41 protein-coding genes and 1 pseudogene (1 of these 42 cut by a window edge) are annotated in these 45,774 nt (G+C 68.4%); 24 read left to right on the forward strand and 18 right to left on the reverse strand.

Annotation, left to right across the window (positions count from 1 at the left end):
• Positions 1-438: the 3' portion of a DUF3515 domain-containing protein gene (locus M1M07_RS05630; RefSeq protein ID WP_197256174.1), read on the forward strand. Its footprint begins 171 nt before the window's first position; 438 of the gene's 609 nt are visible here — the last part of the coding sequence; its start codon lies beyond the left edge, outside the window; the stop codon is at positions 436-438.
• 25 nt (positions 439-463) lie between these two features.
• Here M1M07_RS05630 and M1M07_RS05635 read toward each other — a convergent pair whose 3' ends face one another.
• The gene (locus M1M07_RS05635; protein WP_248673540.1) at positions 464-2,011 is read right to left on the reverse strand and encodes an acetyl-CoA hydrolase/transferase family protein; all 1,548 of its coding nucleotides are present in this window, start codon (positions 2,009-2,011) and stop codon (positions 464-466) included.
• A 330-nt stretch (positions 2,012-2,341) separates the two neighbouring features.
• Here M1M07_RS05635 and M1M07_RS05640 point away from each other — a divergent pair, with 330 nt between their 5' ends.
• From M1M07_RS05640 to M1M07_RS05660, 5 genes are all read left to right on the forward strand, one after another.
• Positions 2,342-4,444, forward strand: a complete 2,103-nt coding sequence (locus M1M07_RS05640; RefSeq protein ID WP_248673541.1) for a RecQ family ATP-dependent DNA helicase — start codon at positions 2,342-2,344, stop codon at positions 4,442-4,444.
• A gap of 141 nt (positions 4,445-4,585) precedes the next feature.
• Positions 4,586-5,128: a diaminobutyrate acetyltransferase gene (ectA, locus tag M1M07_RS05645; RefSeq protein ID WP_197256195.1), complete on the forward strand. Its 543-nt coding sequence runs from the start codon at positions 4,586-4,588 to the stop codon at positions 5,126-5,128.
• Between the two features lie 46 nt (positions 5,129-5,174).
• A complete protein-coding gene (gene ectB, locus M1M07_RS05650; protein ID WP_197256178.1) occupies positions 5,175-6,452 on the forward strand; it encodes a diaminobutyrate--2-oxoglutarate transaminase in 1,278 nt (425 codons plus the stop codon).
• A 49-nt stretch (positions 6,453-6,501) separates the two neighbouring features.
• Positions 6,502-6,897, forward strand: coding sequence for an ectoine synthase (locus M1M07_RS05655; RefSeq protein WP_197256180.1), 396 nt, complete (start codon positions 6,502-6,504; stop codon positions 6,895-6,897).
• 50 nt (positions 6,898-6,947) lie between these two features.
• A complete protein-coding gene (locus tag M1M07_RS05660) occupies positions 6,948-7,883 on the forward strand; it encodes a D-isomer specific 2-hydroxyacid dehydrogenase family protein (protein WP_197256182.1) in 936 nt (311 codons plus the stop codon).
• On the opposite strand, the gene ligD is transcribed toward M1M07_RS05660, so the two are convergent.
• Positions 7,877-8,839, reverse strand: a complete 963-nt coding sequence (gene ligD, locus M1M07_RS05665) for a non-homologous end-joining DNA ligase (RefSeq protein WP_248673542.1) — start codon at positions 8,837-8,839, stop codon at positions 7,877-7,879. The two genes, M1M07_RS05660 and ligD, sit on opposite strands and share 7 nt — an antisense overlap.
• Positions 8,840-8,910: 71 nt before the next feature.
• Here ligD and M1M07_RS05670 point away from each other — a divergent pair, with 71 nt between their 5' ends.
• Positions 8,911-9,738, forward strand: a complete 828-nt coding sequence (locus tag M1M07_RS05670; RefSeq protein ID WP_197256184.1) for an NAD-dependent protein deacetylase — start codon at positions 8,911-8,913, stop codon at positions 9,736-9,738.
• 2 nt (positions 9,739-9,740) lie between these two features.
• On the opposite strand, the gene proB is transcribed toward M1M07_RS05670, so the two are convergent.
• The 10 genes from proB to M1M07_RS05720 form a co-directional block, all read right to left on the reverse strand.
• Positions 9,741-10,841: a glutamate 5-kinase gene (proB, locus tag M1M07_RS05675; RefSeq protein ID WP_248673543.1), complete on the reverse strand. Its 1,101-nt coding sequence runs from the start codon at positions 10,839-10,841 to the stop codon at positions 9,741-9,743.
• Positions 10,842-10,876: 35 nt separating this feature from the next.
• Positions 10,877-12,334, reverse strand: coding sequence for a GTPase ObgE (gene obgE / locus M1M07_RS05680; protein ID WP_248673544.1), 1,458 nt, complete (start codon positions 12,332-12,334; stop codon positions 10,877-10,879).
• A 172-nt stretch (positions 12,335-12,506) separates the two neighbouring features.
• Complete coding sequence (gene rpmA / locus M1M07_RS05685) at positions 12,507-12,770, reverse strand: 50S ribosomal protein L27 (protein WP_197250142.1); 264 nt, start codon at positions 12,768-12,770, stop codon at positions 12,507-12,509.
• A gap of 37 nt (positions 12,771-12,807) precedes the next feature.
• Positions 12,808-13,119, reverse strand: coding sequence for a 50S ribosomal protein L21 (gene rplU, locus M1M07_RS05690; protein ID WP_197250141.1), 312 nt, complete (start codon positions 13,117-13,119; stop codon positions 12,808-12,810).
• A 313-nt stretch (positions 13,120-13,432) separates the two neighbouring features.
• A complete protein-coding gene (locus M1M07_RS05695) occupies positions 13,433-16,591 on the reverse strand; it encodes a translation initiation factor IF-2 N-terminal domain-containing protein (protein WP_197250140.1) in 3,159 nt (1,052 codons plus the stop codon).
• Positions 16,592-16,976: 385 nt separating this feature from the next.
• Positions 16,977-17,396, reverse strand: coding sequence for a nucleoside-diphosphate kinase (gene ndk, locus M1M07_RS05700; RefSeq protein WP_197250139.1), 420 nt, complete (start codon positions 17,394-17,396; stop codon positions 16,977-16,979).
• 18 nt (positions 17,397-17,414) lie between these two features.
• The gene (locus M1M07_RS05705; RefSeq protein WP_248673545.1) at positions 17,415-17,825 is read right to left on the reverse strand and encodes a DUF4233 domain-containing protein; all 411 of its coding nucleotides are present in this window, start codon (positions 17,823-17,825) and stop codon (positions 17,415-17,417) included.
• Positions 17,822-19,243 carry a folylpolyglutamate synthase/dihydrofolate synthase family protein gene (locus M1M07_RS05710; RefSeq protein WP_197250138.1) on the reverse strand — a complete coding sequence of 474 codons (1,422 nt, stop codon included), beginning with the start codon at positions 19,241-19,243 and terminating at the stop codon, positions 17,822-17,824. The genes M1M07_RS05705 and M1M07_RS05710 overlap by 4 nt, the downstream gene beginning before the upstream one ends.
• Positions 19,240-21,930: a valine--tRNA ligase gene (locus M1M07_RS05715; protein WP_248673563.1), complete on the reverse strand. Its 2,691-nt coding sequence runs from the start codon at positions 21,928-21,930 to the stop codon at positions 19,240-19,242. The genes M1M07_RS05710 and M1M07_RS05715 overlap by 4 nt, the downstream gene beginning before the upstream one ends.
• Positions 21,931-22,001: 71 nt before the next feature.
• Complete coding sequence (locus tag M1M07_RS05720; RefSeq protein WP_248673546.1) at positions 22,002-22,370, reverse strand: cupin domain-containing protein; 369 nt, start codon at positions 22,368-22,370, stop codon at positions 22,002-22,004.
• 73 nt (positions 22,371-22,443) lie between these two features.
• Between M1M07_RS05720 and M1M07_RS05725 the strand changes: the two genes are divergently transcribed.
• Both M1M07_RS05725 and M1M07_RS05730 read left to right on the forward strand, forming a co-directional pair.
• Complete coding sequence (locus M1M07_RS05725; protein ID WP_248673547.1) at positions 22,444-22,884, forward strand: MarR family winged helix-turn-helix transcriptional regulator; 441 nt, start codon at positions 22,444-22,446, stop codon at positions 22,882-22,884.
• A gap of 76 nt (positions 22,885-22,960) precedes the next feature.
• Positions 22,961-23,224, forward strand: a complete 264-nt coding sequence (locus M1M07_RS05730; RefSeq protein WP_197250135.1) for a hypothetical protein — start codon at positions 22,961-22,963, stop codon at positions 23,222-23,224.
• 28 nt (positions 23,225-23,252) lie between these two features.
• Here the strand turns inward: M1M07_RS05730 and M1M07_RS05735 are convergent, their stop codons facing one another.
• The gene (locus M1M07_RS05735) at positions 23,253-25,244 is read right to left on the reverse strand and encodes an alpha/beta fold hydrolase (protein ID WP_248673548.1); all 1,992 of its coding nucleotides are present in this window, start codon (positions 25,242-25,244) and stop codon (positions 23,253-23,255) included.
• Positions 25,245-25,370: 126 nt separating this feature from the next.
• Between M1M07_RS05735 and thiD the strand changes: the two genes are divergently transcribed.
• The 6 genes and pseudogenes from thiD (at position 25,371) to M1M07_RS05765 (ending at position 30,436) form a co-directional block, all read left to right on the forward strand.
• Entirely contained in the window at positions 25,371-26,162 is a 792-nt protein-coding gene (gene thiD, locus M1M07_RS05740; RefSeq protein WP_248673549.1) for a bifunctional hydroxymethylpyrimidine kinase/phosphomethylpyrimidine kinase, read from the forward strand.
• A gap of 345 nt (positions 26,163-26,507) precedes the next feature.
• Positions 26,508-26,699, forward strand: coding sequence for a ferredoxin (locus tag M1M07_RS05745; RefSeq protein ID WP_248673550.1), 192 nt, complete (start codon positions 26,508-26,510; stop codon positions 26,697-26,699).
• 51 nt (positions 26,700-26,750) lie between these two features.
• Entirely contained in the window at positions 26,751-28,097 is a 1,347-nt protein-coding gene (locus M1M07_RS05750) for a cytochrome P450 (RefSeq protein ID WP_248673551.1), read from the forward strand.
• Between the two features lie 53 nt (positions 28,098-28,150).
• A pseudogene (locus tag M1M07_RS05755) lies at positions 28,151-29,258 on the forward strand (amidohydrolase family protein).
• A gap of 49 nt (positions 29,259-29,307) precedes the next feature.
• Positions 29,308-30,069, forward strand: coding sequence for an SDR family oxidoreductase (locus tag M1M07_RS05760; RefSeq protein WP_197250129.1), 762 nt, complete (start codon positions 29,308-29,310; stop codon positions 30,067-30,069).
• Positions 30,070-30,109: 40 nt separating this feature from the next.
• Positions 30,110-30,436, forward strand: a complete 327-nt coding sequence (locus tag M1M07_RS05765) for a DUF4286 family protein (protein ID WP_197250128.1) — start codon at positions 30,110-30,112, stop codon at positions 30,434-30,436.
• 54 nt (positions 30,437-30,490) lie between these two features.
• Here M1M07_RS05765 and M1M07_RS05770 read toward each other — a convergent pair whose 3' ends face one another.
• From M1M07_RS05770 to M1M07_RS05790, 5 genes are all read right to left on the reverse strand, one after another.
• Complete coding sequence (locus M1M07_RS05770) at positions 30,491-31,516, reverse strand: DUF3445 domain-containing protein (RefSeq protein WP_248673552.1); 1,026 nt, start codon at positions 31,514-31,516, stop codon at positions 30,491-30,493.
• A complete protein-coding gene (locus tag M1M07_RS05775) occupies positions 31,513-32,508 on the reverse strand; it encodes a PDR/VanB family oxidoreductase (protein WP_197250127.1) in 996 nt (331 codons plus the stop codon). Before M1M07_RS05775 ends, M1M07_RS05770 begins: the two co-directional genes overlap by 4 nt.
• Positions 32,508-33,008, reverse strand: coding sequence for a dimethylamine monooxygenase subunit DmmA family protein (locus M1M07_RS05780; RefSeq protein ID WP_197250126.1), 501 nt, complete (start codon positions 33,006-33,008; stop codon positions 32,508-32,510). Before M1M07_RS05780 ends, M1M07_RS05775 begins: the two co-directional genes overlap by 1 nt.
• Before the next feature lie 20 nt (positions 33,009-33,028).
• Positions 33,029-33,409: an ethanolamine utilization protein gene (locus M1M07_RS05785; protein WP_197250125.1), complete on the reverse strand. Its 381-nt coding sequence runs from the start codon at positions 33,407-33,409 to the stop codon at positions 33,029-33,031.
• A gap of 192 nt (positions 33,410-33,601) precedes the next feature.
• Positions 33,602-34,219: a TetR/AcrR family transcriptional regulator gene (locus M1M07_RS05790; RefSeq protein ID WP_248673553.1), complete on the reverse strand. Its 618-nt coding sequence runs from the start codon at positions 34,217-34,219 to the stop codon at positions 33,602-33,604.
• Positions 34,220-34,405: 186 nt separating this feature from the next.
• Here M1M07_RS05790 and M1M07_RS05795 point away from each other — a divergent pair, with 186 nt between their 5' ends.
• The 9 genes from M1M07_RS05795 (at position 34,406) to M1M07_RS05835 (ending at position 45,705) form a co-directional block, all read left to right on the forward strand.
• On the forward strand, positions 34,406-36,805 hold the full coding sequence (locus tag M1M07_RS05795; RefSeq protein WP_197250124.1) for an alpha/beta fold hydrolase: 2,400 nt from the start codon (positions 34,406-34,408) through the stop codon (positions 36,803-36,805).
• A gap of 51 nt (positions 36,806-36,856) precedes the next feature.
• Entirely contained in the window at positions 36,857-37,618 is a 762-nt protein-coding gene (locus M1M07_RS05800) for an SDR family NAD(P)-dependent oxidoreductase (protein ID WP_197250123.1), read from the forward strand.
• Positions 37,611-38,996 (forward strand): amidase, encoded by a 1,386-nt coding sequence (locus M1M07_RS05805; protein ID WP_197250122.1) that lies wholly within the window; start codon positions 37,611-37,613, stop codon positions 38,994-38,996. The genes M1M07_RS05800 and M1M07_RS05805 overlap by 8 nt, the downstream gene beginning before the upstream one ends.
• Positions 38,993-39,742 carry an enoyl-CoA hydratase/isomerase family protein gene (locus M1M07_RS05810; RefSeq protein WP_197250121.1) on the forward strand — a complete coding sequence of 250 codons (750 nt, stop codon included), beginning with the start codon at positions 38,993-38,995 and terminating at the stop codon, positions 39,740-39,742. The genes M1M07_RS05805 and M1M07_RS05810 overlap by 4 nt, the downstream gene beginning before the upstream one ends.
• A gap of 26 nt (positions 39,743-39,768) precedes the next feature.
• The gene (locus M1M07_RS05815) at positions 39,769-40,563 is read left to right on the forward strand and encodes a MaoC/PaaZ C-terminal domain-containing protein (RefSeq protein WP_248673554.1); all 795 of its coding nucleotides are present in this window, start codon (positions 39,769-39,771) and stop codon (positions 40,561-40,563) included.
• 81 nt (positions 40,564-40,644) lie between these two features.
• Positions 40,645-42,000 carry an MFS transporter gene (locus M1M07_RS05820; RefSeq protein WP_248673555.1) on the forward strand — a complete coding sequence of 452 codons (1,356 nt, stop codon included), beginning with the start codon at positions 40,645-40,647 and terminating at the stop codon, positions 41,998-42,000.
• 34 nt (positions 42,001-42,034) lie between these two features.
• On the forward strand, positions 42,035-43,183 hold the full coding sequence (locus M1M07_RS05825) for an acyl-CoA dehydrogenase family protein (RefSeq protein WP_197250117.1): 1,149 nt from the start codon (positions 42,035-42,037) through the stop codon (positions 43,181-43,183).
• Positions 43,184-43,380: 197 nt separating this feature from the next.
• Positions 43,381-44,760 carry a type III glutamate--ammonia ligase gene (gene glnT / locus M1M07_RS05830; protein WP_248673556.1) on the forward strand — a complete coding sequence of 460 codons (1,380 nt, stop codon included), beginning with the start codon at positions 43,381-43,383 and terminating at the stop codon, positions 44,758-44,760.
• 57 nt (positions 44,761-44,817) lie between these two features.
• Entirely contained in the window at positions 44,818-45,705 is an 888-nt protein-coding gene (locus M1M07_RS05835) for a glutamine amidotransferase (RefSeq protein WP_248673557.1), read from the forward strand.
• Positions 45,706-45,774: the final 69 nt, after the last annotated feature.

The raw sequence follows: 45,774 nt of genomic DNA on the forward strand, positions 1-45,774 counted from the left end.
GTGCTCGGCCCGCTCGCACTCGGACCGGTTCCCGCGCCGCAGGCCGAATCCGCCGCGTGCGCAGACCTGCTCGCGGCACTGCCCGAGAAGCTCGGGGACTACACGCGCGCCGAACTGGTCGATCCCGCTCCGCCCGGCACCGCGGCCTGGCAGACCGCCGATGCGGAACCGGTGGTGCTGCGGTGCGGTCTGGATCGTCCCGCCGAATTCGATGCGGCGGCGGCGCTGCAGGTCGTCGACGGCGTGCAGTGGTTCGAGGTGTCGGGCGAAGCCGAGGGCATCGCCGCGAGTACGTGGTTCGCGGTGGACCGGCCGGTCTACGTCGCGTTGACGGTGCCGAACGGGTCCGGACCGTCCCCCTTGCAGGAGGTGTCGGCCGCGCTCACCGAGTCGCTGCCGCAGCAGCAGATCGATCCCGCGCCGGTGGGTGGAAACTGATCCACCGACCGGCGCGGGTGGACGATCACGGGAGCATGGACCCGGTTTCCACGAACCGCTGATGGAACGACAGTGCCTCGCCGAGGAGGTGCGGGGTGTGCCCGCCGGCTTCGGCCTCGGCACGCGCGACATATTCGTGCAGCGCGTCCCGGTAGTCGGGGTGGGCGCAGTTGTCGATGACGACGCGTGAGCGGCGACGCGGAGACAGCCCGCGCAGATCGGCGAGGCCCTGCTCGGTGACGATCACCTGGGTGTCGTGCTCGGTGTGGTCGACGTGCGGCACCATCGGCACGATCGCCGAGATGCTGCCGCCCTTCGCGGTCGACGGGCTCAGGAACATCGACAGATAGCCGTTGCGAGCGAAGTCGCCGGAACCACCGATGCCGTTCATCATCTTGGTTCCCATGACATGGGTGGAGTTGACGTTGCCGTAGATGTCGGCCTCGAGCATGCCGTTCATGGCGATGATGCCGAGGCGGCGGACGATCTCCGGGTGGTTGCTGATCTCCTGCGGCCGCAGCACGATGTGCTCCCGGTAGAAGTCGATGTTGGCCACCAGCTCGTCGACACCCTCCGCGGTCAACGCGAGCGACGTCGCGGATGCGTACTTCACGGTGCCGTGCTTGATCAGGTGCAGCATCCCGTCCTGGATGACCTCGGAATAGCAGGTCAACCCCTTGTGCGGTCCGGCGTCGAGGCCCTGCAGCACCGCGTTGGCGACGTTGCCGACACCGGACTGGAGCGGCAACAGCGAATCGGCGGGCAGGCGTCCCTTGGAGACCTCGAACTCGAAGAACTCCAGTACGTGCCCGGCGATCGTCTTGCTGACGGCGTCCGGCGGAGTCAGCGGCATCGCGCTGTCGCGCAGGTTGGTCTCGACGACGGCGACGACCTTGGCCGGGTCGACGCGCAGGGTGGGCTGGCCGATGCGGTCCTCGACGCCGGTCAACATGATCGGCTTGCGGTTCGGGGGCAGCGCGGTGCCGTAGTAGACGTCGTGGATCCCGTTCATCGCGTCCGGCACCCAGGAGTTGACCTCGAGGACGACCTTCTCGGCGACGTCGAGCCAGGTCTTGTTGTTGCCGATCGACGTCGACGGGATCAGTTCACCGCTCTCCGTGATGCCGGAGACCTCGATGACCGCGACGTCGATGTGCCCGTAGTACCCCTCCCAGACCTGCTGGGCCACGTGGGACAGGTGGATGTCGAGGTAGTCCATGCCACCGGAGTTGATGGAGCGGCGTGCCGTCGCCTCCGACTGGTAGGGCATGCGCAGCGAGATGCCGTCGACCTCCGCGAGCATGCGTTCGGTCTCGGCGGCGACGGAGGCACCGGTGAGAAGGTTGATCGTGAAGTCCGTACCGCCGGCGCGGGCGTGCCGGATCCGCTCCGCGAGCGCGGGTGTGACGGCCTTGGGAGTGCCGGCACTGCCGAACCCGCTGATCGCGACCGTGTCACCGGGGTGGATGTACCGCACCGCCTCCTCGGCAGAAACGATCTTGTTCCGAAACGCGGAGTGGTGAATTCGGTTCGACTCCGACGTGACATCGGAAAGAAGGTGGTGCCCGTTCATGCGCCCAGATTAGCCGCCGCAAGGAAAGGCCCGTCACATTCTTCCGGCCCGAGGGACCCACACCACTCGCCTGCCCTCGAGCCCGGCCCAGGACACGCGAGGGGCGTAACCTACTGTTGCGCAACGGCTTCTACAATTGCGGCACTGCGTGCCATCGGGGCGACCGGCTGGTCTGTTACCGGAAGCGCGATCGTAGGATCGTTGCGCGCTCGTCGCATGGTTGTGACCGTTCACCGCGCCGGGCCGTGCGTTCGACGCGGCACCGCCCCACCGGCACCGGGAGCCACCGTCCCGCGTTCCGTGTCACCCTGTTCCGGCACGATGGTCCGCATGAGTATCGCGACGACGAATCTGCGTGACGAGGCCGAACGACTCCTGCGCGAACTGGCCGGCCCGCACGCGCGCCTGCGCGAGGACCAGTGGACGGCGATCGAGGCGCTGGTGGTGCAGCGGCGCCGCGCGCTCGTGGTGCAGCGCACCGGGTGGGGCAAGTCCGCGGTGTACTTCATTTCCGCCAAACTGCTGCGTGCCCACGGGCACGGTCCGACGGTGATCGTCTCGCCGCTGCTGGCGCTCATGCGCAACCAGGTCGAGTCCGCCGAACGCGCCGGGGTGCGGGCGGCGACGATCAACTCCGGCAACGTCACCGAGTGGGACGAGATCCACGAGCGCATCGCGTCCGGTGAGATCGACGTCCTGCTGGTCAGCCCGGAACGGTTGAACAATCCCGACTTTCGCGATCAGGTGCTGCCCGCCCTGGCCCGCGATGCCGGTCTCGTCGTGGTCGACGAGGCGCACTGTGTGTCCGACTGGGGTCACGACTTCCGCCCGGACTACCGGCGGATCCGCACGCTCGTCGCCGAACTCGGCGAGGGCATCCCCGTGCTGGCGACGACCGCGACCGCGAACGATCGCGTCGTGGCCGACGTGGCCGCCCAGTTGGGCGTCGGCGAGGGCACCGCGGAAACGCTGGTGCTGCGCGGCGGCCTGGACCGCCCCTCGCTGCACCTGTCGGTCGTCCGGATCGACGAGCCCGCACGCCGCGCGGCGTGGCTGGCCGAGCATCTGGGTGAGCTGCCCGGCTCCGGCATCGTCTACGCGCTGACCGTGTCGGCGGCGCAGGATCTGGCGGCGTTGCTCGCCGAGCGGGGTTACGCCGTCGCCGCGTACACCGGGCAGACCGACACCGCCGAACGCGAGCAACTCGAGGCGGATCTGCTGAACAACCGCGTCAAGGCGCTGGTGGCGACGTCGGCGCTGGGCATGGGCTTCGACAAACCGGACCTGGGGTTCGTGGTGCATCTCGGGGCACCGTCCTCCCCCATCTCCTACTACCAGCAGGTCGGCCGCGCGGGCCGCTCCACCGATCGTGCCGAGGTCGTTCTCCTGCCGGGCCGCGAGGATCAGCAGATCTGGAAGTGGTTCGCGTCGGTCGCGTTCCCCGACGAGGCGCTGGTGCGCCGGGTCGTGGAGGTGCTCGACACCGACCGTCCGCAGTCGACGCCGGCGATCGAGCCGCTCGTGGATCTGAACCGGTCGCGGCTCGAGATGGTGCTCAAGGTGCTCGACGTCGACGGTGCGGTGCGCCGCGTCAAGGGCGGCTGGGTCGCGACCGGGCAGCCGTGGCACTACGACGCGCCGCGCTACGCCCGGCTCGAGGAGGCCCGCGCCGCCGAGCAGGCCGCCATGCTCGAATACGAACGCACCACCGAGTGCCGGATGCTGTTCCTGCGCCGGCAGCTCGACGACCCGGAGCTCACGGCCTCCGCCGAGGGCTGCGGCCGGTGCGACAACTGCTGCGGCCCGCGCTGGAGCACCGACGTGGAGGAAGCCGGTGTGGCGCAGACGGTGGCGCGCCTGGACCGCCCGGGTGTCGATCTCGCGCCGCGCAAGCAGTGGCCGACGGGCATGGCGAAGCTGGGGGTGTCGCTGTCCGGGCGGATCACCGACGGACCCGAACCCGGGCGGGTGCTGGGCCGGTTGTCCGACCTGGGGTGGGGTCCACGACTGCGCGCGCTGCTGGACGGTCCGGACGCCCCCGCCCCGGACGAGCTCATGCGGGCCGCGATCTCGGTGCTCGCCGCGTGGGACTGGGCACAGCGCCCGGTCGCGGTGATGGCCGTGGAGTCGGAGTCGCATCCGCTGCTCGTCGGCTCGCTGGCCGCGGGTCTGGCCCGGATCGGCCGCCTGCGGGATCTGGGCACGTTGCGGTCCCGTCCGGGGCGGCCGCCGGTGACGGCGGCGAACTCGGCCTATCGCATCGCCGCGCTCGTCGATGCGTGGATCCCGCCGGACCTCACGGGTGTCGACGGTCCGGTGCTGCTGGTCGACGCCGTCACCGACACGGGGTGGACGCTGACGATGGCGGCGCGGACGCTGCGCGCAGCGGGCGCCGAAGCGGTGCTCCCGTTCGCGCTGGCGAGCCCGAAGTAATCGGTGGGGCCGCACCGATCGCTACACGATGTGGCCCATCTCACTCGAGTGCTCTTACCTGCGTGTAATCCGGGGTTCCGAAGATCGATTTCCGCGACGCGCGTGATTTCGGCACACGTGGTTGTTACGTTGCCATTACTTATGACGCCCGTTACGGAGAGAAGTACCCCGACCCTCGCACCGGCCGAACCGAGCTTGCGAACGCCGGCCGAATTGCAGTTCAGGACACCTCGCATCGCAGACGGAATTCGGATCTGGGAAATCGCTCGCGATTCCCGGGTGCTCGATGTCAATTCCTCGTATGCCTATGTGCTGTGGTGCCGTGACTACGCCGCGACCTCGCTCGTCGCGACCGACGAGTTCGACCGGCCGGTCGGGTTCGTCACCGGCTACCGCCGCCCGGAGGCGCCCGGCACGTTGTTCGTGTGGCAGGTCGCCGTCGACGAAGATCAGCGGGGACGCGGCGTGGCGGCCCGGATGCTGCACACGCTCCTGGACCGGCTCCGCCACTGCGGTGTGACCCGCCTGGAGACCACCATCAGTCCGGACAACTCGGCCTCCATCGCGTTGTTCACGGCCGTCGCCCAGCAGCGCGGCACCTATATCACGCGCACCGATCTGTTCGCAGCGGACGATTTCCCCGATTCCCACCTGCCCGAAGATCTCTACACAATCGGCGACTGAAATTTTCGGTCCCGATCACAATTCAAAACAGGAGGAGCACGCAGAAATGACCATCCTGGAACAGCGTGAAATTTCTCGGACCGACATTTTCGAGAATCTCGAATCCGAGGTACGCAGCTACAGTCGCTCCTGGCCCACGGTTTTCGAAACCGCATCGGGCTCGTGGCTGCGCGACGAGAACGGCAAGGACTACCTCGACTTCTTCGCCGGCGCCGGCGCCCTGAACTACGGGCACAACAACCCGGTGCTCAAGACCGCGCTCGTGGACTACATCATGAACGACGGCATCACCCACAGCCTGGACATGCACACCGTGGCCAAGCGGGAACTGCTCGAATCGTTCGAACGCACGATCCTCGATCCGCGCGGACTGGACTACAAGGTGCAGTTCCCCGGCCCGACCGGAACCAACACCGTCGAGGCAGCGCTGAAACTGGCCCGCAAGGTGACCGGCCGCGAGTCGATCGTCAACTTCACCAACGCTTTTCACGGTATGACGCTGGGCTCGCTGTCGGTGACCGGAAATTCCATGAAGCGCGCGGGCGCCGGTGTGCCGCTCGTGCACGCGACCCCGATGCCGTTCGACGGCTACTTCGACGGCGCCACCGAGGACTTCCACTGGTTCTCGCGCGTCCTCGACGATTCGGGCAGCGGCCTGAACCGGCCGGCCGCGGTGATCGTGGAAACCGTGCAGGGCGAGGGCGGCGTGAACGTCGCGCGCCCCGAGTGGCTGCGCGCGCTGGCCGATCTGTGCACCGAGCGCGGCATCCTGCTCATCGTCGACGACGTGCAGATGGGCTGCGGCCGCACCGGACCGTTCTTCTCCTTCGAGGCCGCGGGCATCACACCGGACATCGTGACCCTGTCGAAGTCGATCGGCGGTTACGGACTTCCCTTGGCGCTGACCCTGTTCAAACGCGAACTGGACGTGTGGGGCCCGGGCGAGCACAACGGCACGTTCCGCGGCAACAACCCCGCGTTCGTGACCGCGCGGGCCGCCCTCGACCACTACTGGTCCGACGATCGCCTCGAACGCGACACCCTGCGGAAGGGGGAACGGATCCGCCAGACGTTCATGAACCTGGCGACGATGTTCGACGGCGTGTCCACCCGCGGTCGCGGTCTCGTCCAGGGTCTGGTGTTCGACGATCCGAGCGACGCGCAGAAGGTGTGCGCGTTCGCGTTCGAGGAGGGTCTGCTCGCGGAGACCGCGGGACCGTCCGACGAGGTCGTCAAGCTGCTGCCGCCGCTGACCGTCACCGACGACGAGCTCGAGTACGGGCTCAACATCATCGCCGAGGCCACCGCGAAGGTCTGCGCCTGATCCACAGCCGCAACCCTGAAGCGAGAGTCTTTACAGCAGAGGATTTTTCATGATCGTACGCACCACCGACGAAATCACCGGCACCGACCGCGACGTCGAGGCCGAGAACGGGAACTGGCGCAGCAAGCGCATCGTGCTCGGCGGCGACCGCGTCGGATTCTCCTTCCACGAGACCACCATCCAGGCCGGCACCGTCAACGAGTTCCACTACGCGAACCACGTCGAGGCGGTGTGGCTCGTCGAGGGCACCGGCACCCTCACCGACCTCGAGACCGGCACCGTGTACCCGCTGGCGCCGGGCACGATGTACCTGCTGAACGGCCACGAGCGGCATCGCGTCGAACCGGACACCCGGATGCGGATGCTGTGCGTGTTCAATCCGCCGGTGACCGGACGTGAAGTCCACGACGAGAACGGGGTCTACCCGCTCGTCGAGGTCGTCTGAGCACAGCACACGGGATGACCCGGGGCGGGCGCGCGAATAGAGTCGGAACCATGACCTTCACGCGTCCGCCCCGTATCGCTGTCGGTCCCACCTCGGACGTGTTGTTCGAGGAGGCGATAGTGCGGGGCGGCGGCGTGCCGTGCCGACTCGACGAGCAACCCGACGCCCTGGTGTGGACCGGTGGACCCGCCGAGTTCCCGGCGTCGTTACCCGAGTCGGTGCGCTGGGTGCAGTTGCCCGCCGCAGGGGTCGAGCAGTGGCTCGAGGGCGGCACCGTGAAGGCGCATCCGCAGCTGACCTGGACCTCCGCGGCCGGAGCCTTCGCCGCCACGGTCGCCGAGCACGCCCTGGCGCTGCTCCTCGCCGGAGTGCGGGCACTGCCCGCCCACCTGGCCGCGTCGTCGTGGACGCCGACGGAGTTCTACCCGCTTCTCGGCACACTGCGTGGCGCGACCGTCGGCATCGTCGGCGCCGGCGGTATCGGCCGGGCGCTGATCCCGATGCTGGCCGGCATCGGCGCACATTCGCTCGCGGTGACCCGCAGCGGCCGTCCGGTCCCCGGCGCCACCGAGACTCTCCCGGTCGAACGGATCGACGAACTCTGGCCCGCTGCAGACCATTTCGTGATCGCCGCCCCCGCGACCGCGAAGACCGTGCGGCTGGTCGGTGCCCGTCAGTTCGCGGCGATGAAGCCGTCGGCGTGGGTCGTCAACGTCGCCCGCGGATCGCTCGTCGATACCGACGCGCTCGTCGACGCCCTCTCCACCGGAACGATCGCCGGTGCCGGTCTCGACGTCACCGATCCCGAACCCCTCCCCGACGGCCATCCCCTGTGGTCGCTGCCGAACGCGATCATCACCCCGCACGATTCGAACCCGCCCGCGCTACGGGTGCCCGCCTTCGTCGAACACGTCGTCGAGAACGTCACCCGCTTCGCCTCCGGCGCCGAACTCATCGCAGTCATCGACACCAGCGCGGGCTACTGATCCGGCTCTTCGAGACCGGACGCCTCGTCCCGGTCCGCCCACTCGAACAGCGGATCGAGCGCGAACACCGCGTCGTCGATCCCGGCGTGCAGATCGCCCAGTTCCGCGAACCGGTCCGGCACCGTCCGCATCGTGAGGTCCCGGGGGTCGACGTCGTCGATCTCGTCCCATCGCACCGGCGCCGACACGGTCGCTTCCGGGACCCCGCGCACCGAGTACGCCGCGGCGATCGTGTGGTCGCGCGCGTTCTGGTTGTAGTCGACGAACAGCTTCGTCGGATCCCGGTCCTTGCGCCACCAGGTGGTGGTGACGTCCTTCGGAACCCGCCGCTCGATCTCGCGCGCGAACGCGAGTGCGGCCCGGCGCACATCACCGAACTCCCACCGCGGTTCGATCCGCACGTACACGTGCAGACCCTGACCACCCGACGTCTTCGGCCACCCGGTCGCGCCCAGTTCGTCGAGCACCTCGTGCACGACACCCGCGACGCGCCGCACGGTATCGAAATCGCATTGCGGCATCGGATCCAGATCGATGCGCCACTCGTCGGGGCGTTCGACGTCCGCGCGCCGCGAGTTCCACGGGTGGAACTCGACCGTGGACATCTGCACCGCCCACACCACGTCCGCGAGATGGGTGACGCACAGTTCGTCGGCGTAGCGGTCGTAGCGCGGGAAGTGGACCTGCACGGTCTGCACCCAGTCCGGGGCGCCGCGCGGCAGGCGCTTCTGGTGCACCTTGTCACCGTCGAGCCCCTCCGGGAAGCGGTGCAGCATGCACGGCCGTTCCCGCAGCGCCCGCACGATGCCGTCGCCGACCGCCATGTAGTACTGCGCCAGGTCCAGTTTCGTCGCGCCCGTCTTCGGGAAGTACACCCGGTCCGGATGCGTCAGGCGCACGGTCCGGTCGCCGACGACCAGTTCGACGGCGTCGGACGACTTGCCTGTCGGTGCCATCGGTCCATTGTGTTCACTGCCGGCGCCGCGCGGGACGGAACGCGCGGATCGGGCGCGCTACCGTGGACGACGTGATCGACGAACTGCACTCGCTGCTGGCCGGGCGTCGGGTCGCGGTTCTGACCGGCGCCGGGCTCAGCACCGATTCCGGCATCCCGGACTACCGGAGCCCGACCTCTCCCCCGCGCAACCCGATGACCTTCCAGCAGTTCGTCGGCGATCCGGTGTTCCGCCGCCGCTACTGGGCGCGCAATCACATCGGCTGGCGTCACATGGACGCCGCCCGCCCCAACGACGGGCATCGCGCACTCGCCGCACTGGAGCGTCGCGGCACGGTGCTCGGGGTGATCACCCAGAACGTGGACCTGCTGCACACCAAGGCCGGCAGCCGCCGCGTGGTGGACCTGCACGGCACCTACGCGCAGGTGCGCTGCCTCGCCTGCGACCATCGCATCTCGCGGTTCACGCTCTCCGAACTGCTGACCGCCGCCAATCCCGGATTCCTCGAACACGTCCACGCGACAACGGGTTCGGAGGTGGCGCCGGATGCGGATGCGGTGGTCGAGAACACCGACGACTTTCGGATCGTCGACTGTGTGCGGTGCGGCGGGATGCTCAAACCCGACATCGTGTACTTCGGGGAGTTCGTCCCCCGCGACCGCGTCGAGCGGGCGTACGCGCTCGTCGACGAGGCCGACGCGCTGCTCGTGGCGGGCAGTTCGCTGACGGTGCAGTCCGGGCTGCGGTTCGTTCGAAGGGCCGCCGCGGACGGTAAGCCGGTCGCAATCGTCAATCGCGGGCGCACCCGCGGCGATCGCTTCGCGGATGTGCGGGTCGAGGCGGGCTGCTCGGAAACCCTCGCCGCCCTGGCCGCGGCTCCGCTGCAGGCGGCTTCCTGACCCTAGAGGCGGGCGAGGTCGTCGGCGTGCACGACGGGTCGCTGCAGATCCGGCGGCAGGTTCTGCGTCGAGAAGCCGATCATGAAGTCCAGTTCGCTCGCGTCGTAGGCGACGACGCCGCGCGCCACCGTCCGCCCGTCCGGCCCGACCAGCCCGACGACGTCCCCGGCGTGGAACGTTCCGCTGATGCCGGTGACGCCGGCGGCCAGCAGCGAACGCCGCCGCTCGACGACAGCGCGGACCGCCCCGGCGTCGAGGTGCAGCTCACCGTGGACGTCGGCGGCGTGCCGCACCCAGAACCTGCGGGCGGACATGCGGTCCGGGCGGGCCGCGAAGGCGGTGCCGACGTCCGCGGTCGTGAGCGCCCGATCGGCCTGCGAGGCGGCGGTGAGCAGCACCGGCACCCCCGAGTCGGCGGCCAGGCGCGCCGCGGACAGTTTCGACGCCATCCCGCCGGTGCCGAGTGCGCCGCCGGATCCGGCGACAACCCCGTCGAGGTCCTCGGGGCTGGTGACCTCGGGGATCAGCGTGGCGCTGCCCTTGCGGGGATCACCGTCGTAGAGACCGTCCACATCCGACAGCAGGATCAGCGCGTCGGCGCCGACGAGGTGCGAGACGAGCGCGGCGAGCCGGTCGTTGTCGCCGAACCGCAGTTCCGTGGTCGCGACCGTGTCGTTCTCGTTGACGACCGGAACGGCGTGCAGCGCCCGCAGCCGGTCCAGGGTGCGCTGTGCGTTGCGGTGCTGGGTCCGGCGGCCGATGTCGTCCGCGGTGAGCAGCACCTGACCGACGGTGCGGCCGTAGCGGGCGAAGGACGTGCCCCACGCGTGGGCGAGCGCGAGCTGGCCGACGCTGGCGGCGGCCTGCTTGGTGGCCAGGTCGCGAGGCCGGCTGGTCAGCCCGAGTGGCGCGAGACCGGCGCCGACCGCCCCGGAGGACACGACCGTGACGTCGGACCCCGCCTGCATGCGGGCCTCGATCGCGTCGACGAGCCGGTCCAGGCGGTCACGGTCGAGGCCGCCGACCACGCTGGTGATGGCCGACGAGCCGATCTTCACGACTACGCGGCGTGCGGAAGCGATGACCTCGCGGGTGTCGCTCACGGTGGTTCTGGCCTGCCTTTCGGGTGGGCGCCGATCTAGAATTCGTCGTCGTCGGTGGCGAGACCGCGACGGACCTTCTTCGCGTGACGACGCTCGGATGCGCTGACGCGGTCGACCTGGTCGAGCCGCGCGTCGGTGCCGCGTCCGGTGGGCACGATGTCGACACCGGCCTGGGTCTGCGGCTCCCATTCGAAGCTGACGTCGCCGATGGTGACGTAGCAGCCCGGTTCGGCGCCCTGCTTGACGAGTTCTTCCTCGACACCGAGCCGCGCGAGCCGGTCGGCGAGGTAGCCGACGGCCTCGTCGTTGTCGAACGCGGTCTGCCGCACCCAACGTTCCGGCCGGGTGCCGCGGACGATGAAACCGCCGGGGGTCTCCGGGTCGGCGATGACGCTGAAGCCGGATTCGTCGCGGGCCACCGGCCGGATGACCGGACGCTTCGGTGCCGCCGGCGGATGCGCGGCCCGGTACTCCTCGACCATCCGGGCCAGCGCGAACGTCAGCGGACGCAGACCTTCACGGCTGACCGCCGAGATGGTGAACACCGGCCAGCCGCGGGCCTCGAGTTCCGGGGTGACGAACTCGGCGAGTTCGGCGGCGTCGGGCACGTCGGCCTTGTTGAGGATGACGATCCGGGGCCGGTCGGCGAGATCGCCGAGGCTGCTGTCCCCCGACAGCGCCGGCTGGTAGGCGGCGAGTTCGGCTTCGAGTGCGTCGATGTCGGAGATCGGGTCGCGGCCCGGTTCGAGGGTCGCGCAGTCGACGACGTGGGCGAGCACCGCGCAGCGTTCGATGTGCCGCAGGAAGTCCAGGCCCAGGCCGCGGCCTTCGCTCGCGCCCGGGATCAGGCCCGGCACGTCGGCGACGGTGAAGGTCGTGTCGCCCGACTGCACGACACCGAGATTCGGGACCAGCGTGGTGAACGGGTAGTCGGCGATCTTCGGCTTCGCCGCGGACAGCACCGACACCAGCGACGACTTGCCCGCGGACGGGAAACCGAGCAGGCCCACGTCGGCGACGGACTTGAGTTCGAGGACGAGGTCGCGTTCTTCGCCTTCCTCACCGAGCAGCGCGAAGCCGGGGGCCTTGCGGGCCTTGGAGGCGAGCGCGGCGTTGCCGAGACCACCGCGGCCGCCCTTCGCCGCGACGAACCGGTTGCCGACGCCGATGAGGTCGGCGAGCACCTTTCCGTCGGAGTCGAGGACGACGGTGCCGTCGGGCACCTTGAGCACCAGGTCGGCGCCGTTCGCGCCGTCGCGGTTGCTGCCCGCGCCCTGCGCGCCGTTGGTGGCCTTGGCGTGCTGGTGGAAGTGGAAGTCGAGCAGCGTGTGCACGTTGCCGTCCACTTCGAGGATCACGTCGCCGCCGTTGCCCCCGTTACCGCCGTCGGGGCCGCCGAGCGGCTTGAACTTCTCGCGATGGACGGAGGCGCAACCGTTGCCGCCCTTGCCGGCGCTGACGTGCAGCACCACCCGGTCGATGAAGCGGGACATGGGTGGACCTCTCTCCGTCCGAAGAACCGATGACATTGGGCATCGGGGTGTATACGAAAATCAGGGGTGTAAACGAAAACAGTAGGGGCGGACCGGGTATGCGACCCTGGTCCGCCCCTACTGGGAGTATGTCGCGAGGGACACCCTCGCAGCGTCCGAATCGGACGGCAGATCAGGCGTCTGCCGCGACCGGAACGATGTTGACGGTCTTGCGACCGCGCTTGGTGCCGAACTCGACCGAGCCGGCAGCAAGGGCGAACAGCGTGTCGTCGCCGCCGCGTCCCACGTTCACGCCGGGGTGGAAGTGGGTGCCGCGCTGACGCACGAGTATCTCGCCGGCGTTGACGGCCTGGCCGCCGAAACGCTTGACGCCGAGTCGCTGCGCGTTCGAATCGCGACCGTTACGGGAGCTGGATGCACCCTTCTTGTGTGCCATGACGAACCCTCCTGGGGTTGAAGCTGGAAGTCTCGAGTTACTTGATGCCGGTGACCTTGACGACCGTCAGCTTCTGACGGTGGCCCTGGCGCTTGTGGTAACCGGTCTTGTTCTTGAACTTGTGGATGCGGATCTTCGGGCCCTTGGTGTGCTCGACGATCTCACCGGTGACCGAGACCTTGGCCAGCTTGTCGGCGTCGGTGGTCAGCTCGGACCCGTCGACGACGAGGACCGGAGCAAGCGAGACAGCCGTGCCGGGCTCACCCTCGATCTTCTCGACCTTGACGAGGTCGCCCTCAGCGACCTTGTACTGCTTACCGCCGGTCTTGACGATCGCGTACGTTGCCATCGGACGGCTACCCCTTGCTAGTTCGAACGTGCTCGCGCCACGGTGTGCAGCGCGACTGGTCTGTGTGGTTGCTGACTCGGAGCCCGCAAGCTTGCCCGATTTCTCGGATTTCCCGGAATCCAGGCGCAGCACGGCTCTATCGCGAGTAGCGACTGTGCAAGATTACGGGAAGGTGACTGCCAGGGTCAAACCGGCGACACCCGACTGTGTCGAACGACGCCCGGGCCGTGTCGGACCACGCCCGGCACCCCGGCAGCCGCCGTCACCGGCCCGCACACAACGGGCCGGTGACAGTTTCCTACGCCTCGGATTCCTACGCTTCGGCGTCGACCGGCGGGCCCGCGGGCCGGCCGGCGGCGCGCCGGCGCCGAGGCCGGCGTTCCACGACCACGGCCGCCGGTTCGCCGTCTCCGGCGGCGACGGCCGGAGCCGGTGCCGCCACGGGTTCCTCGACGACCGTGGGCGTCGGGATGACGAACACGGTGCCGGCGCCTTCGCTGTCGCCGGCCGGTGCAGCGGCGGCACGGGAGACCCGGCGGGCCCGGCGACGACGCGGCGCCACCGACTCCTGTGCTTCCGCTGCCTGTGTTTCAGCCGCCGGGGCTTCCGGCTCGGGTGCCGGCGCCGCGGTCTCGGTGACCTCGGCCTCCTCGGCTGTCTCCTCGGCCGGCGCGGCGGCGGTCGCCACGTCGGCGGCGGCCGCGACCGGCTCGGCGACAGCCTCGGTGGTCGTCACGGCCTCGGTCGGTGCGGCCTCGGCTGCGACCGGTTCCGGAGTGTGCTCGGCCGATTCGGCAACCTGCTCGCCGTTGGTTTCGGTCGCGTGGTGGGCGGCCATCGCCAGCGCGACGGGGTGGGCCCGGCGCGCCGCTGCCTCTTCCGGGGTCACATGGTGGTGTGCCGCGGGTTCCGCAGGCTGCTGCGGTTCCTGGCTCGCCGCGCGATCACGGCCGCGCTTGCGGCGCGATCCGCCCTCGCTCTTCGAGCGCCCGGAATCCTCGGCCGGCTTCGACTCGATCGGGTCGGAGTGGACGATGATGCCGCGACCGTGGCAGTGCTCACAGGTGGTCGAGAACGCCTCGACCAGACCGGTGCCGAGCCGCTTGCGCGTCATCTGGACCAGGCCCAGCGACGTCACCTCGGAGACCTGGTGACGGGTGCGGTCGCGTCCGAGCGCTTCGGTGAGGCGACGCAACACCAGGTCACGGTTCGATTCGAGCACCATGTCGATGAAGTCGACGACGATCATGCCGCCGATGTCGCGCAGCCGCATCTGCCGCACGATCTCCTCGGCCGCTTCGAGGTTGTTGCGGGTGACCGTTTCCTCGAGGTTGCCGCCGGCACCGGTGAACTTGCCGGTGTTGACGTCGACGACCGTCATGGCTTCGGTGCGGTCGATGACGAGCGTGCCACCGGACGGCAGCCACACCTTGCGGTCGAGCGCCTTGGCGAGCTGTTCGTCGATGCGGTGGGCGGCGAAGACGTCGACGCTTCCCGGGTTGTCGTACTGCTCCACGCGCGGCAGCAGGTCCGACGCCACGGTGCGGATGTAGTTCTCGACGGTGCGCCAGGACTTGTCGCCCTCGATGACCAGCTTGGAGAAGTCCTCGTTGAACAGATCGCGGACGACCTTGACGAGCAGGTCCGGCTCCTCGTACAGCGTCTTGGGCTGGCCGGACGCCTCGGACTTGGCCTTCTCGGCCTGCTCCTGGATGGCGGCCCACTGCGTCTGCAACCGGGTCACGTCCCGCGCGAGTTCCTCCTCGCTGACGCCCTCGGCGGCGGTGCGGATGATGACGCCGGCGTCGGCCGGGACGATCTCCCGCAGGATCTCCTTGAGACGCTTGCGTTCGGTGTCGGGCAGCTTGCGGCTGATACCGGTCGACGATCCGCCCGGCACGTACACCAGGAAGCGGCCCGCGAGGCTGATCTGCGTGGTCAGACGAGCACCCTTGTGCCCGACCGGGTCCTTGCTGACCTGCACGACGACCTGATCGCCGGGCTTGAGCGCCTGCTCGATCTTGCGGGAGTTGCCACCGAGGCCGGCGGCCTCCCAGTTGACCTCACCGGCGTACAGCACGCCGTTGCGGCCGCGGCCGATGTCGATGAACGCGGCCTCCATCGAGGGCAGCACGTTCTGCACTCGGCCCAGGTAGACGTTGCCCACCATGGATGCCGAGTTGGCGCTGGTCACGAAGTGCTCGACGAGGATGCCGTCCTCGAGCACCGCGACCTGGGTCATGCCGGCGTGCGCACCGTCGGTCCGCTCCCGCACGACCATGACACGGTCGACGGATTCGCGGCGGGCGAGGAACTCGGACTCGGTGAGGATCGGCGGGCGGCGGCGGCCGGCCTCGCGGCCGTCGCGGCGACGCTGCCGCTTCGCTTCCAGGCGGGTCGACCCGGTGATGCCCTGGACCTCGTCCTTGACCGCACGGGACTTGCTGCGCGGTTCGCGCTCGTGGATGACGGTGGGGACGGAGTCGTCCTCGACGGTGGTGTCCGCGGCCTCGCTGCCCTTACGGCGGCGGCGACGGCGGCGACGACGGGACGTGCCCTCGCCCTGCTCTTCCTCCGAGACGCCCTCTTCGGATTCGGCGGCTTCCTCCGCGGCCTCGGCGGCCGGGGTCTCGGTGACCTCGGCACCTGTCTCCGCTTCGGCCCCGCCGCGGGTTTCCCCGGTCTCGGAGACCTCGGCGGCCTCCGTCTCCTCGGCGGCCTTGGATTCCTCGGTGGTCTCTCCGCCCTCGGCGCTGTCACCGCGGCCACGACCGCGGCCACGACGCCCACGCCGGCGACGACGGGGATGTTCCTCTTCGGCCTCGGCGGTGGTCTCGGCGGGCTCTTCCTCGACAGCGGTCTCTGCGCTCTCCTCCGCCTCGACGACCGGCTCGGCCGGGGTCTCGGCACCGCGACGGGTGCGACGGCGACGCGGGGTGCTCTCGACCGGAGCCGTCAGGTCCGGCTGCAGGAACAGCGGTGCTTCCACGATCGGCTCGACGGTCGGCGCGGGCTGCGGAACCTCGAACAGCGGGGTGTCCTGCACGGGAGCGGTGAACAGGGAACCGGGACCGGCGAGGTGCGTTTCGGTCTCGGGTTCCGGCGCGGTCTCGGGTTCCGGCGCGGTCTCGGGTTCCGGCGCTGTCTCGGCCTCGACTGCCGGCGCAGCCTCCGCCTGGGGTTCCGGCGCAGCCTCGGGCTCGGCTACCGGCGCAGCCTCGGCCTCCGCAGCGGGAGCGGTCTCGTCCGTCGCCGGGGCGGGCGCGACCAGCGCGTCGCGTATCTGCTCCGCGGCGTCACGGTGGAGCGTCGAGTGCGCACTGCGCAGCTCGTGGCCGAACTCCGCGGCCTTGGCGATGACCTCTTTGCTGGTCAGTCCGAGCAGCTTGGCGAGGGCGTGCACGCGAATCTTCGCGGGCAGCTCCGCTGCGGCTTCGGTGGAATTGTCGTTCGGCGGCACTTGATCTGCCACGTAGGTCTCCTAAGACCCCCGGGCGCGTCCATCACCGTCGGCGATGTGACGCGGCCACGCGGGGGCGCAGTCTGTGTGCTCGCGCCCTCTGGCGCGAGGTCTCCGGTCTCGCATCGCGCGGTCGTCCGGTGCCCGTTTTCACTGCACGGCCGAGCGGTGCCTGGCTTGATCGCGAATCGAGCGCCGGAACATCCAGCATGCCGCCGAGCGAGGTGTCTCCTGCGTTTCTCGGCCACAGCGATGTCGGGCATCGTTCCGTGATGTCGTCGGTCGCTCCGCACTCGTTCGTATGGAGCAACCTTCCCCAGTATCCCACACAGGAATGCCCGGATACGCCAACGGCGCCCCGAAGGGCGCCGTGACTGTTGTCCGCTTCGGCGAACGACTAGGCGTTCGCGAGCTCCGGGAACCAGAGTGCGATCTCACGCTCGGCCGATTCGACCGAATCGGAGCCGTGCACGAGGTTCTCCCCGGCGTCGAGGCCCAGGTCACCGCGGATCGAACCGGGAACGGCCTTCTCAACCGGGTCGGTGCCGCCGGCGAGCTGCCGGAACGCCGCGATCGCGCGGGGGCCTTCGAGCACCGCCGCAACCAGCGGGCCACCGGTGATGAACTCGATCAGACCCGGGTAGAAGGGCTTGCCCTCGTGTTCGGCGTAGTGGGCCGCGGCGACCTCCTCGGTCGCGGTACGCAGCTCGAGCGCCGCGATGTTGAGGCCCTTGCGCTCGATGCGCGAGAGGATTTCTCCGACATGACGGCGTGCGACGCCGTCGGGCTTGATCAGTACCAGAGTCCGTTCAGTCACGCCGAACAGCGTAGAGGTTCACTCGCGCTGACCTGGGAGCAGACCCCGCGCCTCCCGCTCCTTGATGTCTTTGCGCAGGTAGAGCAGGTACGCCCAGACCACCGAGAACAGCACGCCCACGGCGCCGAGCGCCGGGTCGACGAAGAAGCCGAGCAGGGTCAGCACCTGCAGGCCCAGGTTGAACGGGATCGCCCACGAGCGACCCTGCACCCCTGCGCCGAGGAACATCAGAACCGCCAGCACGATGATGTAGGTGCCGGAGAACGCGTCCAGACCCCCGCCGACGGCGGCGACGACCGGCAGCACGAGCAGCACGACGATCGCCTCGAGCACCAGTGTTCCGGCCATGACGCCGCGGAAACCCTTCCACGGGTCCTTCGCCGGAGGCCGGATCCCGGGATCCTTCCCGGCCGGGTTTTCGTTGCTCACGCGGGGTCCTTTCCGAACAGACTGCGGGCGGCACCGGCGGTGACGACGGAGCCGGTCACCACGACGCCCGCTCCCGATACTGCCTCACCGGGCTCGGCGACCTCCTCGGCGATCGCGATCGCCGTTTCGATCGCGTCGGGCAGTGTCGCAGCCGTCACCACCCGCTCGTCACCGAACCGGGCGACGGCGAGGTCGGCCAGGTCGTCGACGTCCATGGCACGCGGCGAGCCGTTGTGGGTGACCACGATCTCGTCGAACACCGGCTCGAGGGCCTCGAGCAGACCGCGGACGTCCTTGTCGGCCATCACCGAGACCACACCGACCAGCTTGCGGAAGTCGAACTCGGCGGCCAGCGCGGCCGCGAGCGCCTTCGCGCCGTGCGGGTTGTGGGCGGCGTCGAGGAACACCGTCGGCGCACTGCGGACGCGCTCGAGCCGGCCGGGGTTCACCACCGAGGCGAACGCCTCGCGCACCGCGTCGGCGTCGAGCTGCCGGTCCGGTCCGGCCCCGAAGAACGCCTCGACCGCGGCGAGCGCCAGCGACGCGTTGAACGCCTGGTGCTCGCCGTGCAGCGGCAGGAAGATGTCGCTGTACACGCCGCCGAGACCCTGCAGCTCGAGCTGCTGGCCGCCGACTGCGATCTGCCGCTGCAGCACGGCGAACTCCGAACCCTGCCGCGCGACGGCGGCGTCGGCCTCGACCGCCTGACGCAGCAGCACCTCCATCACCTCGGGTTCCTGCTGCGCGATGATCGCGACCGTTTCCCGCGACACCAGGTCGTCGGGGCGGGCCCGCTTGATGATCCCGGCCTTCTCCCCCGCGATCTCCGTGAGGGTCTCGCCGAGGTAACCGGTGTGGTCGATGCCGACCGGCGTGATCACCGCGACCTGGCTCTCGACGACGTTGGTGGCGTCCCACCGGCCGCCGAGGCCGACCTCGACGACCGCGACGTCCACGGGAGCGTCGGCGAACGCGGCGAACGCCATCGCGGTGGTGACCTCGAACTTGCTCATCCGGGGACCGCCCGCGGCCTCGGACTGCTGGTCGATCATCCGCACGTACGGCTCGATGTCGCGGTAGGTGTCGACGTAGGTGCGCGGCGAGACGGGCACCCCGTCGATACTGATCCGCTCGGTCGCGAGCTGCAGGTGCGGGCTGGTCGTGCGGCCGGTACGCCGGTGCAGGCGGGTCAGCAGGGCGTCGATCATCCGGGTCACCGACGTCTTGCCGTTGGTGCCGGCGACGTGGATGACCGGATAGTTGTGCTGCGGGGATCCGAGCAGGTCCATGAGCGCCGCGATCCGGGTCAGCGACGGCTCGATCTTCGTCTCGGGCCAGCGCTGGTCGAGTTCGGCCTCGACCAGCGCCAGTTCCGCGAGATCCACCGGGGACGGTTCCCCGGGTCGTTCGGTGCTCACGCCTGACCCAGCTCCGCCAGTCGCGCGGTGAAACGGGCGATCTCCTCTTCGGCGATCTGCTTGCGCGCGGTGATCTTTTCGACGACCTGCGCCGGGGCCTTCGCCAGGAACGCCTCGTTGCCGAGTTTCGCGGACGTGCCGGCCAGTTCCTTCTCGGCGACCGCGAGATCCTTGCGCAGGCGCGCGATCTCGGCGGCGACGTCGATGGTGCCGGAGGTGTCCAGCTCGACCGTCACGGTCGCGCGGGACAGGCGCACCTCGACGGACGCGGTCGCGGCGAAACCGTCCTCGGGCTCGGTGAGGCGCGCCAGCGAGCGCACCGCCGGGACCTGCGAGGCGAGGTCGGCGGCATCGATCTCGTTCAGGCGCGCAGCGACCTTCTGCGACGGCTTGAGTCCCTGGTCGCTGCGGAAGCGGCGCACCTCGGTGACGAGCTTCTGCATGTCCTCGATCCGGCGGGCCGCGTCGGCGTCGGTGGCCACCCCGGTCGTGGTCGGCCAGGACGCGATGACCAGCGACTCACCACCGGTGAGCACCTTCCACAGGGTTTCGGTGACGAACGGGATCACCGGGTGCAGCAGGCGCAGCAGCGAATCCAGCACGGCACCGAGCACGGCCCGGGTGTGTGCGGGACGGTCGCCGACGACGGCGGTGCCGTCAATCGAGGAACTGTCGGCGAGCTGCACCTTGGCGAGCTCGAGGTACCAGTCGCAGACCTCGTCCCACGCGAAGTGGTACAGCGTCTCGCAGGCCTTGGAGAACTCGAACTTCTCGAAGGCCTCGTCGACATCGGCGCGGACCTGCTCGAGCCGGTCGAGGATCCAGCGGTCGGCGTCGGTGAGCTCGCCGCGCGCGGGCAGCTCGGTCACGACGGCGCCGTTCATCAGCGCGAACTTGGTCGCGTTGAACAGCTTGTTGGCGAAGTTGCGCGAGGACTGGGCATGGTCCTCACCGACGGCGAGGTCGCTGCCCGGGTTCGCGCCGCGCGCGAGCGTGAAGCGCAGTGCGTCGGCACCGAAGCGCTCGACCCAGTCGAGCGGGTCGATGCCGTTGCCACGCGACTTCGACATCTTCTTGCCGTACTGGTCGCGGACCAGGCCGTGCAGGAACAGATCCTTGAACGGAACCTTCCCGTCGCCCAGCGCGCCGTCCCCCGCGACGTAGGTGCCGAACATCATCATCCGGGCGACCCAGAAGAACAGGATGTCGTAGCCGGTGACGAGAACACTGGTGGGATAGAACTTTTCGAGCTCGGGGGTCTTCTCCGGCCAGCCCATCGTGGAGAACGGCCACAGGCCCGAGGAGAACCAGGTGTCGAGGACGTCGGGGTCCTGCTCCCAGCCTTCGGGTGCGGTCTCGTCGGGGCCGAAGCATTCGATCTCGCCGTTCGGGCCGTACCAGATCGGGATGCGGTGACCCCACCACAGCTGACGGGAGATGCACCAGTCGTGCATGTGGTCGACCCACGCGAACCACCGCGGTTCCTGGCTGGCGGGGTGAATCACCATGTCGCCGTTGCGAACTGCGTCGCCGGCGGCCTTGGCGAGCGACTCGACCTTGACCCACCACTGCATCGACAGACGCGGCTCGATGGTCTCCCCGGAGCGTTCGGAGTGGCCGACGCTGTGCAGGTAGGGGCGCTTCTCGGCGACGACGCGGCCCTGCGCGGCGAGTTCCTCGCGGATCGCGACGCGCGCCTCGAAACGGTCCATGCCGTCGAAACGCGTTCCGGTGTCGGCGATCTTGCCGGCCTTGTCCATGATGGTGGGCATCGGCAGGTTGTGCCGCAGACCCATCTCGAAGTCGTTGGGGTCGTGCGCCGGGGTGATCTTCACGGCGCCGGTTCCGAACGTGGGGTCGACGTAATCGTCGGCGATGACCGGGATCTGCCGTTCGGTGATCGGGTGGTGGATCGTGGTGCCGACGAGGTGCTTGTAGCGCTCGTCGTCGGGGTGCACCGCGACGGCGGTGTCGCCGAGCATCGTCTCGACACGGGTGGTCGCGACGACCACGTGCGGTTCGTCGTCGTTCAGGGAGCCGTAGCGCAGGGAGACGAGCTCACCCTCGACCTCCTCGAACTTGACCTCGATGTCCGAGATGGCGGTCTGCAGCACCGGCGACCAGTTCACCAGGCGCTCGGCACGGTAGATGAGCCCGTCGTCGTACATGCGCTTGAAGATGGTCTGCACAGCGCGGGACAGGCCCTCGTCCATGGTGAAGCGGTCGCGGGACCAGTCGACGCCGTCGCCGATGCGGCGCATCTGGCCCTGGATGGTGCCGCCGGACTCGCGCTTCCAGTCCCACACCTTCTCGACGAACTGCTCGCGGCCGAAGTCTTCCTTCGTCTTCCCGTCCGCGGCGAGCTGCTTCTCGACGACGGTCTGGGTGGCGATGCCGGCGTGGTCCATGCCGGGCAGCCACAACGTCTCGAAGCCCTGCATGCGCTTGCGGCGTGTGAGCGCGTCCATCAGGGTGTGATCGAGGGCGTGGCCCATATGCAGGCTGCCGGTGACGTTCGGCGGCGGCAGCACGATGGAGTAGCCGGGCTTCTCGCTCGTCGGATCGGCCTGGAAGTACCCGGCATCTACCCAGCCCTGGTACAGCTCGGCCTCGACAGCGCTGGGGTCCCAGCTCTTGGGGAGGGCGTCGGCGGGATTCTGCGGGTTCTCTGGCGCACTGGTCACCAGGCAATCCTAAGCGCCGCGCACAAATCGCCTGGACATGCCCCGTCGCCCGGACGGCCCGCGCCCGGTCGCGATCACTGCGCCCAGGGCGGGGTGAGTTGCGTGCCGTCGTTCAGGGTCGCGGTCAGCCCCGGGGTGGTCGTGACCCAGACGGTGGTTTCCCGTGGTCCGCCGTCGACGATCATCTCGGCACCGGCGCGCACCAGTGCGACGTTCCCCTGTTCGACGCGGTTGCGGGAGCCGTCGATGGTGACGTGCAGCGTTCCGTCGAGGACGAGGAGCACCTCGTCGCGGCTCGGGCGGTGGGCGACGCCGCGCGTTCCCGCCGGCACCGTCAGCTTCCACGCGCACAGCTGTGTGCTGTTCCGGGACGCCACGTAGGACGCGAACGTGCTGCCGTGCGCGTCGAACCGGACGGCGTCCGCAGCTCCGAGGACCGACATCCTCTCCCCCTCATATAGTCAAGTTACTTGTCTATATGGTCAAGCTTCTTGACCTTTCTGTCAAGATGAGTCCATGACCGACTTCCCGGATCTCCCGGTACTCGTCCTGCGGGCCGCGAGCCAACTGGTCGACGCCATCCAGGAGGGCGTCGCCGCACGCGGGTTCACCGACGTCCGGCCGTCGCACGGATTCGCCTTCGCCCGGATCAGCTCCGGCGACGCCACCGCGTCCGACCTCGCCGAGCACCTCGGCGTCACGAAGCAGGCCGCCGGACAGCTCGTCGACCAGCTCGTCGACCGCGGCTACGTCACGCGGGAAGCGGACCCCACCGATGCGCGAGCACGGCTGCTGCGTCTGACCGACCGAGGGTGGGCCTGCACGCGTGCGGCGGACGACGCGGCGCGCGAGGCGGTCGAGCAGTGGCGGGACCGGCTCGATCCCGCGACCTACGCGGCGCTCGGCACCGCGCTGCGGACCGTGGTCACGCCGGGACGACTGCGTCCCGCGTGGTGACCGCGCCGCGTGTGAATCCGCCCCCGATCGGGTACTCCGTGAGCCCGCAACCGGTCGACACGAACGGGAGACCACGATGATGCGAGCACTGATGCTGGCGGCGGGCGCGGCCGCAGCCGGATACGTCCTCGGCTCGAAGTCGGGCAGAGGCACCTACGACAAGCTGGTGGGTCAGTCCGCGGACCTGTGGCACAACCCCGCGGTCCAGGACAAGGTGCACGAGGCGTCCAAGGTCGTCAAGGACACCGTCCCCCAGGTGTCGAAGGTCGTGAAGGACACCGTGCCCCACGTCCAGGAGACGGTCGGCTCACTGGCGAAGAAGGCCGGCCACAAGCACTGATCGCTCGACCCCGCCGAGCCGGTCGATCTCAGCCCAGCAGTTCCGGCAGGTCGATCGGCCGGCCCAGCACGTGCTCGGACAGGAACGCCTCGACCGTCCGGTACCAGATCGCGGTGTGCTGCGGGCTGAGCACCCAGTGGTTCTCGCTCGGGAAGTAGAGGAAGCGATGCACGGTCGTGCCGTCGTCGTCGGCGGGCAGGCCGGATTCGGACAGCAGTTCGTACCACAGGCGCAGGGCCTCCCCGATGGGAACGCGATAGTCCTTGTCGCCGTGGATCACCAGCATCGGGGTGACGATGCTGTCGACGTACAGGTGCGGTGAGTTCTCCACCGCCATCTCGGGGGTCATCTCGCGCTGCCAGTACCAGGCGGCGTCGGTCGTGGGCGCGAACTGGTCGAGCGCCCACAGACTCGCGTGGGTGACGATCGCGCGGAACCGGTCGGTGTGCCCGGCGATCCAGTTCGCCATGTAGCCGCCGAACGATCCGCCCATCGCGCCGGTGCGTTCGGAGTCGATCTCGGGCAACGCCTCGGCGGCGTCGGTGATCGTCATGAGATCGGTGAACGGTTCCTTGCCCCAGCGACCCCAGCCGCGCTGCACGAAGGCGCGACCGTATCCGGTGGACAGTGCCGGGTCGGGCAGCGCCACCGCGTAGCCGCGGGCGACGAGCAGCCACGGGTTCCACCGCCACGACCAGGTGTTCCACGAGTTCAGCGGGCCGCCGTGCACCCACAGCAGCAGCGGCGCCGGCGTAGCGGCCGCCGCCCCGGCGGGCAGCGCCAGCCAGGCGCGCACCGGCGTGCCGTCGGCGGCGGTCGCGTGCACCTCGGTGAGCCGTCCGGGAAGCTCCGGCAACTCGCTCGGCGCCCGCAACGGCACGACGGTGCCGCGGTCGTCGCCGGTCAGGGCGATCCGCACGGGATGCGGGGGTGCCTCGTAGGACGCGCGCAGCGCATACGCGAACCGGCCGTCCGGCGCGACCTTCACGTCGGTGTAGGCGGCGTCGTCGGTGGTGATCCGGACGGGCACGTCGGTGCCGAGCGTGAACGCGAAAATCGGTGCGCGGCCGTGGTCGTCGGCGGTGAGCAGCAGACCCGAGCCGTCCGGCAGCCACGCCGTCGATGTGGGCCAGCGGTCCCAGCCGACGGTCGTGTCCACCGTCTCCTTGGTGGCAATGTCGCACACCCGCAACGTGATCCGCGGCGGATCCTCGGGAGTAGTGACGGTCTGGTGCAGGTACGCCAGGCGGGTGCCGTCCGGGGAGATCCGGGGCGCGGTGGACTCGGCGTCCTCGTCGTCGACGATCGAGGTGCGCAGGCCGGTTTCGAGATCGACGCGCACGAGCGTGCTGCGGCGCGATGCGAGCGGGCCGGGTACCGACCATGTGGTGACGGCGAAGCTGCCGTCGGCGGCGATGTCGAGGTCGGCGTTGCGCAGCGAGCCACGGATGCCGGGCGTCAGGTCGGCGAGGGTCTTCTCGGTGCCGACCGAGAGCAGGTGCGGGCGGTCCGGGCCGAGGTCGGCGTCCCAGTAGCGGACGGGATAGCCGGTGTGCAGGACGGCGGAGACCTTGGCGTCCTTGCGGGCCGAACGGATGCGCTCGTCGTCACTGTCGGAGTGGCCCAGCACGTTCGCGGTCACGACGATGCGATCGGCGCGGGTTGCCGTGCGCACCGCGGAGATTCCGCCCGCGCGCTGCGCGATCTGCTCCGCTTCTCCCCCGCCGGCGGGCAGCCGCCACAGCGACGCCGGATCGTCGTCGCCACCGCGCGCGGCGGTGAACAGCAGGTCGCCCGACGCGGTGAAGACCGGGTTCGATTCGCCCTTCGCACCGTGGGTGAGCCTGCGCGCCGGGTTCTGCCCCTGAGGATCGAGTTCCCACAGCGCGCCGACATAGGCGGTGGACTTCTCGTCGAGTGTGGACTGTGCGATCACCACGCGCGTGCCGTCCGGGGACAACGCGAGAGTTGTGACGCGGGGAAGGGCGAGGTAGTCGTCGAGGTCGTCGAACGCCGTCATGGCGCACACAGTAGTGCCGCGACCGTGCAGTTCCGGGACTCTGCGGGGCGGGTGTGCGGAAAGTGGCGTGGCGGCCGGTTGTAATCTGGTTGCCGATCATCCCCACCTCGAACGGAGAACACCGCTGTGGTCGACCTCGCCTTCGTCATCGCCGGTTCGGAAGCGACCGGTGGCGCCGGCCTGCAGGCGGACCTGAAGACCTTCCAGCAGCTGGGCGTGTACGGCCTGGGCACCACGACGTGCATCGTCTCGTTCGACCCGGAGAACAACTGGGGACACCGGTTCGTGCCGATCGATCCGCAGGTCATCGCCGACCAGATCCAGGCCGCGACCGCCGCGCACAACCTCGACGTCGTGAAGATCGGCATGCTCGGCACGCCCGCGACGATCGACGTGGTCGCCGAGGCGCTGGGCCGGCAGTCCTGGCGGCACGTGGTGCTCGACCCGGTCCTGATCTGCAAGGGTCAGGAACCCGGCGCCGCCCTCGACACCGACAACGCGCTGCGCACCCAGGTGCTCCCCTACGCGACGGTAGTGACGCCGAACCTGTTCGAGGCCCGGACCCTGTCCGGCATGGACAGCATCGCGTCCGTCGACGACCTGATCGAGGCCGCGCGGCGTATCCACGACCTCGGCCCGCAGTACGTCATCGCCAAGGGCGGTGTCGAGCTCGACGGCGACGACGCGGTCGACGTGCTGTTCGACGGCACCGACGTCACGCTGCTCACGGCACCGAAGATCGGCAACGAGCGCGTCTCCGGCGCCGGCTGCACCCTGGCCGCGGCGATCACCGCCGAACTCGCGAAGGGCACCGACGTCGCCCAGGCCGTCCAGATCGCGAAGGACCTCGTCACCCGCGGCATCAAGGGCCGGGTGTCGGCGAACACCCCGTTCGACACCGTGTGGCAGGGCGCGTAGCCCGTCCCGGACCTTCCCTGATCGACGACCTCGGCAAGTAGTCGTCGCACCACCCGCTTCGCGGACCACATCCGCTCGGCCGCCAGTCATCCTTCCCTGCAATCGTCGCAGCGGATGACTGGCAGCCGAGCGGATTTTGTCGTTCAGGCCCTGTATTCCCCCTTGCACACAGCACCGTCTCAGAATACGATTCTGCCGTGACGGAAGGGGGTTCTCGTTTCTGAGACCGGTAATCTTCCCCTGGCGAGTTCCGCGTCCACGCCCGGTCGGGACGACGGCGTTCATTCACCAATGCGCTTTGAACATGTTGCGTGAGAAGACAACTCGAAGACACGGAGGACAGCGGTGAAAGTCGAAGTGGATCCGAAACGCTGCCAGGGACACACACTGTGCGCCATGGCCGCCCCGACGCTGTTCGAATTGAGCGATATCGACGGCCACGCGACAGCCGTCGAGGCCGACGTTCCCGCTCACCTGGCCGACTCGGCGCGGGAAGCTGTGCGCAGCTGCCCCGAACAGGCGATCTCCGCCCTGTGACCCGCTGGGCCGCAACACCATCCACCACCGGACGCTAGAGAGGGCAATGCCGTGAGCGCTGACGAGGCCGTCATCGAGACCGATCACCGAACACCCGTATTCCAGTTCGACAGGCACGCACCGGACTACCGCGACAACTTCTCGGAGATCACCAGGGAGATGCACTCCAAGTGCCCCGTGGCCTGGTCCGACACACACGGTGGCCACTGGGTTGCCGCAGGTGGCGAGGCGGTGTTCACCCTCGCACGCTCGGCCTCCATCTCGAACGATCACGACATCAAGGGGGTTCGCCGCGGATACAAGGGCATCATGATCCCGACCGCCGTCAGGGCATCGGGAGTCCGCGGCGGGATCCTGGAGATGGACGACCCCGAACATCGCGAGTTCCGGGCCGTGCTCAATCCGTACCTGTCCCCCGCGGCCGTCGAGAAGTGGGTTCCGCTCATCGACGAGGTGATCCGCGCGTGCCTCGACGAGAAGATCGAAACGGGCAGGATCGATTTCATCGACGACCTCGTCAACATCGTCCCGGCGGTGATCACGCTGGCCATGCTGGGCATACCGGTCGCCAAATGGAAGGTGTACTGCGAACCCGTCCACGCCGCGATGTACACACCCCCGGACTCACCCGACGTCCATCGGGTGGCCGAACTGCACCGCATCATGGGTTTGGATCTCCTCTCCAGCCTCCACGAGATCCGTGAGAACCCCCGCCCCGGCATGGTGGACGCGATCGCAAGGGCCACGATCGACGGCGAGAAGCCCGACGACCTCGAACTGCTCGGCGTTCTCAGCCTCCTCATCGGTGGTGGCTTCGATACGACGACCGCCCTGACCTCGCATGCGCTCGAATGGCTCTCCCAGAATCCCGACCAGCGGGAAATCCTCAGCGCCGAACGAGACACCCTCCTCGATTCGGCCACCGAGGAGTTCCTGCGCTACTTCTGCCCGTCGGCCGGGGACGGCCGCACGTTCTCAGCAGACGTCGAACTCGACGGCGTGCAGTTCAAGGAGGGCGAACGTGCCTGGCTGTCCTGGGCGATGGCGAACCGGGATCCGGCACTGTTCACCGACCCCGACGAGATCGACCTCGAGCGTAAGGGCAACCGGCACTTCAGCTTCGGGCTCGGCGTCCATCGCTGCATCGGATCCAACCTGGCCCGCAAGATGTTCAAGCGGATGCTGGTCGCGGTGCTCGACCGCACGCCGGATTTCCGGTGCGACCCCGAAAGCACGATCCACTACGACTCCATCGGTGTCATCCAGGGCATGCGTCGGCTTCCGGCCACCTTCACACCCGGCCCCCGGCTCGGCGCCGGACTCGACGAGACCCTCGCCGCGATCCAGAAGACGGTCGACGAACAGGGACTCGCTGCGCCGGTGACCGCACGGAGATGAGCGCCGCCGACGCCCGACGGACGGCGTCACTCCCCGACCTGATCAGGACTTCGATGAACATCGACGACATGGTGATGATCAGCATCGACGACCACGTGGTCGAACCCGCTGACATCTTCGAGAAGCACTTCCCCAAGAGCCTGATCGACCAGGCGCCCAAACTCACGGCCAACCCGCGCAACCCCAACGTGCAGGCATGGCAGTTCCAGGGCACGATTGTCGGCAGTTCCGGCCTCAACGCCGTGGTCTCGTGGCCCAAACACGAATGGGGCATGGATCCCACGGGCTACGCCGAGATGCGACCCGCCGTCTACGACATGGATCTGCGGGTGCGCGACATGGACGCCAACGGCACCCTCGCCGCAACCCTGTTCGCGACCTTCCCCGGCTTCGCCGGCACCCATCTCGCGAGCCTGCCCGACAAGAAGCTGTCCCTCGCCGCGTGCAAGGCCTTCAACGACTGGGTCGTCGGCGAGGTCCCCGACGCCCATCCCGGACGGTTCATCCCGATCGGCATCATCCCGTTCTTCGACGTGGACGAGTCGGTCGCCGAAATCCACCGCATCGCCGCGATGGGATGCCGCTCGATCAGCATTCCCGAAACCCCCTACGGCGTCGGCGAGGGATTCCCCGACTTCAAGTCCGGCTACTGGGATCCGATCTTCCGGGCGTGCGTCGAGCACGGCATCGTCCTCAGCCTGCACATCGTGGGTCGCGCCGTGGCTCGACCGGCTCGAACGCCACATCGTCAACCAGTCCTGGACCGGAGTGAGCTTCCTGCCCGACAACATGTCCCCTACGGAGGTCTGGCGGAACAACTTCCTGGCCTGCTACATCACCGAGCCGAGTGGCCTGAACAACCGCCACCGCCTGGGAATCGACACCATCGCATGGGAATGCGACTACCCCCACTCCGATTCGACCTGGCCGAGATCGCCGGAAATCCTGAAGGCCGAGCTGGACGCCGCCCGGTGCACCGACGAAGAGATCGACAAGATCACCTTCGCCAATGCCGCGCGGTTCTTCGGCTGGGATCCGTTCGCGCACATCCCGCGCGAGCAGGCCACCGTCGGCGCACTGCGAGCACGGGCCACCGATGTGGACATCAGCGAGACGTCCAAGGAGGAGTACCGCCGGCGCTACGAGCTCGCGCACCCCTGAGCCCTCCGGGACTCGACATCCGATCCGCTTCGACCGAGAAGGAACATCCATGACAGACACCCCACAGCTGTCCGGCAAGGTCGCGATCGTCACCGGCGCCGGAGGCGGGATCGGCCGGGCCTATTCCCGGGGTCTCGCCGAAGCCGGGGCAGCGGTGGTTCTCGCAGACGTCAACCTCGATTCCGCGACCGCGGCCGCCGAGGAACTGACAGCCGCGGGTCATCGCGCACTCGCGGTCCGTGTCGACGTCAGCGACGAAGCGAGCACGACCGAGATGGCGGCAACCGCGGCGGAACACTTCGGGTCCGTCGACATCCTGGTGAACAACGCGGGCCTGATGGCCGAAGTCGTCGGCGAGGGGACGCTCACCACGATGGAGCTCGACCTCTGGAACCGCACGCTCGGCGTCAACCTGACGGGCCCGCTGCTGTGCACCCGCGCCGTGGTGCCGTACATGAAGGAACGCGGCTACGGCAAGATCGTGAACCAGTCCTCGAGCGGTGCCTTCATGGCCGCACAGGCATACGGCATCACCAAGCTCGGGCTGGTGAGTATGACCGTGTCGCTGGCCCGCGAGCTGGCGCCGTTCGGAATTCGCGTGAACGCCATCGCACCCGGAATGGTCAACACCGAAGCCGGTTCGATCGCATCACCGCCGGAACTCAAGGAAATGGTCAAGCACGCCATCCCGTTCCCTTTCGGCGAACCGGAGGAACTCGTCCCCGGTCTGCTGTACCTCGTGTCCTCGGGAAGCGACTGGGTGACCGGCCACACCCTCAACATCGACGGCGGCTGGGTCGTTCGCGTCTGAATCCCTTGTTCGACACAACTTCTCACAGACAGGAACACCAATGAAGCACTACCTGCTCGTCGAGTCGTACCCCTCCCACCCCGAGCGGCTGGAAGAGTTCAACAAGTGGTACGACGAGGTCCACATCCCCGAGGTGGTCGCGCTCGACGGATTCGTGGGCGCCACGCGCCTGAGCCCTGCCGACGCCGACGGTGGCCCGTCGGTCACGCTGTACGAACTCGAGGGCGATCCCCACGTGGCCAAGGCCAACGTCCATGCCGCGGCGGCGGCGAAGCAACTGAACATGTCGGACTCGTTGAGCTACGGCCCCATCCCGAAGATGCGGATCATGGAGGTGAAGTCCGAGCACTCCAAGTCCTCCGGATAGCCCGTGCCCGTGCGCGTTTTCGGTAGCCACCGCTACCGAAAACGCGCACGACGGTCAGGGGCGGACACCTCCGAATTCGCGCAGCCACTTCAGACCCGGCTCGCGGGTGCGGGTGATGCCCTTGTAATCGGCCATGTCCTCGGGCAGTTCGTCGAGCACACGGTAGAGGCGGTCGGCCCATTCGGGCACCCGGGCGATGTCCTCGAACGACAGCAGGTAGGTGCGGATGAGGAACATGATCGCGCCGGACGTACCGAGGCGCACGAGGTGCTGGACCTCGACGCGCAGGTGCAGCCGCCGCCCCACGTCTTCGAGAGGTCCCTCGGCGAGCAGTCGCCGGTCCCGGCCCCATTCGGGATAGGTCTCGGTGGACTGGTCGAGCCGGCGATCGACGCTGAGCGACCAGTTGGTGCGCCGGTAGCACTGTCCCGGCTGCAGCCCCATGAGGAACTGCTGGGCGCGCGGGATCACCCCTTCGGCATGGACACGCGGTACCGGACCGTGGATCTGGAGAAAACTCATGCCGACGTCGAAGCGCAGCGACCAGTCGGCCGCGAAGGTCACCAGGCCGGCGTCACCCCACAGCGCTCCCTCGCGCTGGTCGAGCAACACGACGTCCTCCTGGATCTGCCTGCCGATGAAGCGCAGCGGAGACTCGGGAAGCGTGGACCGCTCACCGAAGACGAAGGCCTGTTCGACGTCGAGCACCCGGTTGCTCCAGCGCAGGATCGCGCCGTCACGGTCGAGCGCGAACGTGCGCGGGTCGGCGTCGGTGAGCATCCGCATGAGCGTGACCATCGCGTCCCACTGCGCGATCTCCATGTGCGGAAGGGATTGGAAGCGAGTGTGATCGGCAGCGAGAATGCGCTCACGCTCGGCGAGGTCGTCGAGGTAGCAGCCGTCGATGTCGACGGGATGCCGGCCCCATCCGCCCGCAGCAGTTTCCACCACGCTTCCGGCGGGTTCGAGGTTGGTGCTGTAGCGGTAGGTGTCGCGGGCGAACGGAAACGGGAAACGTGCAATCCGATCCGGAAGATCGGTGCCGCTGTCACGGATCGCGAAATCTATTGTTGCACTCACAGATCCAACTCCAATCTCTCTCCGCTCGCGCGGGAGACACACGGCATCAGGCAATCCCCCACTTCCTTCTCCGCCTCACCGAGATACAGGTCGCGATGGTCGATCCCACCACCGGTAGCGGGCAGGCGGCATTCGCCACACACGCCCTGCCGGCAGAGGTTGGGTACCGCGATCCCTTCGGATTCGAGTGCTTCGAGCAGGCTCACGCCGGAGTCGACCACGACATCGAGACCACTGCGGCGCAGGTGCGCGGTGAACGGCGCGCCCGGGTCGAGCGCGCCGACACCGAAGTGCTCGTAGTGGACGCGCGCGTCGGGCCATCCGGCGGCCCGGGCACGCGTTGCGAGGTCGTCGATGAGACCGGACGGGCCGCAGACGTACATGTGCGCCCCGATGGGCTGATCCAGCAGCACGGAGTCCACGTGGGCACGGAAGCGATCCTTCGAATCGTAGGTCCGCAATCGGTCCCCGCAGAGTTTCCGCAGTTCTTCGAGGTGGGGGCCGTCCCCGTCGCGGAAAACGTAGTGCACCTCGAACGAGCGCGCCCACTGCACGGCGGCGCGGACGTGGGACAGTATCGGGGTGACTCCGATGCCACCCGCGACGAGCACGTGGTGCCGGGCCGTGAGGACCGGAGCGAAAGCGCTACGCGGGGTGGAGATCGAAACACGATCGCCGACCCTCAGGTCCTGGATCCACCGCGACCCGCCGCGTCCGGATTCCTCGAGCCGCACCGAGATCGCGTAGTGGTCGGGTTCGAACGAGGGACCGGTCAGCGAATAGGAATTGCGCCGCGCTCGCCCGTCGGGTCCCGTGCCGCACGCGACGACGACGTGACTGCCGGGAGTGAAGGACGGCAACGACCGACCTCCCGGATCGGCCAGGCGAACGTGCCGGACGGTGGGAGACAATTCGATCGTGTCGGTGACCGACAGATACAGGTCCGTCTCGGCACGCGCATACCCTGCCGAGGCATCCGACATCAGCGTCATCAGAGCTCCTCCGCATCGATCATGTAGCCGAGATAGGCGCCGTGCAGGCGCGAAACATGGTGGTAGACGACCAGTTCCGATGCACAGGTCGGACATGTCGTGCACTGTCCGATCCCGACCTCCGCGAGATGCGTGGCGTGACAGTGCGCGCAGTAGACGCTGCGCGTCGTCACGTCGATCGGAACGGGGAGGATCTCGGCGTCGAGAAGTCCTCCGGCCACGGCCGCCGCTCGCGCCGACAGCACTGCAGCCTCCGGCCCGACGAGAACCAGTCGCCACCCCACCCGGGCGGCACTCAGTTGACGTTCGAGGACCTCCGCCGCGGTGTCACCCCACACGGTCGGCAGTCGTAACCAGCCGACTCGACGGCCTCCGAAGGACGACACGAGACTCCGCGCTTGCGCGAGTGCGGCGTCACCGAAGGACAGAATGGTCACCGAGCGTCCGCCCTCTGCGATGCGCCGCTCTTCCTCCCATCTCGGCACGCTGGTGGTATCCATACAGACGCTCATCGCATCACCTACGGCGCGAAGGACCGGTGGCCGACGTAGAACGCGAGCGCGCCCTCGGGGGTGGTGAAGCGGATGCGAGATCCCTTGGGAAAGAAGATCGCATCGCGAGCTCGCGCGATCTCGACCTGCCCGGTGTCGAGGTTCTCGAGGCGGAACTCGCCGTCGAGAACCACCTTCATCTCGTCGTACTCGTACATGTAGTCGAGCGGAGCCTCGGTGGGTTCGAGGGCGAAGTACCCCGCCGCCATCTCCGATCCGTCGGGGTTCGGATAGACGTCGTCGATGTACCCCTTCGTTCCCGGGAATTCGTCGAGCGACATCTGCGGGAGCGTCTTCCAGAATCCGGAGGTCACCCGGAAAACGGGTGCTGTGGTCGTGGTCTCGGACATGAGAACTCCTCGGAAAGGAATGCGCGAACGCGCGCTGTGCGGCGAAACGTCGATCGCTGACGTGAAACACACGATAATGCGAAGAAACGCAGCGATGGGTTGCCGCTCGGTTAACGCGTGTAACCGATTCCTCTCGGAAGCACGACTTTCGGGCCGCGGGCCATGAAGCCCGCGGCCCGAACGAAGAGTTCGTCAGTTGCCGGATCCGAAGAAAGCGCGGTGCCAGATGCGCGTGACGATCTGCGCTCCCTGCTCGACCGGCATCGGAGACCGCTGGAGAGCATCCTGGGCATACCAGACGTAGGCGGACTGTTCCACCATGCACGCGGCGGCCTCGACCACGCCCCGCACGTTGAGACCGCCGACCGTGTCCATGCCACACTTCACCTTGAGCACGGTGGTGAACCGGTCGATGTGCCGATTGCGCATCGACCACCAGATCTCGCGGAAACGCGGGTCGACGCTCGCAGCCTCGACGAGAGTCCGCATGATGTCGCGGTTTTCGTAGTAGTGAGACAGGTAACCGGTGTTCGCTTCGAGCAGCGCCTGGTACGGATCGTCCTCGATGCGGTGCTCGGTCGCACCACTGGCACGGAACAGATCGTCGTGCGTGTCGGCGATCAACGTCGCAAACAGGTCCTCCTTGTCACTGAAGTACCTGTACAACCCCCCGAGCGACATCCCGGCTTCCGTCGCGACGCCACTCATGGTGGCGCCGACGTAACCGTCGCGAGCAAAGACCGAGCGCGCCGCTTCCAGCAGCTTGGTGCGGGTACGGCGCCCCTTGGTGGTGTTCGGCAGGTGCGACATGTCCCTCCTTTCGTTGCGGGCATCGTAGCCGTTCAACACAATGTTCATCAGAGTTAACAAAAAAGCGACGTCACTCTCTTGACGTGAGCCACGTTACTACTCCAGAATCGTTTCATCGACATCGCGTCCCTTCCCGCGACGCCTCTTTTGCTTCTTCATCCGGCTTCCACCGAAACGGAGTCCCCCGTGAATTCCCGCGCAACCACTCTCGCCACCGTCGTGCAGGGCCACACCGCCGGCACCCGGACTCCCCTCGAACTCTTCCTCGACCACCTCGAGCGCGATCCCCACGCCCTCGCCGTCTGCGACGACCGAGGACACGCCCTGTCCCGCGCCGAACTGTGGGAGCTGGCCGGCGAGGTCGAGCAGGAACTTGCCGTCCATGGTCTGGGCGAAGGCGATCTCGCCATCGTCTGCATGCCCAACTGGACCGAGTGGATGACGTCCTATCTGGGTGTCGCGCGACGCGGGATGATCGCCGGCACCCTGCCGGTGACCACCGACCCCCGATCCATCGCCTACACCGCGAACCTCGTGGGTGCGAAGGTTGTCGTGCTTCCCCTCGAACATCGCGGCCGCGACTTCGTCGCCGAATCCGAGGTTCTGGCAGAAGAACTCGGACGCGAGGTGAAGATCCTCCTCGTCGACGGTGACGGAACCCGCACCTGGCGTACCTTCGGCGGCGCACCGGTGACGATCCCGGCCTATCCGGACGACCTGGTCCACGTGCTGTTCTCGTCGAGCACCACCGGAAAGTCGAAGGCGATCGCACATTCCGAGGCGAGCCTGAGCGCCTATAACCGGATGGTCATCGACCGCTACGAGGTCTCCGGTGAACGGCCGATCTTCATGCCCTCCCCGCTCGGTCACAGCACGGGCTTCTGGCACGGCGCCCGGATGTCGCTGATGACGGGTGCCTCCCTCGTCCTGCAGGATGCCTGGAAGCCCCGCCGGGCGCTCGAGCTCGTCGAGAAGTACGGCTGCGAGATCACCGTGGCCGCAACTCCTTTCCTCAAGGACATCGTCGACACCGAATGGGATTCCACAGCACCCAAGCTGGCCGGGATGCGGATCTTCCTGTGCGGCGGCGCCCCCGTCGCCCCGAGCCTCATCGAACTGGCGCAGGAACAGATGCCCGACACCCGTATCGCGGCGATCTGGGCGATGAGCGAGGGCGGCGCGACCTCGAGCCTGCCGGGCGACTCCACGGAGCTCGTTGCGCACACCTGTGGCAAGGTGATGCCCGGCGTGACGCTCGAGACGATCCGCGAGGACGGCACGCTCGCACCGCGCGGGACCGACGGTGAAATCGTCATGCGTACCCCGTCGCTCTTCCTCGGCTACATCGGCCAGGAACAGCTCTACCGCGAGTCGTTCACGAACGACGGCTGGTTCCGCACCGGCGACACCGGAATCGTGGACGACAACGGCTACCTGCGTCTGACCGGACGTCTCAAGGACCTCATCATCCGCGGCGGCGTCAACATCTCCCCCGTCGAGATCGAGAACGCCGTCTCGGGGCACCCGCAGGTCGCGCGCGTGGCCGTCGTCGGCGGCCCCGACGACCGACTCGGTGAACGGATCTGCGCGGTGATCCAGCCGCTCGGCGCCGCCCCGACCTTCGACGAACTCGTCGGATGGCTCGCGGATCGCGACGTGCCTCGGAGGTTGTGGCCGGAGTCGATCCGCATTCTGCCCACCATGCCGGAGACCCCCGCCGGGAAGATCCGCAAGAACGTTCTCAGAGAACTGATCTCGTCAGGAGAAGATATGACCAGCAGCACCGTCGACCTCACGACGCAGACCGTCACGCTCCGCGACATCGACGTGACCTACACCCGCGCCGGTGAGGGCCCCGCGGTCGTGCTGATCCACGGACTCGCCGAAGATCACCGCAGCTGGCGCGCCGTCCAGGAAGCCGGACTGCCGGTGACCACCTACGCCTACGACCTCCGTGGGCACGGACGCACCACCGTCGGCTCGCCCGCCGGCACTCTCGCCCAGCTGCGCGACGATCTGATCGCCTTCCTCGAAGAGGTCACCGGTCCCGCGATCTGCGTCGGCTTCTCTCTCGGCGGCACCGTCGTCCTCTCCGCCGCGGCCGAGCGCCCCGACCTCGTGACGAAGGTCGTCGCACTGGGCACCTCGAGTGTCGTCGGCCGCGGAGCGGCAGGCTTCTACGCCGGCCGCATCGAACTCTTCCGCGGCACCGACGCCGAGGAGCAGCGCACCGCCCTCCGCGCCGATACCGCTGCTGCCCTGCACAGCCCGGACTCCGACCTCGACGCCGTCACGGACTTCCGGCTCGAAGCCGTCGGCGGGGCGCAGGGTTACATCAACGCCTCCACCGCCATGGCCGCACTGGTCGAGTCGCCGCTCACCCCCGAGTTGGCCCGGATCGGGAGCGAGACCGAGGTCGCGATCGTCGGTGCCGACCACGACACCTTCTGCCCGAAGAAGGCCGCGGACATCATCCTCGGTGCGATCGAGCACGCCACCTACTCCGAGATCACCGGTGCCGGCCACCTGATGCTCGTGGACCAGCCCGAGCAGTCGATCGAGACGCTTCGCCGACTTCTCCCCTGAGAAGCGCTACCGATCAATCACTTCCAGAACACCGTCCTTCCGAAAGGCTCCATGATGCAAGAACGTCCCACCGCCCTCGTCACCGCCGCCGCGGGCGCAGGAATCGGCGCCGCCATCGCCACCCGCCTCGCCGCCGACGGTTTCGATGTCGTCATCACCGACGTCCACGAGCGCCGCAGCCAGGAACTGGCCGCGAAGCTGGCCGGCGAGCACGGACGCGACTTCGACAGCTACGTCCTCGACGTCACCGACGAGGCCCGGGTCGAGGCCGTCGTGTCCGAGATCGCCGCGAAGAAGGGCCGCCTCGACGTTCTCGTCAACAACGCCGGCTGGAGCAAGATCGAGCCCGTCGCCGAGATGTCCTCCGAGACCTGGAAGCGTTGCCTCGATGTCGACCTGAACGGCACCTTCTACACCATGCGCTACGCGCTTCCGGTGATGCAGAAGAACAACTCCGGCGCAATCGTCAACATCAGCTCGATCGCCGCCTACGAGACCAGCACGGAGCACGGCGCCGCCTACTCCGCAGCCAAGGCCGGTGTCCTTGCCCTCACCCGCGTCGCCGCCGCCGAGAACGGCAAGCACGGCATCCGGGTCAACGCCATCACCCCGGGCCTGATCTACAACGACTTCCTCCGCAAGATCTACCCGGACGAGTTCTTCTCCGGCTACGCCGAGAACCGCTCCCTCGTCGGCCGTGTCGGCCGCCCCGAGGACGTCGCCGGGCTGGTGTCGTTCCTGGTCGGACCCGACGCCGGTTACGTCACCGGCGAGGTCTACGGCATCAGCGGTGGGGTGCACCCGCATGGCTGAGAACCCGCTGCACCTGCCCATCCGTGAGCTCACCGACGCCTACGCGCGTGGTGACCTGAACCCCATCGACGTCACCGAGGAGGTCCTCGACCGGATCGAGCGATTCGATCCGGAGGTGCGCGCCTACGTGACGGTCACGGCCGATCTGGCTCGTTTCCAGGCGGCCGACGCGGCCGATCGGTACTCCCGCGGGGAGCGCGCCCCGCTCCTCGGGGTCCCGGTATCCATCAAGGACGCCTTCCACCTCGCGGACACGGAGACCGGCCTCGGATCGCTGACCCAGCGCGGGCGCGTCGCCCGGTCGGATTCCGGTGCCGTCGCCCGCCTGCGTGCAGCGGGTTCCGTGATGCCGGGCAAGACGAGCGTTCCCGAGTTCTGCCAGTCCGCCACCAGCGACAACCTGCTCGGTCCCGAGACCGGCAACCCGTGGGATCCGACGCGGACCCCGGGCGGTTCGAGTGGCGGCGCGGCGGCCTCGGTCGGTGCCGGCCTCGCCACGATCGGACTCGGTTCGGACGGCGGCGGATCCATCCGGATCCCCGCGGCCTTCAGCGGCCTCGTGGGATACAAGCCGACCACCGGTTTGTGTGCGGACGAGCGCGGCTTCCGGGCGATGACGGACTTCGTCACGGCCGGTCCGCTCGCCTGGACGGTGGACGACGCCCGCATCATGACCGAGATCCTCGCCGAGACGAGTTTCGCCCGTGCCTCGGTACCGAACCGACGGATCGCCTTCTGCCCACGTCCGGACGGACGTCCCGTCGATCCCGCCGTCGTCCGCACGGTCGAGGCCGCCGCCTCCATCCTGTCGGATCTCGGTCACGAGGTCGTCGAGACCGACATCCCGATCCACGGCTGGAACGAGATCTTCGGGCCCCTCGTGCTCGACGACGAACTCCGCGAGCGGGCGCATCTGCTCGAACGTCCGGAACTGCTCACCCCGTACGAACGCGCAAGCCTGCGCGCCGCGGAGCAGCTGACCAGCGCCGAGGTCGCCCTCGCACGCGAGGCACTGGGTGATTTCCGCCGCCGTGTCGACAGCTTCCTGCACGACTTCGACGCGATCCTCACCCCCACGGTCGCGACCGTTGCGTTCCCCCACGAACAGCGGCCGAAGACGATCGACGGCGAGAAGGCGGACTGGTTGTGGGGCGCCTTCCCCTTCACCTCGCCGTTCAATGTCGCTGCAACACCTGCGATCTCGCTTCCCGCGGGGACCTCGGAAGGACTGCCGATCGGTGTCCAGCTGGTCACCGCTCGCGGCCGCGACGCCGACCTGCTGAACCTCGCGGAGTCCTTGGAGTCGGCACTCGGTTTCGACTACGCTCCGGTGCGCGAGCGCTGGGCGTCCCGGCCGGTCCCGGAGCCGGTGTCGTGACCGCCGGGCTCGACTGCCGGCGCCACGGGGGCGTCCTCGAGATCGTCCTCGACCGTCCGGACCGGCGCAACGCTCTCTCCCGGGAACTTCTCCGCGAACTCCGCCGGGTCTTCACCGACCTGCCGGACGGAATCCGTGCCGTGGTCCTCACGAGTTCGGGACGGGTGTTCTGTGCGGGCGCGGACTTCGCCGATCTGACAGGCACTTCCGCCGACCTCGACTACGACCGGGATCTCGAGGACGCATGCGCCTCGATCCGCAACAGCGCGGTTCCCGTCGTCGCCGTCGTCGACGGGGCATGCGTCGGCGCCGGTGTCGAGCTCGCCACCTCGTGCGACGTCCGGATCGTCGGCCCGCGAGCATGGTTCCGGGTCCCGGCCGTCGAACTCGGGTTGCTGTACAACCCGGCGTCGATCCGCCGGGTCCACGCCACGCTGCCCCGCACGACGGTCACCCGGCTGCTGGTGCTCGCCGAACGATTCGACGCCGACGACGCGGTACGCAGCGGACTGGCCACCCATTCCGCGGACGGGGATCCGCGCGAGCACGCTCTGACGCTTGCGGAGCGGCTCGTCGGTCTCCCGGAGGACGCCTTCTCCACGACACGGGACCTGCTCCGCAGACTCGACGACGGAGACTACGACGACGCCGCATGGCAGGCCACTCGAATCCGCTTGATGGACAGCACCGCTCGACACGAGGCCGTCGCCGCGGCCTCCGAGCGGCACGGCGCCTCCGCCTCCTGACACCCTCTCCACCCCAAGGAAAGCTCATGAACGCAGTTGCCTCCCTGAAGGGCTACGACCTCGGTAGCCGTGTCGTCTCGTACGACGAATCCGACGCGATCCTCTACGCGCTGTGCGTCGGCGCGCGCCCGGACCAGCTGCCGCTGGTCTACGAGCGGGATCTGCACGTGCTGCCGACCTTCGGCCTGGGTCTGGGCCTGTGGGCGGTCGAGGAAGCCGGCGAGCTCGGCGCCTACGACCGGCTGAAGTCGCTCCACGCGGCACAGCAGCTGACAGTCCATGCGCCCTTCCCTCGCTCGGGCAAGCTCGAGATGCGTGCCCGCGTCGCCGACGTCTGGGACAAGGGATCCGCGGCGACCGTCGACATCGCCGTCGAGTGCGAGCAGTTCACCGCGACCTACGCGATCCACCTGCCCGGCTCGGGCGGCTGGGGCGGTGAACGCGCACCCTCCGCGCCGCGGATCGATCTCGAATCCGCTCCGTTCCGGCAGGATTCCCACATCGCCGCAAACCTGCCGGCCCTGTACCGCCTCACCGGCGATCTGCATCCCGTCCACATCGACCCGGAGGTCTCTTCGGGCTACGGCTTCGAACGACCCATCCTGCACGGCCTGTGCACGCTGGGCATCGCGGCGCGCACCGTCGCCGAGGTCGCCGGAGCCCAGCCGTGGGAACTCCGGGAGCTCCGAGCCCGCTTCGCGGCGCCGGTTCTGCCCGACGCCACGCTGACCGTCCGGGCACAGGCCGCCGGCACGAACGTCGACTTCGACGCACGCATCGGCGACACCGGTGTCCTCTCGGGCGGGCACGCGGAATTCTGACCGCACACCACGTTCGACCCCCAGCTCTACAGAAGGAAATTCCCCCGCTCCACAGGAAAGTCCCGCCGAAAGGGCACATCCATGACCGCACACGCCGCTTCCAGCTTCGGAACCAAGCAGCAAAAACGCGCGTTCCTCGCCAGTCTCGTCGGCACCACCGTCGAGTGGTTCGACTTCTTCATCTACGCCACAGCCGCCACGCTCGTCTTCTCGACGATCTTCTTCCCGAAGCTGGGATCGAATGTCGGCATCCTGGCCTCCTTCGCGACCCTCGGTGTCGCCTTCCTCGCCCGCCCGGTCGGCGCGTTCATCTTCGGCCATCTCGGTGACCGCCTGGGCCGCCGCACGACGCTGATCACGACGCTGACCGTGATGGGTGCCTCCACCGGCCTCATCGGTCTGCTGCCCACCTGGGATCAGGTCGGCATCTGGGCTCCCGTCATGCTCACTGCCCTCCGCTTCCTGCAGGGTGTCGCGGTCGGCGGCGAGTGGGGCGGTGCCGTGCTCATGAGCGTCGAGAACGCGCCGAAGGCCCGGGAGCGCTTCTACGGATCCGCTCCGCAGATCGCCAGCCCGCTCGCGCTGGTACTGGCGACCGTCGTCATGTACTTCGTCGCCCGGATGCCCAACGAGCAACTGATGTCCTGGGGGTGGCGGATTCCGTTCCTCGCCGGCTTCGTTCTCGTGGTCATCGGCCTGATCATCCGGCTCGGTGTCGAGGAGTCGAGCGAGTTCGCCGAGGTGAAGGAGACGGGTTCGGTCACGGACCGCCCCATCCTCACGGTTCTGCGGACGTTGCCGGGTCGAGTCCTCGCCGGCATCGGCCTGCAGGCCAGCGTGATCGTGCTGTTCTATCTGATCACCACGTACATGCTCACGATGGCGACGAACGTCCACGGGTTCTCCAAGAGCGACACACTGATGATCCTGCTGGTCGCCGCGACCATCGACCTGTTCGCGATGGTCGGCGTCGGCATCCTGTGCGACCGCCTGTCGGCGTGGACCGTCTTCATCGGCGGCGTGGTGTTCACGGGCCTGTTCGCCTTCCCCCTCTTCCTGCTGTTCAACACGGGAAACATGGGGCTGATGATCGTCGCGTTCTCGGCTGCCCTCGTCCTCGGTCACGCCACCACCTATGCCGTGGTGTCGAGCATGACCGCCGACCTGTTCCCCACCGAGGTCCGGTACAGCGGTGTCGCCCTGTGCAGCGCGTTCTCGGGCGTCGCCTGGGCGGCTCCTACGCCCCTGGTCGCCGCTGCTCTGGTACCGACGGACGGATCGAAGCACTGGTGGCCGCTCGCCGCGATCCTGGTCGTCACCGCCGTGATCTCCTTCGTCGCAGCGGCTTCCATGCGCCGTCATTTCACCTCCGGAACGGCGGGCGATCACGACGACGAGTCCCGGGACACCCGAGTCCGCGTCGGCGAACCCGCCTGATCGGCACCCTTTCCATTTCGACCAGGAGATCTCCATGACTGTGATGCTCAGCGAGGAGCAGCGCGAGTTCGGGACTGCCGTCCGCGAATTCTGCCGCCGTGAGGTGGGCACGCGCGAACAGCGCGACAAACTCACCGACTGCGGCCGGGAAGGGCACAGCCTCGAGCTGAACCGGCGGATCGCCGAACTCGGCTGGGCTGCGATCAACATCCCCGAGGAGTACGGCGGAGCCGGCGGCAACCACGTCGATCTGTGCGTCCTGCTCGAGGAGCTCCACCGCGGCCTGGCCCCGGTCCCGTGGCACGGCACGACTCTCATCACCGCCGGGATCTACACCAAGTTCGCGAGCGAAGAGCTCAAGCGGACGGTGCTGGGCCGGCTCGCCGAGGGTGCGGCGCTGGCGATCGCGATGTCCGAGCCGGAGGCCGGATCCGATGTCGCAGCGCTGTCCTGCCGCGCCGAGCGCACCGCGGACGGCTGGGTGATCAACGGCCAGAAGACGTGGATCACCAATGCTCATCAGGCCGACAGCATCCTGCTGGTCGCCCGCACCGAGCGGGGCGAGAAGAAGCACCACGGGCTCACCATGTTCCACGTTCCGGCCGACACGCCGGGGCTGACGATCAAGGGCATCGACACGCTGGGCGGCACCGAGGTCAACGACCTCTACTTCACCGACTGCGTGCTGCCCGCCGACTCGGTGGTCGGGGAGGTCGGCCAGGGATGGGCCCAGCTCATGCCCGGCCTGGCGACCGAACGGCTGATCCTCGCCGCGCAGATGCTCGGCGTCGCCGAACGCGCCTTCGACGACGCTCTGGCGTTCGTCTCCGAGCGCATCCAGTTCGGCAATCGGGTCGGCTCGTATCAGGCGATCAAGCACCGCATCGCCGATCTCGCCACGGAGCTCGAGTGCACCCGTCTGCTCGTCTACAGCGTCGCCCACCGCGCCGATGCCGGTGACGATCCGCAGGGCCTGGCCCGCGCGTCGTCGATGGCGAAGCTCAAGGCGACGGAGGTCGCGAAGAACACTGCCCTCGAAGGCATGCAGATGATGGGCGGCTACGGCTACTCCACCGAGTTCGACATGGCGCAGCACGTACGAGCTGCTCTCGGCGCCACGATCTACGGCGGCACCAACGAGATCCAGCGCGACATCATCGGGAACTCGTTCGGCCTCCGGTAGAGCACCCTTTTCCGAACACCGCAGCGGCGGGACGGCCATCGGCCGTCCCGCCGCTGTTTTCCATTTCTGTAGCACGTCGCCGGGAACCGTCACGGCGATCTCACTGTCACGTAACACTCTCGTCATGGGCACCCTGTTTCCTTGTATTCGACACCGATTCCTATAGTGAAACCACCAGTCGAATCCGAGGAGCCCCCATGACGCTGGAAGCCACCGACACGTCCGTGCTGCGCCTCCCGTCCACGAACGGCCATGTCCCCGCGGCATCCGAGTCCCCGAGCCTGACCGAGCTCGCCCACGCGGCCGGTACCCGTTTCATCCTCGCCGTCTTCACCACCCTGTCCGGAAAGCCTTGTGCCAAGCTCGTTCCCGTCGAATCCGTCGAGGAACTCGAGACCGAGGGCGTCGGCTTCGCCGGCTACGCTGCCGGCTCGATGGGCCAGGTTCCGAAGGATCCCGACCTCGTCGCCATTCCCGACGCCTCCTCCTTCACTCCGATCCCGTTCGTCCGCCCGGGTCTCGCGCTGGTGCACTGCGACCCGCACGTCGAGGGCAAGCCGTGGCCGTACGCACCGCGTGTGATCCTCAAGTCCGTGCTTGCACGAGCCGCCGAGCTGGGCCTCGAGGTCAACGTCGGCGCCGAGATCGAATACTTCCTGGTCAACAAGGACGAGAACGGGACGCTGCGCACTGCCGACGCGCTCGACACCTCCCGCCAGCCCTGCTACGACGCCCGCGACGTGACCCGCATGTACGAGCACCTGACGTCGATCTCGGAGGCGATGAACACCCTCGGGTGGGGCAACTACGCCAACGACCACGAGGACGGCAACGGCCAGTTCGAGCAGAACTTCCAGTACGCCGACGCGCTGACCACCGCCGACCGGGTGGTGACCCTGCGCTACCTGATCTCGGTGCTCGCCGAACAGCGCGGCATGACCGCCACGTTCATGCCCAAGCCGTTCGCCGACCGCACGGGATCGGGCATGCACATGCACCTGTCCCTGTGGAGCGACGGCGCCTCGGCGTTCCCCGACGCATCCGACCCGCGCGGCCTGGGCCTGTCGAAGACCGCCTACTCCTTCATCGCCGGGATCCTCGAGCACGCCTGCGCACTGCAGGGCGTCATCGCGCCGACGGTCAACTCCTACAAGCGCACCGGCGCGACCAGCACCTCCTCCGGCGCGACCTGGTCGCCCCGGTACGCGACCTACGGCGGCAACGATCGCACGCACTACCTGCGCGTCCCCGACCACAACCGCGTCGAACTGCGCGGCGGGGACGGCTCTGCGAATCCCTATCTCGCGACGGCCGCGACTGTCGCCGCCGGCCTGGACGGCATCGAGCGCGACCTCGACCCGGGCGCTCCGGGAGTCGGCGGCTCCACCGACACGCTGCCGATGACGCTCCTGCACGCGATGGATGCGCTCGAGGCCGACACGGTCGTCGCCGGCGCCCTCGACGCGGCCGGCGCGAAGGTCTCCGACTACTTCGCCTCCCTCAAGCGCGAGGAGTTCTTCCACTGGCACAACACCGTGACCCCGTGGGAGATCGACAGCTATCTGACCGCCTTCTGAAAACCCTTCGGCTTCTTCCGGATTCATCGAACAGACCATCGAACAGGAGAGACGACCATGTGCGGAATCGTCGGACTTCATCTGCGGGACGCCTCGCTCGAACCCCGGCTCGGCAGCCTGCTGACCGGAATGCTCGGGCAGATGGTGGACCGCGGACCGGATTCGGCGGGCGTCGCCGTCTACGGCAACCCGGCCTTCTCCCCCGCCGGCGAATCGTCGGTCTCGGTACTCGACGCGCCCGCAGATCTCGCCGCGGTCGTCGGCGACGCACTCGGTGTGAGCGTGGGCTCGCTCGATCTCGCCCCCACCACCGTGCTGCACGCCCCGGTCCCCGCGGCTCTGCTCGCCGACACCGTCCGCACCGTGGCACCCACAGGGACCGTCATCGGTTTCGGTGACGACGTGACCGTGCTCAAGGGAACGGGTGACCCGCGCATCCTCGCAGAGAACTTCGGTCTGCCGGCCGCGTCCGGCTGGCAGGGTGTGGGCCATACCCGAATGGCCACCGAATCCGCCGTCACCGCAGCGGGATCCCACCCCTTCGCCGTGGGCCCGGACCAGTGCCTCGTCCACAACGGGTCGTTCTCCAACCACCTGTCGATCAAGCGCGAACTCGAGGACGAGGGCGTGGTGTTCGACAGCCGGAACGACACCGAGGTCGGCGCTCGCTTCGTCGCGAAGCACCTGGCGGAGGGTGCGGACCTCGAGAAGGCGCTGCGCCTGCTCGGTGAGCGTTTCGACGGGTTCTACACCCTGCTCGTCTCCACCTCCGATTCCTTCGCCGTGGTCCGTGATCCGATCGCCTGCAAGCCCGCGATCGTCGCCGAATGCGACGCCTACGTCGCCATGGCCTCGGAATTCCGTGCCCTGGCAGGGCTTCCCGGCATCGCCGACGCCCGCATCTTCGAACCCGAACCGGACCGGGTCTACGTGTGGCAGCGATGACCGGCGCCGTGACCACCGACCCCGCCGTCCCCACCTCGTCCCCGGAGGCAACCATGACCACCGACACAC

The sequence above is a fragment of the Rhodococcus sp. HM1 genome, assembly GCF_023218075.1.
Classification (GTDB): Bacteria; Actinomycetota; Actinomycetes; order Mycobacteriales; family Mycobacteriaceae; genus Rhodococcus.

Excerpts from the sequence above, each read along its gene's own strand:
- M1M07_RS05655 (WP_197256180.1), top strand. The coding sequence starts at position 6,502 with ATGATCGTACGCACCACCGACGAAATCACCGGCACCGACCGCGACGTC.
- glnT (WP_248673556.1), top strand. The coding sequence starts at position 43,381 with ATGACGCTGGAAGCCACCGACACGTCCGTGCTGCGCCTCCCGTCCACG.
- M1M07_RS05785 (WP_197250125.1), bottom strand. The coding sequence starts at position 33,409 with ATGTCCGAGACCACGACCACAGCACCCGTTTTCCGGGTGACCTCCGGA.
- rpmA (WP_197250142.1), bottom strand. The coding sequence starts at position 12,770 with ATGGCACACAAGAAGGGTGCATCCAGCTCCCGTAACGGTCGCGATTCG.
- M1M07_RS05825 (WP_197250117.1), top strand. The coding sequence starts at position 42,035 with ATGACTGTGATGCTCAGCGAGGAGCAGCGCGAGTTCGGGACTGCCGTC.
- M1M07_RS05775 (WP_197250127.1), bottom strand. The coding sequence starts at position 32,508 with ATGACGCTGATGTCGGATGCCTCGGCAGGGTATGCGCGTGCCGAGACG.
- M1M07_RS05640 (WP_248673541.1), top strand. The coding sequence starts at position 2,342 with ATGAGTATCGCGACGACGAATCTGCGTGACGAGGCCGAACGACTCCTG.
- ligD (WP_248673542.1), bottom strand. The coding sequence starts at position 8,839 with ATGGCACCGACAGGCAAGTCGTCCGACGCCGTCGAACTGGTCGTCGGC.
- M1M07_RS05635 (WP_248673540.1), bottom strand. The coding sequence starts at position 2,011 with ATGAACGGGCACCACCTTCTTTCCGATGTCACGTCGGAGTCGAACCGA.
- M1M07_RS05660 (WP_197256182.1), top strand. The coding sequence starts at position 6,948 with ATGACCTTCACGCGTCCGCCCCGTATCGCTGTCGGTCCCACCTCGGAC.
- M1M07_RS05815 (WP_248673554.1), top strand. The coding sequence starts at position 39,769 with ATGAACGCAGTTGCCTCCCTGAAGGGCTACGACCTCGGTAGCCGTGTC.
- rplU (WP_197250141.1), bottom strand. The coding sequence starts at position 13,119 with ATGGCAACGTACGCGATCGTCAAGACCGGCGGTAAGCAGTACAAGGTC.
- M1M07_RS05835 (WP_248673557.1), top strand. The coding sequence starts at position 44,818 with ATGTGCGGAATCGTCGGACTTCATCTGCGGGACGCCTCGCTCGAACCC.
- M1M07_RS05820 (WP_248673555.1), top strand. The coding sequence starts at position 40,645 with ATGACCGCACACGCCGCTTCCAGCTTCGGAACCAAGCAGCAAAAACGC.
- M1M07_RS05765 (WP_197250128.1), top strand. The coding sequence starts at position 30,110 with ATGAAGCACTACCTGCTCGTCGAGTCGTACCCCTCCCACCCCGAGCGG.
- M1M07_RS05730 (WP_197250135.1), top strand. The coding sequence starts at position 22,961 with ATGATGCGAGCACTGATGCTGGCGGCGGGCGCGGCCGCAGCCGGATAC.
- obgE (WP_248673544.1), bottom strand. The coding sequence starts at position 12,334 with ATGTCCCGCTTCATCGACCGGGTGGTGCTGCACGTCAGCGCCGGCAAG.
- ectB (WP_197256178.1), top strand. The coding sequence starts at position 5,175 with ATGACCATCCTGGAACAGCGTGAAATTTCTCGGACCGACATTTTCGAG.
- M1M07_RS05805 (WP_197250122.1), top strand. The coding sequence starts at position 37,611 with ATGGCTGAGAACCCGCTGCACCTGCCCATCCGTGAGCTCACCGACGCC.
- M1M07_RS05760 (WP_197250129.1), top strand. The coding sequence starts at position 29,308 with ATGACAGACACCCCACAGCTGTCCGGCAAGGTCGCGATCGTCACCGGC.
- M1M07_RS05790 (WP_248673553.1), bottom strand. The coding sequence starts at position 34,219 with ATGTCGCACCTGCCGAACACCACCAAGGGGCGCCGTACCCGCACCAAG.
- M1M07_RS05780 (WP_197250126.1), bottom strand. The coding sequence starts at position 33,008 with ATGGATACCACCAGCGTGCCGAGATGGGAGGAAGAGCGGCGCATCGCA.
- M1M07_RS05720 (WP_248673546.1), bottom strand. The coding sequence starts at position 22,370 with ATGTCGGTCCTCGGAGCTGCGGACGCCGTCCGGTTCGACGCGCACGGC.
- M1M07_RS05800 (WP_197250123.1), top strand. The coding sequence starts at position 36,857 with ATGATGCAAGAACGTCCCACCGCCCTCGTCACCGCCGCCGCGGGCGCA.
- ectA (WP_197256195.1), top strand. The coding sequence starts at position 4,586 with ATGACGCCCGTTACGGAGAGAAGTACCCCGACCCTCGCACCGGCCGAA.
- M1M07_RS05735 (WP_248673548.1), bottom strand. The coding sequence starts at position 25,244 with ATGACGGCGTTCGACGACCTCGACGACTACCTCGCCCTTCCCCGCGTC.
- M1M07_RS05725 (WP_248673547.1), top strand. The coding sequence starts at position 22,444 with ATGACCGACTTCCCGGATCTCCCGGTACTCGTCCTGCGGGCCGCGAGC.